Annotated in this window: 50 protein-coding genes, 1 tRNA gene and 1 other RNA gene (1 of these 52 cut by a window edge); 14 read left to right on the forward strand and 38 right to left on the reverse strand. The window is 63.6% G+C overall.

What is annotated here, in order from left to right; all coding sequences use genetic code 11:
- The 6 genes from ACSS7Z_RS11100 to ACSS7Z_RS11125 all read right to left on the reverse strand — a co-directional run.
- On the reverse strand, positions 1-1,354 hold the 5' portion of the coding sequence (locus tag ACSS7Z_RS11100; RefSeq protein WP_438254772.1) for a class I adenylate-forming enzyme family protein. 197 nt of this gene lie to the left of the window's left edge; 1,354 of the gene's 1,551 nt are visible here — the first part of the coding sequence; it begins with the start codon at positions 1,352-1,354; its stop codon lies off the left edge, out of view.
- A complete protein-coding gene (locus tag ACSS7Z_RS11105) occupies positions 1,354-2,406 on the reverse strand; it encodes a branched-chain amino acid ABC transporter permease (RefSeq protein WP_438254866.1) in 1,053 nt (350 codons plus the stop codon). The genes ACSS7Z_RS11100 and ACSS7Z_RS11105 overlap by 1 nt, the downstream gene beginning before the upstream one ends.
- An 89-nt stretch (positions 2,407-2,495) precedes the next feature.
- Positions 2,496-3,371, reverse strand: a complete 876-nt coding sequence (locus ACSS7Z_RS11110) for a branched-chain amino acid ABC transporter permease (protein WP_438254773.1) — start codon at positions 3,369-3,371, stop codon at positions 2,496-2,498.
- Complete coding sequence (locus ACSS7Z_RS11115; RefSeq protein ID WP_438254774.1) at positions 3,368-4,078, reverse strand: ABC transporter ATP-binding protein; 711 nt, start codon at positions 4,076-4,078, stop codon at positions 3,368-3,370. Before ACSS7Z_RS11115 ends, ACSS7Z_RS11110 begins: the two co-directional genes overlap by 4 nt.
- Positions 4,075-4,866, reverse strand: a complete 792-nt coding sequence (locus tag ACSS7Z_RS11120; RefSeq protein ID WP_438254775.1) for an ABC transporter ATP-binding protein — start codon at positions 4,864-4,866, stop codon at positions 4,075-4,077. The genes ACSS7Z_RS11115 and ACSS7Z_RS11120 overlap by 4 nt, the downstream gene beginning before the upstream one ends.
- A 19-nt stretch (positions 4,867-4,885) precedes the next feature.
- Positions 4,886-6,088: a substrate-binding domain-containing protein gene (locus ACSS7Z_RS11125; RefSeq protein WP_438254777.1), complete on the reverse strand. Its 1,203-nt coding sequence runs from the start codon at positions 6,086-6,088 to the stop codon at positions 4,886-4,888.
- A gap of 130 nt (positions 6,089-6,218) precedes the next feature.
- Between ACSS7Z_RS11125 and ACSS7Z_RS11130 the strand changes: the two genes are divergently transcribed.
- Positions 6,219-6,707 carry a YbaK/EbsC family protein gene (locus ACSS7Z_RS11130; protein ID WP_438254778.1) on the forward strand — a complete coding sequence of 163 codons (489 nt, stop codon included), beginning with the start codon at positions 6,219-6,221 and terminating at the stop codon, positions 6,705-6,707.
- Between the two features lie 48 nt (positions 6,708-6,755).
- On the opposite strand, the gene ACSS7Z_RS11135 is transcribed toward ACSS7Z_RS11130, so the two are convergent.
- Positions 6,756-6,827, reverse strand: a tRNA-Lys gene (locus ACSS7Z_RS11135).
- A 104-nt stretch (positions 6,828-6,931) separates the two neighbouring features.
- Here ACSS7Z_RS11135 and ACSS7Z_RS11140 point away from each other — a divergent pair.
- Together ACSS7Z_RS11140 and ACSS7Z_RS11145 are read left to right on the forward strand one after the other, a co-directional pair.
- The gene (locus ACSS7Z_RS11140; RefSeq protein WP_438254780.1) at positions 6,932-7,741 is read left to right on the forward strand and encodes an inositol monophosphatase family protein; all 810 of its coding nucleotides are present in this window, start codon (positions 6,932-6,934) and stop codon (positions 7,739-7,741) included.
- A gap of 13 nt (positions 7,742-7,754) precedes the next feature.
- Positions 7,755-8,339, forward strand: a complete 585-nt coding sequence (locus tag ACSS7Z_RS11145; protein WP_438254782.1) for a hypothetical protein — start codon at positions 7,755-7,757, stop codon at positions 8,337-8,339.
- A gap of 376 nt (positions 8,340-8,715) precedes the next feature.
- On the opposite strand, the gene ACSS7Z_RS11150 is transcribed toward ACSS7Z_RS11145, so the two are convergent.
- Together ACSS7Z_RS11150 and ssrA are read right to left on the reverse strand one after the other, a co-directional pair.
- Positions 8,716-8,916, reverse strand: coding sequence for a hypothetical protein (locus tag ACSS7Z_RS11150; protein ID WP_438254783.1), 201 nt, complete (start codon positions 8,914-8,916; stop codon positions 8,716-8,718).
- Positions 8,917-9,659: 743 nt separating this feature from the next.
- Positions 9,660-10,029, reverse strand: a transfer-messenger RNA (tmRNA) gene (gene ssrA / locus ACSS7Z_RS11155).
- Positions 10,030-10,155: 126 nt separating this feature from the next.
- Here ssrA and ACSS7Z_RS11160 point away from each other — a divergent pair.
- The gene (locus tag ACSS7Z_RS11160; protein WP_438254784.1) at positions 10,156-10,824 is read left to right on the forward strand and encodes an SIMPL domain-containing protein; all 669 of its coding nucleotides are present in this window, start codon (positions 10,156-10,158) and stop codon (positions 10,822-10,824) included.
- A 23-nt stretch (positions 10,825-10,847) separates the two neighbouring features.
- Here ACSS7Z_RS11160 and hflX read toward each other — a convergent pair whose 3' ends face one another.
- Positions 10,848-12,353: a GTPase HflX gene (gene hflX / locus ACSS7Z_RS11165; RefSeq protein WP_438254785.1), complete on the reverse strand. Its 1,506-nt coding sequence runs from the start codon at positions 12,351-12,353 to the stop codon at positions 10,848-10,850.
- 59 nt (positions 12,354-12,412) lie between these two features.
- Between hflX and ACSS7Z_RS11170 the strand changes: the two genes are divergently transcribed.
- Entirely contained in the window at positions 12,413-13,054 is a 642-nt protein-coding gene (locus ACSS7Z_RS11170) for a class I SAM-dependent methyltransferase (protein ID WP_438254786.1), read from the forward strand.
- Between the two features lie 22 nt (positions 13,055-13,076).
- Here the strand turns inward: ACSS7Z_RS11170 and dapF are convergent, their stop codons facing one another.
- Together dapF and ACSS7Z_RS11180 are read right to left on the reverse strand one after the other, a co-directional pair.
- The gene (gene dapF / locus ACSS7Z_RS11175) at positions 13,077-13,949 is read right to left on the reverse strand and encodes a diaminopimelate epimerase (RefSeq protein ID WP_438254787.1); all 873 of its coding nucleotides are present in this window, start codon (positions 13,947-13,949) and stop codon (positions 13,077-13,079) included.
- A gap of 9 nt (positions 13,950-13,958) precedes the next feature.
- Positions 13,959-14,639 carry an ArsR/SmtB family transcription factor gene (locus tag ACSS7Z_RS11180; protein ID WP_438254789.1) on the reverse strand — a complete coding sequence of 227 codons (681 nt, stop codon included), beginning with the start codon at positions 14,637-14,639 and terminating at the stop codon, positions 13,959-13,961.
- 63 nt (positions 14,640-14,702) lie between these two features.
- On the opposite strand from ACSS7Z_RS11180, the gene ACSS7Z_RS11185 reads away from it, so the two are divergent.
- From ACSS7Z_RS11185 to ACSS7Z_RS11195, 3 genes are all read left to right on the forward strand, one after another.
- Complete coding sequence (locus ACSS7Z_RS11185; RefSeq protein WP_438254790.1) at positions 14,703-15,161, forward strand: OsmC family protein; 459 nt, start codon at positions 14,703-14,705, stop codon at positions 15,159-15,161.
- Positions 15,158-15,562 carry a hypothetical protein gene (locus ACSS7Z_RS11190; RefSeq protein ID WP_438254792.1) on the forward strand — a complete coding sequence of 135 codons (405 nt, stop codon included), beginning with the start codon at positions 15,158-15,160 and terminating at the stop codon, positions 15,560-15,562. The genes ACSS7Z_RS11185 and ACSS7Z_RS11190 overlap by 4 nt, the downstream gene beginning before the upstream one ends.
- A gap of 82 nt (positions 15,563-15,644) precedes the next feature.
- Positions 15,645-15,875 (forward strand): PLDc N-terminal domain-containing protein, encoded by a 231-nt coding sequence (locus ACSS7Z_RS11195; RefSeq protein WP_438254794.1) that lies wholly within the window; start codon positions 15,645-15,647, stop codon positions 15,873-15,875.
- Here ACSS7Z_RS11195 and ACSS7Z_RS11200 read toward each other — a convergent pair.
- The 12 genes from ACSS7Z_RS11200 to dapA form a co-directional block, all read right to left on the reverse strand.
- The gene (locus ACSS7Z_RS11200) at positions 15,839-16,381 is read right to left on the reverse strand and encodes a dihydrofolate reductase family protein (RefSeq protein ID WP_438254795.1); all 543 of its coding nucleotides are present in this window, start codon (positions 16,379-16,381) and stop codon (positions 15,839-15,841) included. The genes ACSS7Z_RS11195 and ACSS7Z_RS11200 overlap by 37 nt on opposite strands.
- Before the next feature lie 32 nt (positions 16,382-16,413).
- Positions 16,414-17,322: a tRNA (adenosine(37)-N6)-dimethylallyltransferase MiaA gene (gene miaA, locus ACSS7Z_RS11205; protein WP_438254797.1), complete on the reverse strand. Its 909-nt coding sequence runs from the start codon at positions 17,320-17,322 to the stop codon at positions 16,414-16,416.
- Positions 17,315-18,865, reverse strand: a complete 1,551-nt coding sequence (gene miaB, locus ACSS7Z_RS11210) for a tRNA (N6-isopentenyl adenosine(37)-C2)-methylthiotransferase MiaB (RefSeq protein WP_438254798.1) — start codon at positions 18,863-18,865, stop codon at positions 17,315-17,317. The genes miaA and miaB overlap by 8 nt, the downstream gene beginning before the upstream one ends.
- 55 nt (positions 18,866-18,920) lie before the next feature.
- Positions 18,921-19,601, reverse strand: coding sequence for a regulatory protein RecX (locus tag ACSS7Z_RS11215; protein ID WP_438254800.1), 681 nt, complete (start codon positions 19,599-19,601; stop codon positions 18,921-18,923).
- 2 nt (positions 19,602-19,603) lie between these two features.
- The gene (recA, locus tag ACSS7Z_RS11220; RefSeq protein ID WP_438254802.1) at positions 19,604-20,659 is read right to left on the reverse strand and encodes a recombinase RecA; all 1,056 of its coding nucleotides are present in this window, start codon (positions 20,657-20,659) and stop codon (positions 19,604-19,606) included.
- Between the two features lie 252 nt (positions 20,660-20,911).
- Entirely contained in the window at positions 20,912-21,136 is a 225-nt protein-coding gene (locus ACSS7Z_RS11225) for a DUF3046 domain-containing protein (protein ID WP_438254803.1), read from the reverse strand.
- Positions 21,137-21,145: 9 nt separating this feature from the next.
- A complete protein-coding gene (locus ACSS7Z_RS11230) occupies positions 21,146-21,454 on the reverse strand; it encodes a helix-turn-helix domain-containing protein (RefSeq protein WP_438254804.1) in 309 nt (102 codons plus the stop codon).
- A gap of 156 nt (positions 21,455-21,610) precedes the next feature.
- On the reverse strand, positions 21,611-22,093 hold the full coding sequence (locus ACSS7Z_RS11235) for a CinA family protein (RefSeq protein ID WP_438254806.1): 483 nt from the start codon (positions 22,091-22,093) through the stop codon (positions 21,611-21,613).
- Complete coding sequence (gene pgsA / locus ACSS7Z_RS11240) at positions 22,090-22,668, reverse strand: CDP-diacylglycerol--glycerol-3-phosphate 3-phosphatidyltransferase (RefSeq protein ID WP_438254807.1); 579 nt, start codon at positions 22,666-22,668, stop codon at positions 22,090-22,092. The genes ACSS7Z_RS11235 and pgsA overlap by 4 nt, the downstream gene beginning before the upstream one ends.
- Entirely contained in the window at positions 22,668-25,397 is a 2,730-nt protein-coding gene (locus tag ACSS7Z_RS11245; protein ID WP_438254809.1) for a DNA translocase FtsK, read from the reverse strand. The genes pgsA and ACSS7Z_RS11245 overlap by 1 nt, the downstream gene beginning before the upstream one ends.
- A gap of 63 nt (positions 25,398-25,460) precedes the next feature.
- Complete coding sequence (locus tag ACSS7Z_RS11250; protein WP_438254810.1) at positions 25,461-27,137, reverse strand: ribonuclease J; 1,677 nt, start codon at positions 27,135-27,137, stop codon at positions 25,461-25,463.
- Positions 27,138-27,205: 68 nt separating this feature from the next.
- Positions 27,206-28,183 (reverse strand): 4-hydroxy-tetrahydrodipicolinate synthase, encoded by a 978-nt coding sequence (gene dapA / locus ACSS7Z_RS11255; protein ID WP_438254811.1) that lies wholly within the window; start codon positions 28,181-28,183, stop codon positions 27,206-27,208.
- A gap of 66 nt (positions 28,184-28,249) precedes the next feature.
- Between dapA and ACSS7Z_RS11260 the strand changes: the two genes are divergently transcribed.
- Complete coding sequence (locus ACSS7Z_RS11260; protein WP_438254812.1) at positions 28,250-28,783, forward strand: NUDIX domain-containing protein; 534 nt, start codon at positions 28,250-28,252, stop codon at positions 28,781-28,783.
- 30 nt (positions 28,784-28,813) lie between these two features.
- Here the strand turns inward: ACSS7Z_RS11260 and ACSS7Z_RS11265 are convergent, their stop codons facing one another.
- Genes ACSS7Z_RS11265 through ACSS7Z_RS11275 form a run of 3 tightly spaced genes read right to left on the reverse strand, consistent with a single transcriptional unit; the run spans position 28,814 to position 30,857 of the window.
- Positions 28,814-29,575 (reverse strand): SDR family NAD(P)-dependent oxidoreductase, encoded by a 762-nt coding sequence (locus ACSS7Z_RS11265; protein WP_438254813.1) that lies wholly within the window; start codon positions 29,573-29,575, stop codon positions 28,814-28,816.
- The gene (locus ACSS7Z_RS11270) at positions 29,575-30,051 is read right to left on the reverse strand and encodes a dihydrofolate reductase (RefSeq protein ID WP_438254815.1); all 477 of its coding nucleotides are present in this window, start codon (positions 30,049-30,051) and stop codon (positions 29,575-29,577) included. The genes ACSS7Z_RS11265 and ACSS7Z_RS11270 overlap by 1 nt, the downstream gene beginning before the upstream one ends.
- Positions 30,048-30,857: a thymidylate synthase gene (locus ACSS7Z_RS11275; RefSeq protein WP_438254817.1), complete on the reverse strand. Its 810-nt coding sequence runs from the start codon at positions 30,855-30,857 to the stop codon at positions 30,048-30,050. Before ACSS7Z_RS11275 ends, ACSS7Z_RS11270 begins: the two co-directional genes overlap by 4 nt.
- A gap of 97 nt (positions 30,858-30,954) precedes the next feature.
- Between ACSS7Z_RS11275 and ACSS7Z_RS11280 the strand changes: the two genes are divergently transcribed.
- Positions 30,955-31,380 carry an OsmC family peroxiredoxin gene (locus tag ACSS7Z_RS11280; RefSeq protein ID WP_438254818.1) on the forward strand — a complete coding sequence of 142 codons (426 nt, stop codon included), beginning with the start codon at positions 30,955-30,957 and terminating at the stop codon, positions 31,378-31,380.
- 21 nt (positions 31,381-31,401) lie between these two features.
- On the opposite strand, the gene ACSS7Z_RS11285 is transcribed toward ACSS7Z_RS11280, so the two are convergent.
- From ACSS7Z_RS11285 to ACSS7Z_RS11310, 6 genes are all read right to left on the reverse strand, one after another.
- Positions 31,402-31,842, reverse strand: a complete 441-nt coding sequence (locus ACSS7Z_RS11285; RefSeq protein ID WP_438254820.1) for a hypothetical protein — start codon at positions 31,840-31,842, stop codon at positions 31,402-31,404.
- Positions 31,842-32,588, reverse strand: coding sequence for a 4-hydroxy-tetrahydrodipicolinate reductase (gene dapB, locus ACSS7Z_RS11290; protein ID WP_438254822.1), 747 nt, complete (start codon positions 32,586-32,588; stop codon positions 31,842-31,844). Before dapB ends, ACSS7Z_RS11285 begins: the two co-directional genes overlap by 1 nt.
- Before the next feature lie 37 nt (positions 32,589-32,625).
- Complete coding sequence (locus ACSS7Z_RS11295; protein WP_438254824.1) at positions 32,626-33,228, reverse strand: histidine phosphatase family protein; 603 nt, start codon at positions 33,226-33,228, stop codon at positions 32,626-32,628.
- Between the two features lie 80 nt (positions 33,229-33,308).
- A complete protein-coding gene (locus ACSS7Z_RS11300; protein ID WP_438254826.1) occupies positions 33,309-34,337 on the reverse strand; it encodes an aldo/keto reductase in 1,029 nt (342 codons plus the stop codon).
- Between the two features lie 213 nt (positions 34,338-34,550).
- Complete coding sequence (locus tag ACSS7Z_RS11305; RefSeq protein WP_438254827.1) at positions 34,551-36,827, reverse strand: polyribonucleotide nucleotidyltransferase; 2,277 nt, start codon at positions 36,825-36,827, stop codon at positions 34,551-34,553.
- Positions 36,828-36,951: 124 nt separating this feature from the next.
- Positions 36,952-38,871, reverse strand: a complete 1,920-nt coding sequence (locus tag ACSS7Z_RS11310) for a GDSL-type esterase/lipase family protein (protein ID WP_438254828.1) — start codon at positions 38,869-38,871, stop codon at positions 36,952-36,954.
- Between the two features lie 222 nt (positions 38,872-39,093).
- On the opposite strand from ACSS7Z_RS11310, the gene ACSS7Z_RS11315 reads away from it, so the two are divergent.
- Positions 39,094-39,273 (forward strand): DUF5302 domain-containing protein, encoded by a 180-nt coding sequence (locus ACSS7Z_RS11315; protein ID WP_438254830.1) that lies wholly within the window; start codon positions 39,094-39,096, stop codon positions 39,271-39,273.
- Between the two features lie 86 nt (positions 39,274-39,359).
- Here ACSS7Z_RS11315 and ACSS7Z_RS11320 read toward each other — a convergent pair whose 3' ends face one another.
- Together ACSS7Z_RS11320 and ACSS7Z_RS11325 are read right to left on the reverse strand one after the other, a co-directional pair.
- Positions 39,360-40,004, reverse strand: a complete 645-nt coding sequence (locus tag ACSS7Z_RS11320; RefSeq protein ID WP_438254831.1) for an FMN reductase — start codon at positions 40,002-40,004, stop codon at positions 39,360-39,362.
- Between the two features lie 2 nt (positions 40,005-40,006).
- Positions 40,007-41,206: an LLM class flavin-dependent oxidoreductase gene (locus ACSS7Z_RS11325; RefSeq protein WP_438254867.1), complete on the reverse strand. Its 1,200-nt coding sequence runs from the start codon at positions 41,204-41,206 to the stop codon at positions 40,007-40,009.
- A gap of 141 nt (positions 41,207-41,347) precedes the next feature.
- On the opposite strand from ACSS7Z_RS11325, the gene ACSS7Z_RS11330 reads away from it, so the two are divergent.
- Entirely contained in the window at positions 41,348-42,484 is a 1,137-nt protein-coding gene (locus tag ACSS7Z_RS11330) for an acyltransferase family protein (RefSeq protein WP_438254832.1), read from the forward strand.
- A gap of 21 nt (positions 42,485-42,505) precedes the next feature.
- Here the strand turns inward: ACSS7Z_RS11330 and ACSS7Z_RS11335 are convergent, their stop codons facing one another.
- Positions 42,506-42,949 carry a hypothetical protein gene (locus ACSS7Z_RS11335; protein ID WP_438254833.1) on the reverse strand — a complete coding sequence of 148 codons (444 nt, stop codon included), beginning with the start codon at positions 42,947-42,949 and terminating at the stop codon, positions 42,506-42,508.
- 74 nt (positions 42,950-43,023) lie between these two features.
- Here ACSS7Z_RS11335 and ACSS7Z_RS11340 point away from each other — a divergent pair, with 74 nt between their 5' ends.
- Positions 43,024-44,034, forward strand: a complete 1,011-nt coding sequence (locus tag ACSS7Z_RS11340) for an isopenicillin N synthase family dioxygenase (RefSeq protein ID WP_438254834.1) — start codon at positions 43,024-43,026, stop codon at positions 44,032-44,034.
- Here the strand turns inward: ACSS7Z_RS11340 and ACSS7Z_RS11345 are convergent.
- Both ACSS7Z_RS11345 and ACSS7Z_RS11350 read right to left on the reverse strand, forming a co-directional pair.
- A complete protein-coding gene (locus ACSS7Z_RS11345; protein ID WP_438254835.1) occupies positions 44,022-44,336 on the reverse strand; it encodes a transcriptional regulator in 315 nt (104 codons plus the stop codon). The two genes, ACSS7Z_RS11340 and ACSS7Z_RS11345, sit on opposite strands and share 13 nt — an antisense overlap.
- Complete coding sequence (locus ACSS7Z_RS11350; protein ID WP_438254836.1) at positions 44,329-45,204, reverse strand: hypothetical protein; 876 nt, start codon at positions 45,202-45,204, stop codon at positions 44,329-44,331. The genes ACSS7Z_RS11345 and ACSS7Z_RS11350 overlap by 8 nt, the downstream gene beginning before the upstream one ends.
- 105 nt (positions 45,205-45,309) lie before the next feature.
- On the opposite strand from ACSS7Z_RS11350, the gene ACSS7Z_RS11355 reads away from it, so the two are divergent.
- A complete protein-coding gene (locus ACSS7Z_RS11355) occupies positions 45,310-45,840 on the forward strand; it encodes a DUF488 domain-containing protein (RefSeq protein WP_438254838.1) in 531 nt (176 codons plus the stop codon).
- The last annotated feature ends 167 nt before the right edge of the window (positions 45,841-46,007 follow it).

A 46,007-nucleotide genomic window follows, 5' to 3' on the forward strand; every position in this document is an offset into this window, starting at 1 on the left:
CGACGAAAGCGAAGCCGCGCTCTCCCCACACAGCATCCGGCACACCGACGACGGCCACAGCGCTCACCTGCGGATGCTGGCCGAGCGCCCGCTCGACCTCAGCAGGTGACACGTTCTCGCCGCCCGAAACGTAGATGTCCTTGAGGCGGTCGACAATGCGATAGTTGCCGGAGCCATCTCGGTGCGCAAGATCTCCCGTGCGCAGCCACTCGCCGATGCGAGCTCTGGCCGTCGCAGCCTCATCGTCGAGGTAACCGGCGAATGTGCTGGGTCCGCGCACCCACAGCTCCCCCGTCGCCTCACCCTCGAGCATGAGAGAGGTCTCAACATCCGCCAAACAGACATCGACGAACGGATAGGGACGTCCGACAGTGCCGGAATGCGCGGTGAGTTGATCAGCCGGCAGCGCGAGCACATTGGGTCCGGCCTCGGTCAATCCGTAGCCCTGGGTGAGAAACACATCACGCGCCGCCCATGTCTCAGCGATCTCAACAGGCATCGTGGCTCCGCCGACGAGCACATCACGAAGCGATGAAAGGTCGGTCGTCGGCCACTCGGCAGACTCCTGAAGCAGACGGTACTGAGTGGGCACACCCATCATCGTGGTGACCTTGCGCTCCCCGATGAGCTGCAGGATTCGTCCCGGCTGGAACGACCGCTCCAGAACGACGGTCGCGCCCGACCACCATGCCAGCAGCGGTTGCACATTCCAGGCGGCGACGTGGTGCTGAGGCAACATCGACAGCACGACGTCATCGGCGCGCATCGGCATCGAATGAGCCAGCGCCATATTCGTCCAGAAGCAGTTCGCGTGGGTGAGTACGACTCCCTTCGGAGCAGCTTCACTTCCCGAGGTGTAGATCACCAGCAACGGGTCATCGTCGCGCACCTCACGAGAGGTCACCACCGTGCGAGATCGCGGTGCGTGAACTTCGACCCCGGTGACGCCGAGGAACACGTAGGGCGGTGTGTCCGCACTGTCCAGCATCCGCAGCGCCGCTCCGGCGAGGGCGACGTACTCGTCCTCGACGAGCACGAGTGCCGGGTCGCTGCGACGAATCAGATCGGCCAACTCTGTCGGAGTCAGTCGCCAGGACAGCGGCATGAAGATGATCCCGAGGAAAGCACAGGCGAAGAACGCCACCACGTGATCGGCTGAGCTTCCTGACACTGTGGCGATGCGCTGGCCCGGCCCGTACCCGGCATCCCGCAGCCGCGCGGCAAGCTGATCTGCTCTGCTGAGCAGCGTCTGATAATCCACTGCGACGCCGCGATCATCGATCGCGATCTTCTTCGGATCTGAGCCGGCGCGATCCCGGAGCCATCGCCCCAGGGTGTGGGGTTCATCCATCATCACCGGGCACCAACTTCGGCATCGGCATTCTCACTGTCTTCGAGTGCGCCCAGCGAACCGGCTGCCGCCGCAGGGCTGCCCCGGCGTCGGCGCCGCCATCCGTCGACGGTTCCAGCGATTCCACCGGGCAGGAACATGACGACCAGGATGAACAGCACGCCGAGCAGGAACAGCGGCTCGGACAGCGGGATGCGCAGAAAGTCCGGCAGCGCTTGGATGCCTTCTGCGCGGGCGAGGACGGTGAGTCGCTGGTCGAGGATCGTGTAGAGCACGCCCCCTACGATCGCACCCCATCGGAATCCCACTCCGCCCAACACGACCATCACCAGCACCGTGATGGTCAGATCGGCTCCGACAGCGCTGGGCTGTGTGCCGGACTGCAGCAGCAGATAGGCGACGCCAGCAAGGCTCGCGCACAGCGCTGCGATCACGAAGACCACGAGCTTGGCGCGCGCTGGACGCAGCCCCAGCACCTGCACGCGCAGTTCGTTCTCACGGGCTGCGGCGGCCAGGTGCCCGAGGCGGGACGTGTCGACCCACAGGACGACCAGGTACACCACGACGACCACGATCAGGGCGAGCCAGTAGAGGTTGCGGGTGTTGATCACGCCCACGAGCCAGTCCGGAACCGGGTCTGTGTTGAGGCCGAGGCCTTCTTCGCCGCCCGTGATCGACTGGTTACGGCGCACGAGCACGGAGCCGGCCTGGGCGAATGCCAGGGTGACCATCGCGAACGGGATGCCGTTGACACGCATGGCAACCGCTCCGGTGACCAGTGCGATGACCATGCCGCCGACGAGCGCGACGAACACCCCCTGCCACAGCGGTAGTTCGAACGAGCGCAGGACGATCCCCAACCCGTATGCGCCAGCGCCGAAATACAGGGCATGACCGAAGGAGAGCATGCCGGCGCTGCCGAGCAGCAGGTTGTACGACAGCGCGAGGGCAGCGAACACCATGCACAGCGAGAGCAGGGCGAGCGAGCCTGGTGTGTAGGTCGGCCCGGGAAGGATGCCCGGCAGCGAAAGGTTGAGCAGCGGCAGGATCGCCATCACGACGACGAGCACAACCCCGATGATCAGGGGCACGAAGCGCTTGAGCGCCGCGTTCTGCGAGCCTGTTGAAGCGTTAGGACGGGACATTATGCTTTCCTTCCCATCAGTCCTGCCGGTCGGACGAGAAGCACGACCGCCAACAGGATCACGACGATGAAGTCGCCGGTGCCGCCCAGATAGGTGTTGGCGACCTGCTGGAGGACCGCGACAAGAACCGAGGCCACGGCAGCTCCGGTGAGGGATCCGAGACCGCCCACCACCGTGACGATGAATGCGAAGATCAGCAGGGTCGTGCCCAGGTGCGCAGACACGTAGGTCAACGCGTGCATAGCGAGCACACCGCCGATTCCGGCCGCAGCCCCTCCGATTGCGAATACGAGGGTGAAGGATCGGCGGACGTCGATGCCGAGAGCGGTGACCATCGAGCGGTTCTCCACACCGGCACGGATGATCATTCCGTAGCGCGTCTTCTTCAAAAACAGCACGAGACCAGCCAGCACGAGGCCGGCTGCAAGGATCAGCACCCAGTATTTATTCGGGATGCTCGCACCGAGCACATCGGTGGTCTGGCCGAGCCACGACGGTCCCGCCACGGTGATCGCATCCGTTCCCCAGATGCCCTCGAACAGCGCGATCGCGGCGAAGGAGAGGCCCACGGTGACGAGGACCTGTTCGATATGCCGCTCGTAGAGCGGTCGGATCAGCACGAGTTCGGTCAGCGTCGCAAAGACGGCGCCGACCAGCGCGCCCACCAGGATCGAGACGAGGAAACCGAGCCATGTCGTGGCGCCGATGGCCTGGGCGACGGCCCAGCCGACGAAAGCGCTGAGTGTGAGAAAGGCGCCATGGGCGAAGTTCAGCACGTGCATGAGTCCGTAGATGAGGCTCAGGCCACTGGCGACCAGGAAGTAGAGGGCGCCGAGGCCGACGCCGATGACGAGGGTGAGGATGAGCGCGCTCATGCGTGGGCCTCCGCACTGACGCCCAGCAGACGCCGGGTAAGTGCGGCGTCGTCGAGGATCGCGTTCGCGGGGCCGGTGTGGACGACCCGCCCGCCGGCGATCACGACGGCGCCCGCGGCCAGCTGGCGCACGACCTCAAGATTCTGCTCGACGAGCAGAATCGGCACGGTCTTGGCTGCTTCGGCCAAGGCCTCGGCCACCTCGTGCACGATTTTGGGGGCGAGACCCTTGGTGGGCTCATCAACCAGGATGATGCGATTGTCGTTGAGCAGCGCTCGCGCAACGGAGACCATCTGCTGCTGCCCGCCGGAGAGCGTGCCGGCGCGCTGGTCACGGCGCTGGACCAGGTCGGGGAACAGACTGGCGATGAAATCATGACGCGGCTCGCGCTGGCGTTCGGCGAGTGCGAGGTTCTCTGCGACGGTGAGCCCGGCGAAGACCTCACGGTCTTCGGGAACGTAGCCGACCCCGCGTTGCACGATCTTGTGCGTGGGAAGATTATCGATCCGCTCGCCCTCGAGCAGCACCTCACCTCGACGGGTGATGAGTCCGAGGATGCCGCGCAACGTCGACGTCTTACCGACACCATTTCGCCCCAGCACAGCGGTGATACCAGTGGCTGGGACGTCGAACGAGATGTCCTCGATGACCTGTTGGCCGGCGATCGATGCGCGAAGTGATCGCACCTGAAGGATCGGGTCGGTCATGCTGTCGTCCCCGTTCCGAGATACGCGCTCTGCACGGTGGGGTTCTCCATGATCTTCTGGGGTGTGTCAAGGGCGATGATCGTGCCGAAGTACATGACGGCGACCAGATCCACCAGCCCCATGAGCACATCGATGTGGTGTTCGACCATCAGCACGGTGCATCCGCTTTCGCGTTGCATTGCCCGGATGTTTTCTACGAGCCCCGCGACGTCGCCAGAAGCGACACCTGCCATCGGCTCATCGAGCAGTACGAGACGGGAGTCGGTGGCCAGTAGCGAGGCGATCTCCAGCTTGCGCTTGTCCCCGTGGCTGATGTCACCGGCCAGGGTATCCAGTCGGTGGCCGAGTCCGACCTGCTCGAGGACGGCGATGGCGTGAGCGGTGGCTGAGTCATCACGCCGCGGGAACTTCAGCAGGGAGTAGCTTCCGCCCTGCGCCGATTGAGCGGCGATGCGGACGTTCTCGAGGATCGAGAGTTTCGGAAACAGACTGGAGGTCTGAAAGGTGCGCCCCAGCCCCGCCCGTGCGCGTTTCGGCACGGATAGGGCAGCGATATCTTCACCGTCGAGGAGAATTCGGCCCGCTGTGGGCTTGATTACTCCTGATATCGCGTTGAACAGCGTGGTTTTGCCGGCGCCGTTCGGACCGATCACGCCGACGAGGGCGCCCGGTGCGATATCGAGATCGACGTCTTTGAGGATCGTCGCTCCGCCGATCTGAAGGCCGAGCCCTTCGACGCGCAGGGCGGCGCCGGTTGTTTTCTTCACAGGCAGGACTGGGGTGCTCATCGGTTGCTTCGCCTTCCGCTTAGGGTGCGACGTCAGCAGGCGCGGCCGTGTCGACGAGTTCTGCGACGAATCCGTCACCGTCGACGATCAGCTTGGCCTGGTACATCTCCTGCAGCAGCGCGTGGTCGTCTGCACGCACGGTGGTCGTGCCCTTCGGCCCCTCGAATTCGAAGCCTTCGAGAGCTGCGATCATGGCATCGACGTCACCGGCTCCCTCTTTCACAGCCTGCACGAGCATGATCGCCGCGTTGAAGCCGTCGGGGCTGAACAGGTCGACCGTTCCGCCCGCCGACTCGATCGCTTCGATCATCGCGGTGTTGACCTCGTTGTCCGGTCCGCCCGGGAAGTAGTGGTTCAGGAAGTTGATCTGCTCGGATGCTTCGCCGTAGGCGCCGAAGGTCGCGGCGTCGCCGAGCCCGGTGACAACGGGGACGGTCTCTAGAACGCCCTGCTGGCTCATCGCTTGCCACATGGCGCCGGAGGTGGCACCGGCCCAGGCGACGAACACAAGGTCCGGCTCAGCGCCGAGCACCTGCTGCGCGAACGGGGTGAACTCGGTAACGTCTTCTGCCACGAGCACCGGGGTGACTGTCGCACCCTGGGCGCCGAGGATCGCCTCGACGGCGGCGACGTTGCCCTGTCCGAAGGCATTGTTCTGCGCGAATACGGCGATGGACTTGCCGTTGATGTCGTCGAGGAATGTACCGGCAGTTGCGACGTCCTGGGCGGATTGACGTCCGGAGCGGAACGTGTACTCATTCACCCCGGTGATAGCGTCCGCGGCGGCGGGCCCGGAAATGAACAGCACCTTGTTCTGCGCGGCCTGTTCTGCCATGGCCAGAGCGACGCCCGAGGAGGCGCTGCCGAGGAGGATGTTCACGCCCTCGCCGATGAGCTGCTTGGCGGCGGTGACCGCCGTGTCGGGGTCACCGGCGTCGTCTCGGTACTCGATCGTGATCTTGGTTCCGTCGATCTCGCCGGTACCGTCCGTGGCGTAGTCAAGACCGGCCTTGAACGCGTCGAGGTACTGCTTGCCGTACCCGGCCAGTGGCCCGGTCTCGCTCGTGATGACGCCGGCAGTGAGCTCTGCGACGGAGCCACCGTCGTCGCCGCCCGCGTCGGCTCCGCCGGAGCCAGCACCTGCCTGCGGCGCGCATGCCGACAGAACGAGGGCGGCCGCGGCCACCACAGAGCCCAGGAGTAACTTCTTTGAAACTCGCATGTGAATGCCTCTCACCGTTGGAAGGAATTGCTGCTTAACCTGAAAGCTGATTCAGGTTTCTTGAACTGTAATTTGTGCGACCGCTTTCGTCAAGCGCGACCCACGCGGTGCCCTTCGCTACGGTGGAGCGATGAGCGCATCGTTGAACCTCCCGGAACGCAGCAAGATCGTCAAGCAGCACCTCGATTCTGCCGGTGTCACCACCGAGATCCGAGTGTTGCCGGATTCAGCGCGCACCGCCGCAGAAGCCGCCGCTGCGATCGGCTGCGAGATTGCCGCGATCGCCAACAGTCTGGTTTTCCTCGCGGACGGCGCGCCCGTGCTCGTGATGACCAGCGGTGGTCACCGCGCCGATTTCACCGTGCTCGCCGAGAACATCGGGGTCGCCAGCATCACGATGGCGCCGGCATCCGTTGTTCGTGAAGCGACCGGGCAGGCGATCGGCGGAGTCGCACCCGTCGGGCATCCCGCGCCCGTTCGCACCTTCGTCGATGAGGCGCTTGAGTCCTACCCCGAAATCTGGGCCGCTGCAGGTCACCCGCACACCGTGATGCCGTTGACATTCGCTCAGCTGTGCGCTGTCACTGGCGGTACCGTGATTGCTGTCGCACGGGGATAGAAAGCGAAAAAGCCTCGAAGACTGGCGAGAGTCTTCGAGGCTAATCCGTGCACCCCCCCGGGCTCGAACCGGGAACCCATTGATTAAGAGTCAATTGCTCTGCCATTGAGCTAGAGGTGCGTGGCTGGGGATTTCCCCGGCCGAGGAATAACATTACCAGCGATCCTGACGCATGCGAAATCGAGCCGGAATCGGCGTGGCGCGACGCCCAGTATCCTGAGATGGTGACCGATTCCCCCGCCTCGAACGCGTTGACCCGAGACCTCGAACTTGCGCTCAAACTCGCGGATGCTGCCGACCTGCAGTCGCTGCCGCGCTTTGATGCCGCAGACCTGAAGATCTCGACGAAAGATGATCGTTCACACGTCACCGACGCGGATCTGGCGACCGAGCGGGCCATCCGTGCCCTGCTTGCTTCTGAACGCCCAGAGGACGGCATCTTCGGCGAGGAGTACGGTGCGGTGGGAAGCACCCACCGGCAATGGATCATCGATCCGATCGACGGCACCGCGAACTTCATGCGTGGCGTTCCTCTGTGGGGCACCATGATCGCTCTGGCCATCGATGGTGTGCCGCAGGTCGGGGTTGTCAGCATGCCGGCGCTGGGCCGCCGCTGGTGGGCCTCAACGGGCGCCGGTGCTTGGACCGCGACGGATGCTGAGCCTCGTCGCCTGGAGACCTCGACGGTGTCCGCGATCGATGATGCAGCGGTGAGCTTTCAGAGCATCACTCAGTGGACCGACGCCGGGCACCAGAGCGCGCTGCTGCGCGTCGCCGATCGAGTCTGGCGGGATCGCGCCTACGGTGATGTGTACGCTTACATGCTGCTGGCAGAGGGTCGGCTCGAGATGGTGGCCGAGTTCGACGTCAAGGAATATGACATCGCAGCGGCTGTCCCTATCGTCCGTGAGGCCGGAGGCGCGTTCACGTCCTTCGACGGCGTCGACACCATCTCCGATCGTTCTTCCCTGGCTACCAACGGCATCCTTCACGAGGCGTTCCTCGAGTTGACGCATCCACCGACCACCACTTGACCTGAAGGCTGAGATGATCCCCCGCATCCCGCTTGCTGCCGCAGCAGTCGCTATCACCCTGCTGCTGGCCGCGTGCTCCCCCGCTGCCGAACCGCCCACGGAGCCGGAGACTGAACCGTCCTCATCCAGTCCGGCTGCCGCGGTGCCCGCTGACGCACCCTCAGCACAGCCCGCTCCAACGGCGACCGTCGAACCCAATGAGACGCTCGCTGAGCCCACCTGCGAGACGATCATCTCCGAGAGCACCGTGGCCGCGTTCGGTGAACATGGCTGGACGTACGAAGCCGATGGCTTCCGACTCGGAGCCGATCTGGTCGACAACGGCATCCAGTGCGTCTGGGGCGACTACACCGTAGCCTCCGATCACGTCCAGATCTTCGGATGGGCACCGCTGGATACCGAAGCATCCATTGCCGCCCAGGAGAAGCTGATCGGCGAAGGCTGGCTGCGGGCCGACAGCGAGGGCCGCAACCTCATCACGGAACAGCATGCGTTCTCCCCGGATGAAGAGGGTTTCGGAATGACCTACGAATTCGGTGACGGCTGGGTCATTGTCGCCGACACCAAGCAGGGACTGCTCCTGCTCGACTGGCAGTAGGTCCCGGCAATCCGACGCGAAAGGCCGCTCCTCAACGAATACTGAGGAGCGGCCTTTTCGCAGTGACAGCGGCGATTCCGCCGAAGACGTACGCACCACTCCTTACGCAGCTCGGCGCACCACGTGTTGTCACTTATCGACGACACAGCGACACCGCATACCCGCGGCTCGACCCACCAACCGTCCCCGCCTTGCGGACTTTTGTCCGAGAGCATGGGGACAAATGATATTTCCTACACGGCCCCGATGATGCTGTCGTGATGCGCGACGTTCCGGGCGGTTGGGCGTGTCCAGAGTGTGGGCATGTGCAGTAGGCGCAGGGCGTGGAGATGCCGCCCGAGTTCAATGGCCCGATCATCCGAGGGTGGTGAGGTTGTCAGCGCGATTCCTGTCGGCGTGCTTTGATCTCCCTGCCGAGCTGGATGCCGCCAGCGACGACGATCAGAAGCCCGACAACGATCGTTGCGATACGGACCCAGACATCAGCGTCAGGGAAGAACAGGACCGTTGAGGCGAAGAGGAACGTCGCCGCGACGAAATACCAGACGGCGACCTGGGGCGCGTTGCGTGAACTCATGACGTGACTGGACCTTCCGTGAGGGACAGGATCATTCGATGCTACGCACGGTCATTGATGGCGCACATCCCCCACAAGACGGATATTTGCCAGCCATGCACTGCGGATGAGCCCGTGATGAACGATGCTGGGGCGATGGCAGCGATCATCCCGTTCCCATGATGGAGATGCGCCTGCGGCCTCCTGGCCGTCAGACGCTGACCTAGAGAAGCACTACGACGACGCGCACCCGGTACACGAAGGCCAGAGACATCCCGAGCGCATGACCTTCACGCGGGGGAGGCGCGAATACGTCGGGCGCTGATCTGTCTGGGCCTCCGTGCCCGGCGGAGTGACGCACCCTCCGGCTGCCTTCTCCTGACCCGCTAACCCCAGCGGGTCTAGCTCAACTCCCCACCGCTGAACTACATCCGAGAGTATGCACAATCGCTGGATAAATCCTGATCATTAGCAAGCGATTATCCGTGAGTACGCGCACGGGCACGACGAAAGCCCCCACCGACCCGAAGGCTAGGTGGGGGTCTTTCCGTAGTTCGGAGGGAGATCTAAGCAGGCGTCAACTCGCGGTGGGTTGAGACCGCGTTCCGCGCGTTTGCGCGCTGCTGTTACTTCCGGACTCTACGTCCAAAAGGATGTCGACCTGCCGATCATTCTCGGAACCGAAAAGCATCGCAGACACAGATGAACCCCCGCGTTCCCTTACTAGAGTAAGGAAGGCGGGGGTTCATTTTGTGACAGCGGCACGGTGGAGCTGGGGGGAATCGAACCCCCGTCCAACGCTGAGAGCTCACGGCTTCTCCGGGCGCAGTCTGTAGAGACGTTCTGCTCGGCTCCGACCTTTGTCACAGACACCTAAGTCGACGAGCCCAGCCTGGGAAGAGTCCCACGTGACGTCCAGACGCCATCACGCAGCAAGATTCCTAAATGACGCCAGGGTCCGTATCGGAATCACATACGGTCTGACGGACTATCGGGCTCGCTTATGCAGCGAGGGCGAAGTCGTTGCGCTTTGTTTCGGCAACTATAGTTTTGCAGGGAGCGTTCACGAGATAACCCTGCATCCTCGGCCCGCTTCACGTGGGTCCACAAGCACTGTCGAAACCGATCAGCCCCGTGGGTCCTTCTTGCGAAGGGACCGCTGTCACTCTGTGGATTTATCACCTCGAGCACCGAAGCACCCGAGCATCACAGACTACAACGTATCCGGAGCGCACGCTATTCCTGCCGTAGAGTCGGCACATGACTGCTGTGATCATTACCGTCCGAGGCGAGAATGAGACGCGAGTTGCTCCCGAACGGGCGCGCATCCGGGTCTCTGTCCATCATGAGGGCCCCGACCGCGCTACGGTCGTCGACAAGGCCCTGAGCCTCGCGGAGCCGGTCCGCTCAAGCATCAGCGAACGTGCGGATTCCGGCGTCGTGGCAGAGTGGTCCAGCAAGCGGCTGGCAGTACGCGCAGATCGCCCGTGGAACAACGAAGGCAAACAGCTCGCTCTGGTGTACCACGCCACCGTCGACTTCACGGCGACCTTCGTGGAAGCATCCGAACTCTCCATCTGGGTGTCAGAGATCTCATCGTGGGAGAGCGTCGACGTCGGCAACGTCGACTGGCACCTCACCCCAGAAACGCGCGCCCGCATCGAACGCGAGGTGGCAGCAACGGCCGTCAGCGTCGCGGTCTCGCGCGCCCAGGCGTACGCCGGCGCGCTGAATCTGAGCACAGTCGTGCCCCTCGAGATCGCCGACGTCGGACTCATCTCGCGGGATCAGTCGCCAGCCGCCCCGCAGATGCTCCGGGCCCGCGGCGCGGCATTCTCCGTAATGCAAGAATCCTCACCGGTGATGGCGTACGAACCCGACGACATCGTGATCGAAGCCACCGTGGAGGGCCGTTTCAGCGCGAGCTGAGCGGCATCCAGGTACTCACCTACTCAGCGGGTGAAGGGCGCCAGTTCTGCCGCCAGTCGCTCTGACACATGCGCGTGGATGCTGGTGCCGCTCTCGCCGTGCTCCGAAGAGAGCAGGATGCCGGTCTCGTGAACGGCCGCCACGAGATCACCGCGGTCGTAGGGCACCAGAGCGTGCACTTCCACAGCCGGCTTCGGCAATGCCTCTTCGATCGCAGCCCGCAGCGCTTCCAGCCCCTCACCGGAGCGTGATGACACGAAGTGCGCCTTCGGCTCAAGTCCCTGGAGCACGAGACGCTCATCGTCAGTGACCAGATCGGCCTTGTTGAAGACGACCAGCTCAGGAATGTCTCGAGCTCCGACATCGCCCATCACGTCGCGCACCGTCTTCAGCTGAGAGGCAGGGTCCGGATGCGCGGCATCGACGACGTGCAGAACGAGGTCAGCGCCCGCGACCTCTTCGAGCGTCGAGCGGAACGCCTCGACCAGCTGGTGCGGCAAATTCCGCACGAAGCCGACCGTGTCGGTGAACGTGTAGACACGACCGTCGGATGTCTCCGAGCGACGCACCGTGGCATCCAACGTCGCGAACAGCGCATTCTCGACCAGCACGCCGGCGCTCGTCAGCGCGTTGAGCAGACTCGACTTACCGGCGTTGGTGTACCCCGCGATGGCCACCGAAGGAATCGTGTTGCGCTTGCGCTCAGCACGTTTGGCGTCACGCGCCGGCGCGAAATCACGGATCTGCCGACGCAGAATCGCCATGCGGGTGCGGATGCGACGCCGATCGAGCTCGATCTTCGTCTCACCGGGACCACGCGATCCCATGCCCGCTCCCCCGGCGCCGACCTGGCCACCGGCCTGCCGACTCATGGAATCGCCCCAGCCGCGCAGCCGCGGCAGCAGGTACTCGAGCTGCGCGAGTTCGACCTGAGCCTTGCCCTCGCGGCTCTGGGCGTGCTGGCTGAAGATGTCGAGGATCACCGTGGTGCGATCGATCACCTTCACCTTGACGACGTCTTCGAGTGCGCGCCGCTGGCTGGGCGCCAGCTCGCTGTCGGCGATGACGGTGTCAGCACCGGTGGCTGCGACGAGATCCTTGAGCTCCAGTGCCTTCCCGCGTCCGAGGTACGTGGCCGGGTCGGGCTGCGGACGCCGTTGCAGGACGCCGTCCAGAACGACAGCACCGGCTGTTTCGGCAAGGGCTGCGAGTTCGCGAAGCGAGTTCTCCGCATCGGTCTGCGCGCCCTGCGGGTATACACCGACCAGGACGACGTTCTCCAGCCGCAACTGGCGGTACTCGACCTCGGTGACGTCATCGAGTTCGGTCGAGAGGCCGCCGACTCGTCTGAGAGCGTTCCTGTCCGCGAGATCCCATTGATCTCCGTCGCGGTTCGCGTGCGTCGCGGTGGCGTCGCTCTGGAGCGCTTCGGCTGCACCGAACACTCGCGCCTGCGTGCGCGTCTCTGCGCTCGCAAGTACCCGGTTCACGGTGTCGTCGTTGTGACTTTCGTCTTTGGCTTTCGTCATCCTCTGCCTTCTGTGTGCCGCGCCTTAACCTTAACCCGGCTCTCCGGTACGCTCGCTCTATGGGGTCCGATCACTACTTCACTGCGGCCCCGGCAAGTGCGGAAAACCTGCGTACCATCCCGGTGACGCTCGCAGGCCGTGAACTCGAGATGACCACCGCTGGTGGCGTCTTCAGTCCTGACCGCTTGGATGCCGGTACCGCAGTTCTATTCAGCAATATGCCACCGCTACCGCCGAGTGGTCACTTCCTCGACCTCGGAAGCGGTTGGGGGCCGATCACTATCACCATGGCATTAGCCTCTCCGCATGCGACAGTTTGGGCAGTCGACGTGAATGAGCGTGCGCTCGATCTCGTCCGACGCAATGCCGATGCTCTCGGCCTCACCAATGTCAACGCTGTGCTTCCCGACGATGTTCCCGATGACATCGCTTTTCGCACCATCCGGTCGAATCCGCCGATACGCGTCGGGAAGAATGTGCTCCACGACATGCTGGAACGCTGGATCCCGCGTCTCGATGAATCAAGCGATGCGTGGCTGGTGGTGCAGCGCAACCTCGGCGCAGATTCCCTCCAACGCTGGCTCGGCGCGACATTCACCCCGGGGTACAGCGTGTTCCGGACGGCAACAGGCAAGGGCTATCGCATCCTGAAGATCCGCAAGCACGGAACCCCACCGACGGAGCCGATCTCCCTGGTCTGAGTGAGACTCTGGCATTCGAACATCAGACGAGGTCGATCGTGCCGGTGTAGACCAACTGTGCAGGTCCGGAAAGAGCAACGTGCTCGCCGTCCTCAGCCGGGAACATCCGTACCCCGAGGGCGCCGCCGGGCGTCTCGACGCGCCAGTTATCCGGTGCACGGTCGCCCGCCCAATAACGCACAGCAAGCGCGGTGGCCGCTACCCCGGTGCCGCAGCTGAGGGTCTCCCCCACGCCGCGTTCGAACACGCGCATCTTCACGTGCCCGACACCGTCGCGCACGAGCGGCTCTCCCGGGACGACGAACTCCACATTCGCGCCAGCCGAAAGCTGGGGCTCGAGCTCCGGATTGTATTCGAGTTCGAGTCCGGTCAGTTCCTCGTCGGATGCCAGCGCGACAACGACGTGCGGGTTGCCCAGGTCAATGCCTAGTCCTGGGCGTGCGACGTCGAGGCCTCGAGCCTTGGCGAGAGGATCGTCTCCGGACAGACGCCAGCGCCCGAGATCCACCTGATAGCCGGTGCCGCTGCTGGTCACATCGCGCACTCCGGCGCGCGTGCCGATCGGCAGTGTTGATCCGGGTTCGATTGTCGCGAGTCCGGCGCGAACCAGATAGTGCGCGAAGACACGGATGCCGTTGCCGCACATCTCAGCGATCGACCCATCGGCGTTGCGATAGTCCATGAACCATTCGGCTGCGGGCTCCTCTGCAAGCGAGGCCCGGCCTTCCGGGAGAACGGCGGAGCGCACAACCCGCAGCACGCCGTCTGCGCCGATACCGAAGTTGCGGTCGCAGAGTGCGGCCACCTGCTCGGCGGTGAGCTCTAGCTCGCCATCCGGATCGGCGATGATGATGAAGTCATTGCCGGTGCCATGTCCCTTGGTGAATGCGACCATGGGAACAGTCTAAAGAGGATCGGACACCCGCCAGATCTCTTTCAGTGCCAGGTGGCCGGCACGTGTGATGTCCACTCCGCGACCTACCGGCCGTCGAACCACCCATGCGCGTTCGATGAATGCTTGCGCGATTGCAGATCCCAATGATCCTGCGAGGTGGGGTCTGCGCTCGGTCCAGTCCGGACAACCGCGGGTCAGGCGTCGGCGCGCCTGGGAGAGTTCGTTCACCTCAATGCCCTGTGCGCGTAGATGCGCGGCGCCTCGCTCCGTGACATCGACCAGATCCGTGGCGAGCCACCCGTTTTCGACCAGGCTGTCGGCCAGTGCGATTCCCAGTCTGCCTGCCAGATGGTCGTAGCAGAGCCGCGCATGAGCAAGGTCTCGCGCTCCGGCCGCCTGTCGATACGTGATCTCCGGTGCTGGCGGACACAGATGTCCCAGGCGTTCCAGCGCACTCGCTACGTCGGCGTCCGTGATGGCATAGAAGCGCTGACGCCCACGCGGTCTGCACACGATGAGGCCGGCGTCGAGCAGCGCCGAAAGATGCTCGCTCGCTGTCGACGCGCTGACGCCTGCAGCAGCGGACAGTTCCCCGGCAGGACGGGCCGAACCATCCATCAGCATGTTGAGGAAGGCGGAGCGGGTCGGTGCTGACAGCGCACGCCCGATCACGGAGAGATCACGCGACATGGCGCCATCGTACGCGAGCACACTTCGGTACATCCCGAAACGTCCCCGCAGTATCGTGCCAGCATGACACTCCACACATACGACACCGCTCTCCGCTGGCACGGCTCGACTGCCGATGGTTATCGCGGGTACTCCCGTGGTCACACGGCAACAGTGGCTCCGACTGACGCGGTACTGGCCCTGTCCGCAGACCCCGCTTTCCGCGGCGATGCGACCCTACTCAATCCGGAACAGCTTCTTGTCACAGCCACGAGCTCTTGTCAGCTTCTGTCCTTTCTCGCGGTAGCGGCGATGCGCGGGATCCATGTCCACGACTACACGGACACGGCTCGGGGGTTCATGGATGACCGAGTATCCCCCGCTGCGATCTCGCGCATCGTGCTGCAACCGGTGATCACCGTCCTCCGGGGCACCGACAGCGCAGACGTTCTCGACGCAGTCAACGCCGCTCATGCAGGCTGCTACATCGCGAACTCTCTCCGATCCAGCGTGGAGCTCCGGCCGACGGTGGTCGTAGCGTGAGCGTCGTGCTGCGGGACATCGGCCTGTTGCTGCGCACGGGGCCGGGCTCTCTTGCGGAGTTCGGCGAGGTCCTCGGAGCCGCACGTGTCAGCCTCGAAGGCGGGGGCGTGTTTACGTATCAGGATGCATCGATCGCGCACTTCCTCGTGGATGATGCCGACGCCGCAGTCGAAGCTTTGAATGCCCACGGAATCGGCCCCGTCATCATCAGCGACGTCGTCATGCTGAGACTCGATCAGGGGAAAGCAGGTCAGCTCGGCGCCTTCACTCGCATCCTCGCCGATGCGGGCATCGAGATTCTCGTGCAGTACAGCGATCACGACCACCGACTGGTCCTGGTCGTACCGCCCGATCAGCACCTGCGCGCCACGCAGATTGCTTCTGCTTGGGACGTCCGCTGACTGCCGCAGAACTCTACAGCGAATACTGCCCCGCTCTGGCGTGCGAAGCGGCTGAGGTCGAGGATGGAGTCAGGAGGATGACATGGGACGCAAGAAGAAAGACATCAGCCAGGTGAGCCCGGCGGGAAAAGCGGCGCTCGGAGTGCTCGGAATCGTGCAGGTCGCCTTCGCTGCACTGGCATTCTGGGATCTGGCACATCGGACGGACAGGCAGCTACGGGGCGCAAAGCCCGCCTGGATCCCCGTCATTCTGGTGAACTGGATCGGTCCCGCCGTCTACTTCGTATTCGGTATCAGACGCGATACCCGGTAACGTCCGCAAAGGAAATCACGGTTACGGGCGACGTCTAAAAGCTCGAGATCGAGCGCGCGTGGGAACAGCGGGGCCCCTGCTCCGAGGGTAACCGGTGCGAACTGCACCCAGACCTCATCGAGCAGACCGGCGTCGGCGAACTGGCCTGCCAGGTCACCGCCACCGATGATCCAGAGATCCTGCTCTCCTGCAGCTACTGTCATTGCTGCGTGGACCTCGGCGATGGGCGCCTGAGTGAGTGTCACTTCCGCGCCATCCGGCACGGGAAGATCGCGATGTGTGAACACCCAGGCGGGCTGGGTGTAACCCCATTGGCCCTGCTCATGCTCCAGCACCCACTCGTAGGTGGAAGCTCCCATCGCCAGCGCGCCGATCGTCTTCTCGAACTGCTGATAGGCCATCGCGCCGTCTGGATCGACATCCTGCTTCAGGAGCCAATCGAGTGAGTGATCTGTCGTCGCGATGAAGCCGTCGAGGCTGGACGCGGTGAAATAGTGAGTCGCCATACAAGGACGTTCGCATCCACCACCGACATCAGTCAGATCACGTCCGCTGGATCCGTTCCAGGGCTAACCCATTCCAGGTCCGGATAGCGTTTGAACCACGAAACCTGACGGCGTGCGTAGCGTCGCGTCAGCGCTTGAGTCTCGGCGATCGCGTCTGCCTCTGACTTCTCCCCTGCCAGCTGCGCGAGCGCCTGGGCGTAACCGATGGCTCGTGGGGCGGTCGTACCGCGTTCCAGGCCTGCTTCGCGAAGCAGAGCGACCTCGCCAAGAATCCCCTGCTGCCACATCCGTTCCACGCGGCGGTCGAGGCGCTCGACGAGCTCCGGACGATCGACGTGCAGGCCAACGATTCGGGTGTCCGGGTGCCACAGCCGTGGCTCTTCCGGCAGAGCCGCACCGTGTGTCTGGGCGCCCTGTTCAATAACTTCCAAGGCACGTATCACGCGGCGGCTGTTCTTCGAGTCGATGCGCGCTGCCGTCGCGGCATCGGCCTGTTGCAGCCGGGCGAAGAGCGCGGGAGCTCCATGCTCCTCCAGTTCGAGTGCGAGTCGCTCACGTACGGCAGGATCGCGCGGTGGGAAATGGAAATCGAAAATGACGCTCGATACATACAGTCCGGAACCGCCGACCAGAATCGCGTCCCCACCACGTGCATGGATGTCGGCGATCGCGGCCCGTGCCAGCGGCTGATACCAGGCGACCGCGGCCTCCTCATCCACCTCGCGAACATCGAACATGTGGTGCGGAATGCCCCGACGTTCAGCGAGCGGAAGTTTTGCTGTGCCGATATCCATGCCCCGGTACAGCTGCATCGCATCGGCGTTAACGATCTCTGCGGAGTTCCCCCGCGCTCGCAAAGCCTCGGCAAGATTCAGCGCGAGGTCACTCTTACCGGTGCCTGTCGCTCCGACGATCGCCCAGACGCGAGGAGTGTCAGACACCGACGCGCAGCGTGGGAAGGCCGAGCGAAACCGCTCGCGGAGCACTAGATTCGCCGGCCGCGGCGGGCACGCCACAGGACTCGGCCTGCGAACGATCCCAGGCGTCACCGCCGCGCGTGCGACGAACCCGCAGCGGAGCACCGGCCGGGTCGTCCGCAAGCAGGTGGAATGGTGCGCCGTGCGTGATCTTCACCGTCACCACATCACCGGGACGCGGCAGCTCCGATCCCTCGGTGACTTCGAAGTGCACGAGACGGCCGTCTTCAGCGCGCCCCGTCAGCCGGTGTGTCGCGGCATCCTTTTTACCCTCGCCAACTGAGACGAGAACGTTGACCTCGCGACCGACCTGCGCCTGATTCTCTTCGAGCGAGATCCGCTCCTGCAACGCGAGCAGACGGTTGTAGCGCTCCTGCACAACAGCCTTCGGAACCTGATCTTCCATCGTCGCCGCTGGCGTTCCCTCGCGGATCGAGTATTGGAAGGTAAAGGCGCTCGCGAAGCGGGCCTGCTCGACCACGCGCATCGTGTCTTCAAAGTCTTCTTCGGTCTCGCCAGGGAATCCCACGATGATGTCAGTGGTGATCGCGGCGTACGGAATGCGCTCGCGCACCTTGTCGAGAATGCCGAGGAACTTCGAACTGCGGTATGAGCGACGCATCGCCTTCAGAACGCGATCGCTGCCAGACTGCAGCGGCATGTGCAGCTGCGGCATGACGTTCGACGTCTCAGCCATCGCGTCGATGACGTCGTCGGTGAACGCAGCCGGGTGCGGACTCGTGAAGCGGATGCGCTCGAGCCCCTCGATCTGACCTGCTGCGCGCAGCAGTTTGCTGAACGCCTGGCGGTCACCGAACTCCACACCGTAGGAGTTCACGTTCTGGCCGAGCAGCGTGACCTCGATTGCGCCGTCTTCGACGAGCAAGCGGATCTCGTTCAGGATGTCACCGGGGCGACGGTCCTTTTCTTTGCCCCGCAGACTCGGGACGATGCAGAACGTGCACGTGTTGTTGCAGCCAACGGAGATCGACACCCATCCACTGTGCGCAGAGTCGCGCTTGGTGGGCAGCGTGGAGGGGAATACCTCGAGCGATTCCAGGATCTCCAGCTCAGCATCACCGTTGTGACGAGCACGTTCCAACAGACCGGGCAGCGAACCCATGTTGTGTGTGCCGAAGACGACATCAACCCAGGGGGCCTTATCGAGTACTGCTTCTTTGTCCATCTGGGCAAGACAGCCACCCACGGCGATCTGCATGCCCTCTTTGCGCCGCTTCACCGAGGCGAGGTGGCCGAGGGTTCCGTAGAGCTTGCCTGCGGCGTTATCGCGGACAGCACAGGTATTGATGATGACGACATCGGCTTCAGCGCCGCTGTCTGCTCGGAGGTATCCGGCGCTTTCCAGCGAGCCGGACAGGCGCTCGGAATCGTGCACATTCATCTGGCACCCGAACGTGCGCACTTCGTAGGTTCGCTGTTGTCCGTCTGCGTCGACGGCCGCCGACGAGGCCGTGATGATCGTCGGTTCACTGCGCGGAGTAATCATGGTGCAACCATTCTACGAGCGGAAACCGGGACTCTCTCCGAAGCCGGGAAGATCGTCACTCCGAATCGACGAAACGCACCCCGCTGGGCCGCGTGCCCAGGGACGCTTCGGTCAGCGCCGTCCGCGCAGCCGTCATGGCGACAGAGCCGCCGTACCCCCGGCGTGCCAGCTGCCCGACAAGCCGGCGCAATGCTGTCTCGAAGTCCAACCGTGACAGCGAGCGCGCCTTCGTTCGCGCGAACTCCAGCGCGCGTTCGGCATCATCGTCGGGAAGCTCGCCCAGGGCAGCGTCGATGACATCACGACGGAGGCCGCGCTGTGCGAGCGAACGGGACAGCGCGATGCGCCCCTGGCCCTTGCGTTCGATGCCAGAGGTCACCAGTTGCTCGGCAAGGGCCGCATCGTCCAGGTAGCCGCGTCGACAGAAGTCATCGATCACATCATCGATCTGCGCAGAATTCAGTTCGTTACCGCGAAGTATCTGGCGTGCCTCGGAGAGGGAGAGAGAACGCGCACGCAGCTTGCGCACGAGTGCCTCTTCGGCAGTGCTCCGAGCTTCGTCGTGCTCGCGGTCGTCGCGGTCGTCGTTCTTGTCGCGCTCGTCGTCAATGTGTGTTTCGCTACCGCCTTCAGCGTGAGCTCTCCGCACAGGCAAGCTCGACGCCGGAACAAGCTTCCCGCCGAACAGCGGGATCACGGGGGCGAGGTCTGACTCGCCCCCGTTTCCGTCAGCCATGATCAGGCCGGACGACGCTGTGCGAGTTCATCAGCAGTCGCAGGCGCCTCTTCTGCCTTCGCGCCACCGATGCCGAGCTTCTGCTTGATCTTCGTCTCGATCTCCAGAGCGATGTCAGCGTTCTTGATCAGGAAGTTACGGGCGTTCTCCTTGCCCTGTCCCAGCTGATCGCCCTCGTAGGTGTACCAGGAGCCCGACTTCTTCACGAGAGCGTGCTCAACACCGAAGTCGATGAGACTTCCCTCACGGGAGATTCCCGTGCCGTACAGGATGTCGAATTCTGCCTGCTTGAAGGGCGGAGCCATCTTGTTCTTCACGACCTTGACCCGCGTGCGGTTACCCACAGCCTCGGTGCCGTCCTTCATCGTCTCGATGCGACGAATGTCGAGTCGCACCGAAGCGTAGAACTTCAGCGCCTTGCCACCGGCCGTGGTCTCCGGCGAACCAAAGAAGACACCGATCTTCTCGCGCAACTGGTTGATGAAGATCATCGTGGTGTTCGTCTGGCTCAGACCACCCGTGAGCTTGCGTAGTGCCTGCGACATGAGCCGTGCCTGCAGGCCCACGTGAGAATCACCCATCTCGCCCTCGATCTCAGCACGCGGCACAAGAGCAGCCACCGAGTCGATGACGATGAGGTCGATGGCGCCAGAGCGCACGAGCATGTCAGCGATCTCGAGAGCCTGCTCACCGGTGTCTGGCTGCGAGACGAGAAGAGCATCGATGTCAACACCGAGCTTCTTCGCGTACTCCGGGTCAAGTGCGTGCTCAGCGTCGATGAAAGCGGCGATGCCGCCGCCACGCTGCGCGTTCGCGATAGCGTGCAGCGTCAACGTTGTCTTACCCGACGACTCAGGGCCGTAGATCTCTACGATGCGGCCACGCGGGAGACCACCGACGCCAAGAGCGACGTCGAGGGCGATGGAGCCTGTCGGAATGACGGCAACCGGCGCGCGCTCGTCGCTACCCAGTCGCATGACCGAGCCTTTTCCGAACTGCCGGTCGATCTGGGCGAGAGCTGAATCCAGGGACTTCTCGCGGTCTGCGGATGATGCCATCATGTGCTCCTATTTGTTCGCGTGGTGCCGCCTGTAGGCTGTCGCGGCCACCCCGACTGGGGCGAACTCTCCGACAAGGCGTATGGTTTTTCGGCCTGTCTTCACCGTAGAAGGGGGCTCAGACATTGCGTCGGAAATCCCAGGAACGGTGGAAAACGTCGCCTCGAAACCATGTGTGCAGAACACTACGCGCACTTCGAACAGATATTCGACGACACGCCGAATCTGTGTCGACTTGTATCGGACGTCGACTCAGCTCTTTCGCGGCTCCATCCGGCCAGCACCGTAACGACGGTTCGCCGGAACATCGGTCGCATCGCAGAGTGCGAGCCAGATGTCACGTGGTGCCACACCAGCATCCAGCGCTTCCGATGCAGTGCGGTTGCCGATCGCGTCCAAGACGAGGTCCGTCGTCAGATTCGAAGCCCTCGCACCGAACTCAATTTGGACAGCTCGAAGAAACTCACTACGTCGCATCGACGGCGATCAGTGCAGCGAGAGCTCGGGCTCGATCGATGCGACCAGGTCGTCCGGAACAACATCAGGGAACACCTGGATGCCTTCAAGAACAGAGATGCGGTCGCCGACCTCGCGCATGATCATCGAGATAGGGACGTCGAGTGCCTCAGCAACCGAAGCGAGAATCTCGCTGGAGGCTTCCTTCTGCCCTCGCTCAACCTCGCTGAGATATCCGAGCGCAACGGAAGCCTTGCTCGCAACCTGCCGGAGCGTACGCCCCTTCTGCAGGCGGAAGTCCCTCAGCACATCGCCGATTTCCTGTCGTACAAGAATCATCGGAACCTCCCCTCCATTTCCTTGCCCGGAGCCACTTGCGAATGGATCGCCAGTCTAACCCGATGCGTTAGGAAAAACGCTACCCTTTCACGCTGTGCTTTGCTTGTGAGCACGCCTGTCATTGACACATTGATAATAACCGGCATCGAGGCAGGACTATTCCCGCAGCCGTTCCCGTACGGCCTGAATCGCCGCTTCCACGCTCTGAGCGCGAATCGCTGCTCGGTCTCCGGGGAATCGAAAGGCAAAGGAGCTGACGCGACCGCCAACGGCCACTCCGATATGCACGGTGCCCACAGGTTGGCCATCGGGCGAATCGGGCCCGGCGATCCCGGTCGTCGACACACCGACATCCGCCGGTCGTCCGTCAACTTGGACGGCTCCACAGACCCCCAGCGCCATCTGCTCCGCGACGGTCGAATGCACGGGTCCGTGTTCCTTCAACAGCTCCGCGTCCACGTTGAGCAGCGATGCCTTCACCGGGGTCGCATAAGCGACCACCGCGCCCAGCAACGTGGCAGATGCTCCAGGAACCGAAACGAGGTCGGCTGTGAGCGCCCCGCCCGTCAAAGATTCGGCTACCCCGAGCGTCCAGCCTCGCTCGGTCAGTGCGCCGATCAGCTCGGAAGCGGCACTCACTGCTGGCTCGCCCGAGCTCCGCGCACCTGTGAGAGTACGTAGTCGATTCCGCTGACCACCGTCAGCACCAGCGTCGCGTACATCAGCACAACACCGATGACGCTCCACCAGTCCATGCCGATCAGTTGATGAAGCGGCAGCAGGCACCAGCTCAACGCCACGCCCTGAACCGCCGTCTTGAGCTTTCCCATCCATGCGGCTGCCACAATGTGACTGCGCGCAACCACGAACCGGTGGAGCGTCACACCCCATTCACGGATGAGGATGATGATGACCACCCACCACGGCCATTCGCCGAGAATCGCCAGACCGACGAAACCAGCTCCGGTCAGCAGCTTGTCCGCGATCGGATCCCAGAGCTTTCCGAAGTCGCTGACGATGTCATATTTGCGCGCCAGATAGCCATCGACCCAGTCCGTGGATATCGCGACGACGAACAGGACGCCAGCTACCCAGCGGAGCGTGAGGTCATCAGAGCCGAACGGTCCACCGATCAGCAGCACCACGAAAAAGACGACGGCGAGCGGGATACGGGCGATCGTGATCGCGTTCGGCAGCTGCCGCGGAATGGCCATCAGTCGCGTCCCGTCAGTCCCCAGGCGTCTTCGTCGCCCCCATCTTCGTCAACGACCGGCAAGCCCTCGAACTGCGCTTCGATGGGATCGAACCCGGGCGCCGCAGCGGGCGGGTTCGCGGGGTGAGCCACGGGCGCGGGCTGAGCTGCCGGCGCAGCAGCAACCGGCACATCATCACCACGCAACTTGGCCATAACGGCCGGCAGCTGCTCAGGTGTGACCAGGACATCGCGCGCTTTCGATCCCTCGGACGGGCCGACGATCTCGCGTGACTCCAGCAGGTCCATCAGACGACCGGCCTTCGCGAAGCCGACGCGGAGCTTGCGTTGCAGCATCGACGTCGAACCGAACTGCGATGACACGATCAACTCAGCTGCGGCCAGCAGCACCTCGAGGTCGTCTCCAATGTCCTCGTCGACTTCCTTCTTCTTCTTCGGCTCGAGAGCCTCCTGCACATCAACCCGGTACTCGGGTCGGGCCTGAGCGGTCACATGTTTGACGACCGCATCGATCTCGCTCTCTTCGACCCATGCACCTTGAAGGCGGAACGGCTTGGAAGAGCCCATCGGCGAGAAGAGCGCATCACCCTGGCCGATGAGCTTGTCTGCACCTGGAGAATCCAGAATCACTCGGCTGTCCGTGACGCTCGTCACGGCGAAAGCGAGACGCGAAGGGACGTTGGCCTTGATCAGACCGGTGACGACATCGACAGACGGACGCTGTGTTGCCAGAACCAAGTGAATTCCTGAGGCTCGCGCCAGCTGAGTGATGCGGACGATCGAGTCCTCGACATCCCGCGGAGCGACCATCATAAGGTCGGCGAGCTCGTCGACGACGACCAGAAGATACGGATAGGGCTTGAGCACCCGCTCGCTGCCGACGGGGAGTTCGACCTCGCCTGCGCGCACGGCCTTGTTGAAGTCGTCGATGTGGCGGAAGCCGAACGATGCGAGATCGTCGTAGCGCATGTCCATCTCTTTCACGACCCACTGCAGCGCTTCGGCCGCCTTCTTCGGGTTCGTGATGATGGGCGTGATGAGGTGCGGAACGCCCGCATAGCTGGTGAGTTCCACGCGCTTCGGGTCGATCAGCACCATGCGCACGTCTGTCGGACGCGCACGCATGAGCAAGCTCGTGATCATCGAGTTCACGAAGCTGGACTTACCAGAACCGGTCGAACCGGCAACCAGAAGGTGCGGCATCTTCGCGAGGTTCGCCACGACGATCTTGCCGCCGACATCCTTGCCAACGCCGATAGTCATCGGGTGCGTGCTGCTGGTGGCCACCGGTGAACGCAGAACATCCCCGAGCGCGACCATCTCCTTGTCGACGTTAGGAATCTCGATGCCGATCGCGCTCTTACCCGGAATCGGCGAGAGGATGCGCACATCATTCGAAGCAACCGCGTAGGCGAAGTTGTTGCTCAGCTGCGTGATCTTCTCAACCTTGACGCCGTGACCGACCTCGATCTCATACTGCGTCACCGTCGGCCCACGCGAGAAGCCGGTGACCTTCGCATCCACCTTGAACTGCGTAAGCACGCTGGTGAGCTGTTCAATCACGCGGTCTGTCGCGTCCGAGCGCATGATCGGAGCCGGACCTTCGCCGAGCACCCCCTGCGACGGCAGCACATAGGGAGCACTGGGCGCGTGCAGCCCGCGTTCGCCGGGGCCGTCCGTGCCGAATCCGGAGAGTCCGGGGAGTTCGGGCTGCTCACCGGTGTCACCGTAGTCGTCGAGGAGTGCTGTGCTGCTTTTACCTGCCAGACCGGCTGTCACGCTCTCGACATCCGTGAGGACCTCGGTTGCGGCATCCGCGGGATCAGCGAGGATGACGGCCTGATCGTAGGCGGTGTTATCCACCGGCGGGGTGTCACTCTGCGGCAGCAGTTCAGTGAGATCCTGTGACCCGATGCCCTCGTCGGGATCCTCTTCGCGGCCGGTCTTGTTACGCCGCCACCAGGGCAGCGAATCGTCAGATTCGGCGTCGTCGGATCCATCGGCCTCGGACGCTGCCGGTTTCTGTGCGTTCGGGTCTGGGCGCTCAGCGCCGAACATCCACGCGTAGAGATCGCCCAGGCGCGTGCCGATGCGGTTCGGCGGAGTCTTCGTGATGATGAGGATGCTGAGCGCTGCCAGAACCGAAAGCACGATGTAGGCGACGATGTCGGTCAGGTACGACAGCGGCTCCCCCAGCATCCATCCGAACAGGCCACCGGCCGCGCTGAGCGCTGGCATGCCGTCCTGGGGTTCAGGCTTGCCGCCCGCGACATGACAGATTCCAGCGATCGAGATCACGAAAAGACCGAAGCCGATCCCGATGCGGCCGTTGTCGTGCACCGAGGAGGGGTGCCGGAACAGCCAGCCGGCCAGAATCAGCAGCAGCACCGGCAGCAAGAATGCCGTACGCCCGATCAGCAGGCCCACGGAGTACGCGCTGATGTTCTGCGCGATCTCGTTGCCGATAAAGAACCACTCGTTGACCGCGCCAAGGCAGGCGAGCAGCACCAGCAGCAGCGGGAACCCGTCCCGACGCTGATCCTTATCCAGTGACTCCGGGCCGAACGCGCGGAAGAGGCCGCCGACGCCATGAGCGAGCCCGACCCAAGCGCGTACCGCTAGTGCCGGCTTCTCAACCTCGTCGACGTACTTCTTGGGTGCGGCCGCGGCCTTGGCGCGCGCCGGAGGCTTCTCGGACGCGCGCGAGGTCTTCGTGGTACTCCTGGCCATACCGAAAGACTACGTTCCGCTGCCGGAATGCCGCGTAATGACGCGGCATGCCGGCAGAATCGGCTAGGCCGCGATGACGAGGGGAACGATCATCGGACGGCGGCGCAGCTTCTGGTTCACCCAGCGTCCGATCGTGCGGCGAACAACCTGGGAGAGCGCGTGTGTGTCACGCACGCCGTTACCCGAGGCCTCCTTCAGCGCCGCCACGATCTTCGGAACGACATCATCGAAGACGGTGTCGTCCTCGGCGATACCGCGAGCATGGATCTCCGGCCCCGAGACGATGTTTCCGGTGGCAGCATCCACAACGATGATGATCGAGACGAACCCTTCCTCACCGAGAATCCGCCGGTCCTTGAGATCGGCATCCGTGATCGCTCCCACGGTCGAGCCATCAACGTAGACGAAGCCGATGTCGAGCTGACCGGCGACGTGCGCCTCGCCGTCCTTGAGGTCGATGATCGTGCCGTTGGAGGCAATGATCGTGTTCTCCTCCGGGACGCCGGTCTCCTGGGCGAGCTTGGCGTTCGCGATCAGGTGACGGTATTCGCCGTGCACGGGCAGCACGTTCTTAGGCTTGAGGATGTTGTAGCAGTAGATCAGCTCCCCCGCCGCGGCGTGACCTGACACATGCACCCGGGCGTTCGCCTTGTGCACGACGTTGGCGCCGAGCTTCGTGAGCCCATCGATGACACGGTAAACGGCGTTCTCATTACCGGGGATCAGGCTGGACGCCAGGATGACGGTGTCGCCCTCGCCGACCTCGATCGCGTGCTCACGGTTGGCCATGCGGCTGAGCACAGCCATCGGCTCACCCTGGGAACCGGTCGACATGTAGACGATCTTCTCGTCTGGCAGATCTCGCGCCTTCTTGTAATCGATGAGCACGTTATCGGGGACCTTGAGGTATCCGAGGTCAGCGGCGATGGTCATGTTGCGCACCATGCTCCGCCCCAGCAGTGCAACCCGACGCCCGTTCGCGTGGGCGGCGTCCAGCACCTGCTGAACACGATGCACGTGGCTGGAGAAACTCGCCACGATCACCCGGCGCGGTGCCTTGGCGATCACCTGGTCAAGGACCGGGCCGATGGACTTCTCGGTCGGTGTGAAACCGGGCACGTCAGCGTTCGTGGAATCGACCAGGAACAGATCGACGCCCTCTTCGCCCAAGCGCGAGAACGCACGCAGGTCGGTGATGCGGCCATCCAGCGGCAGCTGGTCCATCTTGAAGTCGCCGGTGGCCAGCACCATTCCCGCTGGTGTGCGGATGGCGACGGCAAGGGCGTCCGGAATCGAGTGGTTAACCGCGATGAACTCCAGGTCGAACGGCCCAACCTTCTCGTGCTGCTCTTCCTTCACCGTGAGGGTGAACGCCTTGATCCGATGCTCCTTGAGCTTGGCTTCAATCAGCGCGAGTGTCAGACCTGAGCCGATCAGCGGAATGTCGTTCTTCAGACGCAGCAGATACGGAACGGCACCGATGTGGTCTTCGTGCCCGTGAGTGAGGACGATGCCGACGATGTCGTCGAGGCGGTCTTTGATCGGCTCGAAGTCCGGCAGGATCAGGTCGACGCCGGGCTGGTGCTCCTCAGGGAAGAGCACACCGCAGTCCACGATGAGGATCTTGCCGTCGTACTCGAAGGTCGTCATGTTGCGACCGATCTCGCCCAAGCCACCCAGCGGGATGACGCGGAGGGCCCCCTCGGCGAGCGGTTCGGGAGCGGCGATGGGATTGGACATTGATGTCTCCTCAGTCGGACACTCGTCGTGCCCGGTCGTTCTTATGGGCGCGCGACGCGCCCGTCGTCTCAGCGCGTCGTACCGTGCACCTTCGGCAGGGCACCACCGGCGGCCGCATTGCGGTCGGGGCGGAAGTTCGAGAAATCTGCACCAGCGATATCGGTGACGACAGACAACTCGTCTTCGATGAGCGCGGCCTCCCACTCCTCCGGACCGACCAGCGGAAGTCGTACCCGAGGGCTGGAGATACGGCCGAGGCCGTGCAGGATGTATTTCGCCGAGACCGTACCGGGAACATGTGTCATCGTGGCCCGAACGAGCGGCTCGAGGCGCTTGTGCTCTGCCGTGGCGGCAGCAAGGTCGCCGCGGTTCACAGCATCCACGATCGTGCGGTACGGTGCAGCGGTGATATTCGCGGTGACGCCGATGAGTCCGGTTGCGCCGATGGCGAGATGCGGCAGTGCATTCGCATCGTCACCGGAGAAGTACATCAGATCAGTCTGATTCAGCACGCGGCTGACCTCGCTGAAGTCGCCCTTGGCGTCCTTCACGGCAAGAATATTCGGGTGCTTGGCCAGACGCAGAATCGTCTCGTACTTGATCGGCACACCCGTGCGACCCGGGATGTCGTACAGGATCACCGGCAGGTCGGTGGAGTCTGCCACCAGACGGAAATGCGTCAGGATTCCTGCCTGGGTCGGCTTGTTGTAGTACGGCGTGACAATCATGATGCCGTCAGCGCCGGCTTTCTCACTGGCCTTGTAGAGCTCGATCGCGTGCGCTGTCTCGTTGGAGCCACCGCCGGTGATGATCTTCGCGCGGCCCGAGGAGACGGACTTGCCGACTTCGACGAGCTTGAGCTTCTCGGGGTCGGTAAGCGTAGAGGTCTCGCCAGTCGTCCCGGTCACAACGATGCCGTCCGCACCAGCGGTGATGACGTCATCCATGTGCTTTTCGACGGCGGGCCAATCGACTTCACCGTCGGCCGTCATCGGAGTGACGAGCGCGACGAGAACCTGTCCGAAAGGGTTACCCGAGTGCGTCATGGTCCCAGCGTATCGGTGTTGAGTCGCTCGCCGCGACGCGGATGAAGCCGCTACTAGAGTCGACGCATGACCTGGCGCACCAACGACTCGCGGATCGTTTACGAGAATCCATGGATCTCAGTGCGTGAGGATGCTGTCACCGGCCCCGCCGGCGACGGGATCTACGGCGTGGTCTCGGTACGTCACCCCGCCGTTTTCATCGTTGCCGTTGACGACGAGATGCGCGTGTGCCTGGTGACACTCGAGCGGTACACGACCGGACGATCGATCGAAGTTCCCGCCGGCGGCAGCGATGGAGAGGAGCCCCTGCTGGCCGCGCAACGCGAACTGCTCGAAGAAACCGGAATGCGCGCCGCTACGTGGACGCAGGTCGGGCTGATGAACGCCCTGAACGGCGTAACCATCGCGCCTGAGTACGTGTTTCTCGCTGAGGAGCTCACCGCAGCCGCCGGATCTGCTCAGGCGGAAGAGGGCATCGTCGAGGTCTCTTGGATCCCGTTCGACGAGGTGCTGCGCATGGTCGCTGACGGACGCATCACCGATGGAGAAACGGTCGGCGCACTCGCGTACGCGGGCATTCATCTCGGCCGCTTCCGCTGAGCTGCATCCTCAGCGAAGCGCGTAAGGCGATCACATGCGCCCGCGTCGTCCGGCCTTAGATAGCAGAGCGGAGGGGACGATCCGCGTCGCCGCGACGATCAGTTTGTAGCGCCAGGACGGTACCGACAGCGACTTGCCACGCGCAGCGTCGCGAAGTCCCTCGCGAACGACGGTGCGGGCATCCAGCCACATCCACGCGGCGATCCCCTCCTCACCGGGAGGCAGGCCCATCCGCTCGTGAAAATTCGTGTGCGTGAAGCCGGGGCACAACGCCGTGACGGTGACGCCATCTCGGGCGTATTCGGAGTTCGCCCATTCGCTGAAGCCGACCAGCCACCTCTTGCAGGCGGCGTACGTCGATCGCGGGATGAATGCGGCGACCGATGCAACGTTGATGATCCGGCCACCACGTCCACGCATCGCACCGAGCGCTGCGTGCATCAGCCGCAGCGGCGCTTCGACATGGATTCGAAGATGCCGCACTTCATCGGCTACGTCGTTGTCCGCAAATTTCAGTGGGAGCCCGAACCCCGCGTTGTTGATCAGCAGATCGATCGGATGCTCCGGGTCAACGAGGCGCTTCACCACACGTTCCACCCCGGTCTCATCCACCACGTCGGCGACGAGCACCTCGACAGCGACACCATAGGTCTGGCGCAGTTCGACCGCCAGTTGCTCCAGAGCATCATCCGAGCGCGCCACGAGCACGAGATCAGCTCGGCGCTGAGCGAGTTGTCGAGCGAATTCAGCGCCGAGGCCAGCGCTGGCACCCGTGATGAGGGCGATCGGCATCAGCGCTCATATCCGAGAAAGCGGAAGCGGATTCCGGCGCGAGAGGTCTGCCACTCCCCCTCGTCCACGAGCCGCCAGCCGTCCTTCGACGGCGCATAAGCATCACCGGCCACCTTCAGATCCAGCTCGGTGACCTCCAGCCGATCGGCGTGCCCGATCACCTGAGCGAAGATCTCCGCTCCACCGATGATCCAGACCTTGTCCAGCCCGCGCACGGCTGCGCTCAAGTCTGGAGCACGGCGTGCACCTTCGGCTGTCCAGTCCTGCTGGCGGGTGATGACAATGTTGTCGCGTTGCGGCAGGGGGCGGAACCGCTCCGGAAGCGAATCCCAGGTCTTGCGCCCCATCACCACGGGTGCGGACAGCGTGATTTCCTTGAAGTGCGCGAGATCCTCTGGCACATGCCACGGCATGCCGCCTTCGGCGCCGATGACACCACCGGCCGCCTCAGCCCAGATCAGGCCGACCCAGGTCATACCGCTACTGCCGCACGGATCGGCGGGTGGTGCTGGTAGCCCTCGACGACGAAATCGGAGAAGTCGTAGTCCAAAATCGACTCCGGCTTTCGCGCGAACGTCAGCGTCGGGTAGTCGTAGGCGTCGCGGGAGAGCTGCTCGCGCACCTGCTCGCGGTGATTGTCGTAGATGTGACAGTCGCCACCGGTCCACACGAAGTCGCCGGGTTCGAGCCCCACTTGCTGGGCGACCATCAACGTCAGCAGCGCGTAGCTGGCGATGTTGAACGGCACGCCGAGGAACATGTCGGCGCTGCGCTGATAGAGCTGGCACGACAGCTTGCCGTCGGCGACGTAGAACTGGAACAGGGCGTGGCAGGGCGCGAGCGCCATGTCTGGGATATCGGCCGGGTTCCATGCCGAAACGATCAGGCGTCGCGAATCCGGAGTCGCCCGAATCTGGTCGATCACCTGCGAGAGCTGATCGATGTGCTCGCCGTCGGGCGTCGGCCAGGAGCGCCACTGGACGCCGTAGACCGGGCCGAGGTCACCGTCTGCATCGGCCCATTCGTCCCAGATGCTGACGCCATGCTCCTGTAGCCAGGTGACATTCGAATCCCCGCGCAGGAACCACAGCAGCTCATAGGCGATCGATTTGAAATGCACCCGCTTGGTGGTGATCAGCGGGAAGCCCTTAGCCAGATCAAAACGGATCTGGCGTCCGAACACGCTGGTGGTGCCGGTTCCGGTGCGGTCATCCTTGTGAGTGCCGTGCTCAAGTACGTCACGGAGCAGATCTTCATACGGCGTCGGGACAGCTGCGCTCATGTCTGTCAGGATACCCGGTACGTGATGGAGCTGTTCCCCGGAGTGTGGTTCGTCGATAGGCTGACCGAACACCCGGTCCCGACTTCTGGAGGAAATTATGCCTATCACCAGCGAAGCAACGACGATCTGGAACGGTTCTCTTGCCGAGGGCTCCGGCACTGTCCAGTTCTCCTCGTCGAATATCGGCACCTTCCCGATCAACTGGAAGGCCCGCAGCGAAGGCTCCGACAGTACGACGACTCCCGAAGAGCTCATCGCAGCTGCGCACGCATCCTGCTTCAGCATGGCGCTCTCGCACGCGCTGAGCGAGAACGGCACGCCGCCGGAGAACGTGAACACGAGCGCGTCGGTGACCTTCAAGCCCGGCGTCGGTATCAGCGGCAGCCACCTCAACGTCAACGCAACCGTTCCCGGACTCACCCAGGAGCAGTTCCAGGAGATCGCCGAAGGCGCGAAAACCGGATGCCCGGTGTCTCAGGCGCTGGCCGGCATCGAGATCACGCTCGAGGCAACACTCGCCTGAGTATCCACTCCGAGCGGAGGGCTAAGCCTTCCGCTTGGAGACCTGGATGGCGTGGCGAATACTCGCACGCGCGTCTTTACGCCGCCCTGCGGCATCCTGCACCACGCCCAGTCGATACCGTGCACGCCATTCGTCCGGAGCAGCATCCGCCTCCGCGATATAGCGCCGGATCATTGGTTCGGCATCGGCCTTGGCGATACGGCCACTGGGCGTCAGGTCGGTCTCCGCTACCGGCATCCCGCCCTCGCCGTCGAGTTTCGTGCCGAGTTTTTCAGCCTGAACGCCGAACTGGATCTCTCGCACCAGCGCCCAGATCCCGATCATCGGCAGCACCAGCAGCGCGATGCCCATCGCGATGCCGACGGGTTGACCACTCGTGATGAAGAGGATGGCCTTCTGTCCCATCAGCACGAAGTACAGGATCAGGGCGGCGCCGATCAGCGCGACACCGATGCGCGTCATCACGAGCGGGCTCGGATTCCGATGTCAATCATGTTCTCCAAACCGATCACGACACCGCGCGCCTCAGCAGCGAACGGCACAGCCAGACGGATGCCCGGGGCGTAGGCCTCGGCGGGTTCCACCGTGTCGTGAGTGATGGTCAGCGTCTCTCCCGGTCCGGACAGAATCGCATCCTGACGGGCGATCACCCCGGCGCGGCGGAGCGAATGCACGGGAACGCCGGCGACCTGCTGGCCACGAGCGCGCTGGTCGGCGTGGGGCGCGTTGACGGGGCCGACCTCGGATCGCGCGGCGGCAATGAGCTCAGCGGTTCGCACCGCGGTGCCGCTGGGCGAGTCGATCTTCGTATCGCGATGCGCCTCGACGATCTCCGCGGAGGAGAAGAACGGTGCCGCTGCGGCGGCGAGGGCCGAGCCGAGTACGGAGCCGAGTGAGAAGTTCGGAATGAACACCGCACCCGTTCCTGCGGATTGCACCAGCGGACGAACCAGCGCGATTCGATCCGCTGACCAACCAGATGTCGCGACGAGAACATTGATCCCGTACTCGACTGCTGCACGGACGACTTCGATGCTCACCTGAGGGGTGGATGCGTCGACGACAAGATCAGCATCGCTGAGCTCCGAGAGATCACTCGAAGAGGACAGCACGCGCGTCACTTCGAATCCCGGAAGATCATCAATCACGCTTTTGATTATCGTTCCGAGCTTGCCGGTACCGCCGACGAGAGCCACCTGCTTGGTCATGTACCCAGTCTATTTGGCTCCGCTGCCCCTGACGTGTTCACGCCGGCATCGGGTCGGGCAGCCCGGTCCACAACTCGACCGGCAGGTGGCTGAGCTCATTATGGTTGACGAGCGACCAGGGCCGGCCCTGCTTCTGCGCAATCACGGTCAACCCGCAGTGAGCCTGGTTCAACGTCATCCATCGCCACTCCGGTGCACCGAGAACTTCGCGTACGAACCAGGCGATGACGAAGTTGTGCGTGATCAGGACTTCGTGAACATCGCCCTGTTTGCGCACGAGGAATTCGCTGACCGCGTCGGCCATCTGAGCGCCTCCCGCCTCGATCTCAGCTTCTGTGATCGAGCCGAAGAAGGGTTCATAAGCGGATGGCGTCTCGTCTGACATCCCCGTGGGAACGCAGTCGAAGAGCAATGCCGATGGCTCAGGTGTCACTGCGGGAAGCCGCTCGGCGATCGCTCGGGCAGTTTCGGTCGCTCGGAGCAGTGGCGAATGCCATACCCGGTTCAGCGGAAGACCGGACAGCCTGTCGGCGATCAATTCCGCCTGTCGCCGCCCCCGAGGAGAAAGGGGGCCGTCGTCGACGCCGTGCTCAGCGTCTTGATGTTCGCCATGTCTGACCAGATAGATGTAATGCGTCACAACCCACTCGCTTCGTTACCCACTGTCACAGGGGGCGCGTCCAGCCTACCCGTCCGGAAACGTCTCGGGGCGCGCTGTGCTCAATTACCGGCGCGGGTGAGTTCTGCGATCTGCGTGCGGGTCAACGAGATGCCCGCTCCCTGCATCAGCTCTTCGACGTGTTGCATCGCGAAGGTATTGACGATGGGCGCGGCGATCGTACGCTGCGCGAGCAGCCAGGCGATCGAGACGGCGGCAACCGGTGCCTGAAGATCTGTTGCGATCTGGTCCAGCGCGCGCAGGATCCGGATGCCGCGGCGATTCAACCGCTCGCGCAACTGTTCACCGCGAACGCCCTGAGAAATCAGCGCCTTGCTGCGGTGGCGGCCCGACAGGAATCCGTGCTCCAGCGCGTGCGATGGCGTGACTGCCAAGTTCTGCGCCCCGGCCACGAGGCGCAGATCGCCCTCGAATGCATCGCGGCGAATCAGGTTGTACGGCTCATCAAGGACCTCGATACGGGGATACCCGGCCGACGCGAGAATTCGCGCTTCTACGAGCCGTTCCGGTGCGAACCGGAATGCGCCGAGGACGTTGATCTTCCCTGCGCCACGCAACCACTCCGCGGTCGCGAGGGTGTCCTCGAGGTTCGTGCTCTGATCAAGTGTGGCATCCAGGTAGAGGATGTCGATGCGCTCGACCCCGAGACGAGTGAGAGAGCCTTCGACGGCGCGCACGAGGTTGGTCGCCCCGAGCCCGGGGTTGTCAGCATGAGAGCCGACGCGAACGCCCAGCACGACGTCACGCAGTTGTCTGCGCGAGCGCAGCCACTGCCCGATGATGTGCTCGCTTCGGCCGCCGGAGAACCCGTCGGCGGTGTGCACGGCATTGCCACCAAACTCCACGTAGCGATCGAGGATCGCATGGCTGGTCTCGAGGTCGACATTCCAGCCGAACTCCGCCGCGCCCAGGATCAGCGGAAAGACTTCGATCCCGGTGTCACCGATCGGAACACGCAGCGTCTCACCGATGCCGGGGCCGACGACGGGAATCGGAGCGGAAGGATGCTCGTACGACATGCTGGACGCGCTCGTCTGGTGCGCAGTGTCCCCTGTTCCGAACAACCGCATCCTTCAACCACCTCCGCACGCGTGATCTCTGTCGTTACTTGCTTGACATGCGGCACCCCCCGGTGCGTACTTCGAGGGTAAGCGCAAATGCCTCCCTCACCTGCCATTACAGGCAGGCGGAAGCCAAGTTTTCACAACGTTCTGATAACGACGGGCACGAGAAAGGCCCGGATTCGACTCACATGGAGCAGAATCCGGGCCGAATCTCAGACTTTACGCCTCAGCGGACTCCGCATCGGGCGCAGCATCGGCGGCGGGAGCGTCGTCGAGGACGGGCTCCAGCGACAGCTTGCCGCGGTCATCGATCTTCGTGATCTTGACGAGGATCTTCTGGCCTACGTTGAGCACGTCATCAACGTTCTCAACACGCTTGCCACCGGCGAGCTTGCGCACTTCGGTGACATGCAGCAGACCATCCTTGCCGGGCAGCAACGAGATGAAGGCACCGAACGAGGCGATCTTCACAACAGTTCCGAGGAACTGCTCGCCGACCTCGGGGTTGGTCGGGTTCGCGATCGCGTTGACCTGAGCGCGCGCGGCCTCAGCCGAGGGTCCGTCAACAGCACCGATGTAAACGGTGCCGTCTTCCTCGATGGAGATCTGAGCGCCAGTCTCGTCCTGGATCGCGTTGATCGTCTTGCCCTTCGGGCCGATCAGCTCACCGATCTTGTCAGCGGGGATCTGAACGCTGATGACGCGAGGCGCGGTCGGCGCCATCTCGTCAGGCGTGTCGATCGCAGCATTCAAGACGCCGAGAATCGTCAGACGTGCGTCACGGGCCTGCGTCAGCGCGCCGGTGAGAACATCCGACGGGAGGCCGTCAAGCTTCGTGTCGAGCTGGATAGCAGTGATGAACTCGCTGGTGCCTGCGACCTTGAAGTCCATGTCGCCGAGCGCGTCTTCTGCACCGAGGATGTCGGTCAGGGCCGCGTAGCGCGTCTGGCCGTCGACCTCATCGGAGACGAGGCCCATGGCGATGCCGGCGACGGCTGCGCGCAGCGGCACACCCGCGTTCAGCAGCGACAGAGTCGAAGCGCAAACCGATCCCATCGACGTCGAGCCGTTGGAGCTGAGAGCCTCAGACACCTGACGGATCGCGTACGGGAACTCCTCGCGGCTGGGCAGCACCGGCATGAGCGCACGCTCGGCCAGGAAGCCGTGCCCGATCTCACGACGCTTCGGCGAACCGACACGACCGGTCTCACCGGTCGAGTAGGGCGGGAAGTTGTAGTGGTGCATGTAGCGCTTGGAAGTGGTCGGAGACAGCGAGTCGATCTGCTGCTCCATCTTGAGCATGTTCAGCGTGGTGACACCCATGATCTGGGTCTCGCCGCGCTGGAAGATCGCGGAGCCGTGCACGCGCGGGATGACCTGCACCTCAGCGTCCAGCGGACGGATGTCAGCAAGGCCACGACCATCCATACGGACACCCTCGGTGAGGACGCGGTCGCGAACGATCTTCTTGGTCAGCGACTTGTATGCACCGGAGACCTCACCGGCTGCAGACGCAGGAAGGGTTCCTGCTTCAACAGCAGCAGCAACCTCGGCCTTGACGCGATCCTTGACCTCGTCATCGGCGGTCTGGCGCTCGATCTTGTCGGCGATCTGGTAGACCTTCTCGAGGTCAGCTGTCGCAGATGCGGAGATGAAGTCGTAGGTGCCCTGCTCATACGCCGGGAAGACCGGGTAGACGCCCGGAGCCTTCGAGGAGTGCGAAGCCATCTCGGCCTGCGCCTCGACAAGCTGCTTGAGGAAAGGCTTTGCGGCCTCGAGCCCTGCGGCGACGACCTCTTCGTTCGGCTTTACGGCGCCGCCCTTGATGAGGTTCCAGCTGTTTTCGGTTGCCTCAGCCTCGACCATCATGATCGCGACGTCTTCGGAGCCATCAGACTTCTTGACGACACGACCGGCGACCATCAGGTCGAACACGGCCTCAGCGACCTGAGCCTCGTTCGGGAACGCGACCCACTGGTCGGCGTGCTCGCCCTGGCCCGGGATGAGCGCGAGACGCACACCGGCGATGGGACCCGAGAACGGCAGACCCGAGATCTGGGTCGACGCGGATGCCGCGTTGATCGCGAGAGCGTCGTAGTACTCGCCCGGCGCAATCGAAAGCACGGTGATGACGACCTGGACCTCGTTGCGCAGACCATCGACGAACGACGGACGCAGCGGACGGTCGATCAGTCGGCAGACCAGGATCGCCTCAGTCGAGGGGCGACCCTCACGACGGAAGAACGAGCCGGGAATCTTGCCAGCTGCGTAGGAACGCTCTTCGACGTCCACGGTCAGCGGGAAGAAGTCAAAGCCTTCGCGCGGGTGCTTTCCAGCGCTGGTCGCCGAGAGAATCATGGTCTCTTCGTCGAGGTAAGCCGCAACCGAACCCTGCGCCTGCTGAGCAAGACGACCAGTTTCGAAGCGGATGGTGCGGGTGCCGAAGCGACCGTTGTCAAGAACGGCCTCGGCGGCAGTGATTTCAGGACCTTCCAAGAGGTCTCTCCTTCTTTGTTTAAACTCGTCCATCCGTGTGACGGCCGAGGATATGCGTAAGCGTGCGTGAAAACGCACGCGAACTGCGCACAGCAGTCCACCTTTACTCTATCAGCGCACCCGCTCAGCGTAGTGCGACGCCGCGCATGCTCGACGAGCGGCCGATGTAGACGTAGTCGTCGTGCTTGGCGGCTCGCCCGTCGCCGGCGGCACGGCCACGCAAGCGCCGCCAGGCCCACGGCAGCGCGTACCTGCGCCACCACGCGGCGCGAGAGACAGGGCGGCCAGCGTCATGCAGTGCCTCATCCAGCGCACCGAGAGTCTCGGCGTGCGGCACTCCGAGCATCTCACCCGCGCAGTAGGCGAGGTAGCGGTGGCCGCGACTGCTCAGATGTACCAGATCCTCACCCCAGTTCGGTTGCGAAGCCAGCACGGGGTGCAGATCAGTATCCAGCAGAATCGCGCCGGTGCGCTCGGCGATGCCGACGAGCCTGTTGGAGAAATCGGCGAAGCGTGCCACGAGCAGCCGCGCCGCTGCTCGCCCCGGGAGGAACGGCGTGACCAGAATGACGTCGGCGTCATCGGCACGCAGTGTCCGCACCGCAGTCTCCACCTGCGCTGCGAGTGCAGCTACATCGACGCGCGCCCTCACCAGGTCGTTGGCCCCGACCAGGATGGAGACCAGGTCCGGACGGAGTTGTCTGGCTCTGGCCAGTTGCGGTCCGCTCACGTCGCGCACCCGGCGCGAACGTACGGCCAGGTTCGCATAGTGGAGTCCGCCGGGCGCCGCCAGCAGCAGTGCGAGCCGGTCGGCCCACCCGCGCAGTGTGCCGTCTGGCGCGGGGTCGCACAGTCCTTCAGTCAGCGAATCGCCCAATGCGACGTAGCGTCGCCAGTGGCCTCCGGCGACGGGCTGCGGCGTTTCCGGGCGTCGCAACCGCGGCGCCCGGAGCATCCGATCCGCCGAATTCAGCTCTTGTGCCTCCGCGAAATGTGTCAGCAGGCGGTCGCACACTGCCTCCCAACTGCGGTGCTCCACAGCCGCACGCCCGGCAGCCCCGAAAGCACGGCGCTTACGCCGATCTCCCACCAGATCTACCACCCGCATGCGCAGGTCCTGCAGGTCGCCTGGCCGGTACAACCAGCCGTCGATCCCCATCCGGACGAGATCCACTGGCCCGCCGCGCCCCGTCGCGACCACAGGGACCCCGCTGGCGTGCGCCTCTTGCAGTGTCTGGCCGAAGGTCTCGCTCTCGCCGGGGTGCACGAAGATATCGAATGATGCCATCTCCTGCGCGAGCGCGTCTCCGGTGAGATGTCCGAGGAACGCTGCACCGGGCATCAGCGACTCGAGTCGCTGCCGGGCCGGGCCCTCACCGACGATCACGAGACGCACCCCGTCCAGCTGCGCGAGCACACGCAGATCCTCCACCTGCTTCTCTGCCGCAAGCCGCCCGACGTAGCCCACGACGACCTCTCCCCCGTCGCCGCGTTCGACGCGCCGCGAGGGATGGAAGCGTTCAGCATCCACACCACGCCCCCAGTGTCGGATGCGGTCGATCCCGAGTGCAGCGAGCTGCTGTTCAGCGCCCGCTGATGGGGCAAGGGTGAGGGTGGCCCTGCGATGCAGACGGACGAGGTGGTTCTTGGCGAACTCAGTCGTTGCTGCCATTCCATAGCGGGTGGTGTACGCGGCGACGTCGGTCTGATAGGCGGCTACCGAGGCGACACCGCTGCGGGATGCGGCCAGCGCGCCGCGCCACCCGAGTGCGAATGGTGAGGCCAGGTGCACGACGTCCGGACGGAATCGGTTCAGTGACGAAGCGATGCGCTGGGCGCCGACTGTTCCCACGCGGACGTCGCGGTAGCCGGGCAGCGCGACGCTGGTCACCGGCTCAATCACAGCACCGTGCAACTGCTGGGGGATGCCCGCGGCATCCGGAGCGATCACATGGGCGACATGCCCTCTGCGTTCGAGGTGGCGCAGGATCTGCAGCACAGACCCTGTCACACCGTTCATGTGCGGCAGGAATGATTCGGTCACAATCGCGACTCTCACGATGTCAGGATGCCGTGCACGGATACCGGGATTGCGCCGGAACCGGCCCAGGCATCGAGTGTTCACTCTGTGCACGGTCTTTCTTCACCCGCTGTCTCCGATTCGGTTTCCGTTCGATCCCGGCGGTCGCGGTTCACGTGTGTTTTCGGGCACACGCGCAGAAAGGAGTTCTTTCCTGCTGGGGCACCGTCGGAGTAGGCTGACCTCATGAGCACCGAAGAAGGCGCAGCCTCCTCGTCTGAGGACATGAAGCGCAAGTTCAAGGAAGCGCTCGAGAAGAAGAACGCACATCACCGCAATGGTGAGTCGCATCTGGATGGCGAATCCGCCGTCCACGCGGCAAACGCCCCGCAGACGCGGCGCGAGTTCCGACGCAAGAGCGGTTGACCGTCAGAGGGCCACCCCGATCGGGGTGGCCCTCTTCATCTTTTATTTGTTCGAGGTCCGCCCCTCGGCTTTGCGTGCGCGCGGTATCACTCCCCCGCGAGTCCACCGAGCAGGTGGCCGAACGAACGTCCTTCCCCGAGGTAGTTCGCCGGGTCGAACGGATCTGTGGAGTGCGCAGCGTCCTTACGAGCAATGGCTTCGGCGAGCTCTTTCGCGCCCTTGGCCACGCGCTTGGCCAGCGGCGCCACCTCGTCTCCGGCACCGCCCCAGTCGCTGGATGCCGCGAACACGCCCGTCGACACGGCCTCCGCGTGCAAGTAGGCGAACAACGGACGAATCGCGTAGTCGATCGCCAGCGAATGCCGTGCGGTTCCTGCGTTCGCACCGATCAGCACCGGCTTGTCGGTGAGCGCATCCGGGTCCAGAACATCGATGAACGACTTGAACAGACCGCTGTAGCTCGTCGAGAAGATGGGCGTGACGGCGATCAGGGCATCCGCTGAATACACGGTGTTGATGGCTGATTCCAGCGCCGGCGGCGCGAAACCCGTGAGCATGTTGTTCGTGATGTCGTGCGCGTGGTCGCGAAGCTCGATCACGTCAACGGTGGCCTGCACATCCAATTCGGCGAGGTGCCGCACCGTTTCTGCCGCGAGCCGATCGGCCAGCATTCGGGTGGATGACGGATTCGAGAGGCCCGCCGAGATGACGGCGATACGACGAGTACTCATGCTCACGCTTCCTTCCTGCCGATGCCGAATGCGGCGCCTGCCGGCGCCGGTGTGTCCTGATACGGGGAGCCTGCTGTCAGATTGTCGCCGCGGTTCACACCTGGACGCGCCTCGCGGGTGGGTCCGTCCCCGTACACGGCGCGAACACGTGCGGCATGGGTGGGCGCATCCGGAACTTCTCCCGGACGGTTCTTCGCCAGCTCACGGCGCAGCACCGGCACGACCTCGCCACCGAGGATGTCGAGCTGTTCGAGGACGATCTTCAACGGCAGCCCGGCATGGTCCATCAGGAAGAGCTGACGCTGATAGTCGCCGTAGAAGTCGCGCATCCCGGCATACCGGTCGATGACCTGCTGCGGCGAACCGACCGTCAACGGCGTCATCTCGGTGAAGTCCTCCATACTCGGACCGTGACCGTAGACCGGTGCGTTGTCGAAGTACGGGCGGAACTCGTTCACGGCATCCTGCGACTTCGCGCGCATGAACGCTTGGCCGCCCAGGCCGACGATCGCCTGCTCCGGTGTGCCGTGTCCGTAGTGGGCGTAGCGCTGGCGGTACAGCTCAATCAGACGCTGGTAGTGCTCCTTGGGCCAGAAGATGTTGTTCGCGAAAAAGCCGTCGCCATAGTAGGCGGCCTGCTCCGCGATCTCTGGGGTGCGGATCGATCCGTGCCACACGAAGGGTGCGACGCCGTCGAGGGGGCGCGGCGTGGAGGTGAAGCCCTGCAGCGGCGTGCGGAACTTGCCTTCCCAATCGACGACGTCCTCATGCCAGAGCTTGTGAAGCAGAGCGTAGTTCTCGATCGCGAGCGGCAGGCCCTGGCGGATATCCTTGCCGAACCACGGGTAGACGGGCCCGGTGTTACCGCGGCCAAGCATGATGTCGGTGCGTCCGTCGGAGATGTGCTGAAGCATCGCGAAGTCTTCGGCGATCTTCACCGGGTCGTTCGTGGTGATCAACGTCGTCGAGGTCGACAGGATCAGACGCTCGGTCTGCGCGGCGATCGCGGCGAGCGTGGTCGAAGGAGAGGACGACCAGAAGGGCGGGTTGTGGTGCTCGCCGACAGCGAAGACGTCCAGCCCCACTTCTTCGGCGTGCTTCGCGATAGTGATCGCGTCTTTGATCTTCTGGCCTTCGCTCGGAGTCTCCCCGGTGACGGGGTTCTGTGTGACATCGCTGACCGTGAAGAGGCCGAACTGCATGCCCGAGTTGTCGGTGGACTCGCTCATCTTTTGCTCCGTAGTTCGTGGGGTGGATGCTGTAGCAACCCGTATCCATTCAGTTGAATATATATGAGTAAACGTCCTCCGGGCAACTTTATTCCCGACCGGTAGCCTCTTTGGATGAGCAGTACCGCGCACACGCCCACCGGTCCGGAAACTGGGTCAACCGGTCGACCCCGCAGGCGCGTGCCGTTCTGGGACAACGCCCGCTACGCGTGCATCGTCCTGGTCGTGCTCGGGCACGCAATCCAGCGCCTCACCTATGACTCCGACATCGCCATGGCGCTGTACCTGTCGTTCTACGCCTTTCACATGCCCGCATTTGCGATCATCGCCGGCTACTTCTCGAAATCCGCCCCACCCACCAGAAAGCAGATGGCGCGGGTGATCACTGACATCCTGTTGCCCTATGTGATCTTCGAACTGCTGTGGACACTGACCAAATGGCTGGTGGAGGGAGAGGCGACTGCGAACCTCACCCAACCATCCTGGACTCTGTGGTTCCTGCTGGCACTCGGCATCTTCCGACTCGTCCTGCCCTACCTGGCTCTGCTGCGCTGGCCACTGACCTGGAGTCTGCTGATCTCGCTCGGCGCCGGATACCTGCCCAATGTCGACAGCACTTTCTCACTGTCGCGCACCCTCGGATTTCTGCCGTTCTTCGTGCTCGGCTGGTGGCTGCGTGAACACGACATCGTCGACCGACTGCGCTTGATCGACTTCCGCCCCTGGTGGTTGCGAGTGCTCGCGCTGCTCATCTTCGCCGTGGACGCCTTCGTCGCCTGGAACTGGGTGGAAGTCTGGTCGAGCATCGACCTTGACCGATGGTTCTTCTACGTTGATTCCTACGCCGAACTGGGCGCGCACGCCTGGTGGTCCGGGGCGATTCGACTGGCGCTGATCCTGATCGGGCTACTGCTCACCGCGGCGTTCTTCGTGCTGATCCCGCGTCGCGCCACCTGGTGGACGCAGTTCGGGCAGTACACGATGTACGTGTACCTGCTGCACTCATTCGTGCTCTACCCGTTCCGCGAGTCCGGCATCCTGCGTGATGCCGAGCCGACCTGGATCTGGTTGCCGATGGTGATCGTGCTCTCTGTCGGAATCGCACTTGTTCTGGCAACGAAGCCGGTGCGCCAGCTGTTCCGGCCGCTGATCGAACCGCGTGCGCGTTGGCTCTTCTCCGATCAGCGACTCGGCAGTGACACCTCGCGCCGCGAGGATCCCACCGGCTCTCGCCGCCCGCGCGAGGATTGACAGGCGCGCGGCGCGGTCGATTCAGGCGATCTTGATACGACGTGTACCGAGCACGAGGTACCAGACAAGCACCGCGAGCAGCAGCAGTTCGGCCGCTATGTAGATGTAGTGCAGCACGGATTCTCCCGGGTCGCCGCCAGCGATGATGATGTCGCTACGCGCGGCCAGCGCGGGACGAATCGCGAAGGACTCGACAGCCATGATCACCCACATTGCCCCGACCAGTATCCAGCCGCCGCGGGTCTCGCGCGGCCGGGCTTGAGAGATCAGAGTCAGCACGATGAGGATGATCCACCCGGCGATCGACAGCGAGATGAACACGAGTCGGCCGATACCGAGGCCCAGTGGCGTCGTGATGCCCGGGGCCAAGAACTTCAGCGGAGTCTCCATGAAGCTCAGTCCGACGATCAGTCCGATCCAGACGGCGGGCAACAGCAGACGGAGCGAAATCCACAGACGAGGCATGACCTAAATGTTACCGGCGGTAATGCTGGGCAATATTCATCGCGGACGGAGCGATCGGCGTTTAGCCTCAGGCCATGGCTGATCTGAATCTTCCCGTCCTCGACCTCTCCCAGCTCGACAACGGTATCGAGGCCGCGGCGCGCTTCCGAGATGACCTGCGCGCGGCCACCCACGACGTGGGCTTCTTCTACCTCACCGGCACGGGTGTGACTGCGGATCTGTCCCGCCGATTGCACCGGGCAGCCCTGGACTTCTTCGCTCTGCCTGAGGAGGAGAAGCTGTCGATCGAGAACATCAAGAGCCCACACTTCCGTGGCTACACGCGCGTGGGCGGGGAACGGACGCAAGGGAAAGTCGACTGGCGAGAGCAGATCGATATCGGCCCCGAGCGTGAGACGGTCACCGACGGCCCGGCGTTCAACCGCCTACTCGGACCGAATCTCTGGCCGGCAGCGCAGCCGGAGCTGCGCGAGGTCGTGACCGAATGGCACGCGCAGCTGTCGGGCGTTGCCCGCAAACTGCTTCGGGCCTGGGCTCTTGCTCTCGGCGCCGACGAGTCGTACTTCGAGTCGAACTTCGGCGACCCGTCAACACTCATCAAGATCGTGCGCTATCCCGGAACCAATGAGCCCGCGCCCCAGCAGGGCGTGGGAGCACACAAGGATTCCGGCGTACTGACGCTGCTGTGGGTCGAGCCGGGCGTGGGCGGTCTGCAGGTCGAGCGCGACGGCAAATGGGTCGATGCTCCACCGGTCGACGGGGCTTTCGTGGTGAACATCGGCGAGTTGCTCGAGTACGCCACCGGCGGTTATCTGAAGGCCACCAATCACCGGGTGATCTCACCGAAAGCTCCGAATGAGCGCATCTCGGTGCCGTTCTTCTTCAATCCAGCATTGGATGCCCGTCTCCCACTGATCGACTTGCCTGCCGAGCTCGCGGCTGAAGCTCGCGGAGTCACGGCAGATCCGACGAACCCGATCCACAGTCTCTACGGCGAGAACGCGTTGAAGTCACGTCTGCGCGCGCACCCGGACGTCGCTGCCATCCACCATCCGGATCTGGTGGGGGCATCTCAGCTGCGGTGACCTGCGAACTCGACGATCTCCTGCAGCGCCTGCAGGTGCGCGGCGAAGGCACGCTCACCCTTCATCGTCGAACGCACCCAGGTGCGAGGACGGCTCCCGACGTCACCTCGTCGCGTCGCGACATAGCCAGCGATGTGCAGATGCGAGATCGACTTACTCAACGCCGAGTCACCCACTTGGAGGATCTCGGCGATTGTGCCGAAGTCGAGCTCATTCCCATCGATCAGCGCAGCCATAAGCGAGAAGCGGATCGGGCTGGCGAAGTTGTCATCCAACCGAAGGCGCGGATGCTTCTCAGCCATCACGGCCGTCCATGAAGGCGCTGGCCACGAAGACCAGCAAAATTGCCACAGCGGCGAGCGGCGCGAATGTGCTCGCGGACACTGCAAGGCCGAGCAGCTGCACGCTGATTGTCGCGGTGACCGCAACCCCGCCGAGGATGAACGCCAGCCACTGCGGCCAGGCCCACACTGCTCCCAGGACCGGCAGCCGTTCGCTGATGCGCCCAGCAACCCACCACGCGAGGTAGGCGAACATCAGCACCGGAGCGAGAGTCAATATCAGCAGCTCGCTTCCAACCCCCAGTACCCAGATGCTCCCAGCCATGATCACGCCGATGGTGACAGTCGCCCACCGCTCCGGCGTGGTCAGGTGTCTGTGCGGCGGTTGCTCGCCGACGGGACGGAAAGCGCGAATATCGCGTACGGCAGGCACACCGACGACCGCAAGCGCGATGAGGCCGGGCAGGAAATAGATCACCAGCGGTATCTCACCGCCAACGAGCGCCGCCACGAGCCTGCCGAGCAGGAAAATGATCAGCAGCGCACCGATCCCGATGCCCGCCGCCCATGTGCGCGCCCGTGAGCGGTTAATGCCGCCGAGCTCTTCACGTCGCTCGTTGCCTAGCTGAGTCCAGAGCAAGAAAAGTGCGAGCACGATGAGGAACGCCGAGTTCGCCGAAGTCATCCCGATGGCAAACCCTGCGATCGTCACATAAACGGATATGGTGATCGCCTCTGCGAGGGCAAGCCACGCAGCCCCGCGACGATCGACATGCTCCTCTCGCCGAGATTGCACGGCGCTGAGCTCATCCAAATATGCCTGCGCGATATCCGCCGTGGGCGGTGCCAGCGGGTCATGCCCGTCCACCGGTCGCTGTTCCATCGTCACCCTCACCAGGCTTTCCACCTGGAAAGCTCGTGGTACTTTCCTACGGGAAACCATGCGCCAAGTCAATGCCGCGCACGACGCGCGTCTGCGCCGTAGCCTGACACCATGCCATTGCCGTTCTTCACCGTCGGACACTCCAACCGCTCGATCGAGGAGTTCATCGAGGTGTTGCAGTCGGCTGAGATCGGTCTGGTCATCGATGTGCGACGTCTTCCTGGCTCGAGGCGCAATCCTCAGTTCGACGAGGACTCGTTGCGGGAATCGCTGGGCGCCGCCAGCATCCGCTTCGAGCGCATCGCGGAACTCGGCGGCCGTCGCCCGGCTTCGAAGAACGTACCGTTCGAGGTTAATGCTTTCTGGCAGAACCGCAGCTTCCACAACTATGCCGACTACGCGCTCTCGGATGAGTTTCAGACCGGATTCGTGCAGTTACTCGAACGCGGATGCGAACATCGCACGACAGTGATGTGCTCCGAGGCGGTGTGGTGGCGCTGTCACCGTCGGATCATCGCGGACCACCTGATCGCCCACGACAAGCAGGTGTTTCATCTGATGAACCAGGGCCAGCAGCACCCGACTGAGCTCACCACGGGCGCAGTCCTCAGCGAGACCACCGTCACCTACCCGGCCACCTGAGTTCGAGAAACGCATTTCTGCATGAGAAACGTTGTGGGAACCCAAGTTTCATGTGTGATGTCTCAGGTCTTCGGTGACGGTTCTTGTCTCAGAACATTGGTGACGGTTTCTGTCTCAGGAGATGGGTAACGGTTCATGAAGCCGCGGGGTTTGCCGTTGCCGACGTA

Source organism: Microbacterium wangyouchuni (genome assembly GCF_051546305.1).
In the GTDB taxonomy this organism is placed as follows: domain Bacteria; phylum Actinomycetota; class Actinomycetes; order Actinomycetales; family Microbacteriaceae; genus Microbacterium.

Excerpts from the sequence above, each read along its gene's own strand:
- ACSS7Z_RS11105 (WP_438254866.1), bottom strand. The coding sequence starts at position 2,406 with ATGGCGATCCTGCCGCTGCTCAACCTTTCGCTGCCGGGCATCCTTCCC.
- ACSS7Z_RS11110 (WP_438254773.1), bottom strand. The coding sequence starts at position 3,371 with ATGAGCGCGCTCATCCTCACCCTCGTCATCGGCGTCGGCCTCGGCGCC.
- ACSS7Z_RS11115 (WP_438254774.1), bottom strand. The coding sequence starts at position 4,078 with ATGACCGACCCGATCCTTCAGGTGCGATCACTTCGCGCATCGATCGCC.
- ACSS7Z_RS11120 (WP_438254775.1), bottom strand. The coding sequence starts at position 4,866 with ATGAGCACCCCAGTCCTGCCTGTGAAGAAAACAACCGGCGCCGCCCTG.
- ACSS7Z_RS11125 (WP_438254777.1), bottom strand. The coding sequence starts at position 6,088 with ATGCGAGTTTCAAAGAAGTTACTCCTGGGCTCTGTGGTGGCCGCGGCC.
- ACSS7Z_RS11130 (WP_438254778.1), top strand. The coding sequence starts at position 6,219 with ATGAGCGCATCGTTGAACCTCCCGGAACGCAGCAAGATCGTCAAGCAG.
- ACSS7Z_RS11145 (WP_438254782.1), top strand. The coding sequence starts at position 7,755 with ATGATCCCCCGCATCCCGCTTGCTGCCGCAGCAGTCGCTATCACCCTG.
- ACSS7Z_RS11150 (WP_438254783.1), bottom strand. The coding sequence starts at position 8,916 with ATGAGTTCACGCAACGCGCCCCAGGTCGCCGTCTGGTATTTCGTCGCG.
- ACSS7Z_RS11160 (WP_438254784.1), top strand. The coding sequence starts at position 10,156 with ATGACTGCTGTGATCATTACCGTCCGAGGCGAGAATGAGACGCGAGTT.
- hflX (WP_438254785.1), bottom strand. The coding sequence starts at position 12,353 with ATGACGAAAGCCAAAGACGAAAGTCACAACGACGACACCGTGAACCGG.
- ACSS7Z_RS11170 (WP_438254786.1), top strand. The coding sequence starts at position 12,413 with ATGGGGTCCGATCACTACTTCACTGCGGCCCCGGCAAGTGCGGAAAAC.
- dapF (WP_438254787.1), bottom strand. The coding sequence starts at position 13,949 with ATGGTCGCATTCACCAAGGGACATGGCACCGGCAATGACTTCATCATC.
- ACSS7Z_RS11180 (WP_438254789.1), bottom strand. The coding sequence starts at position 14,639 with ATGTCGCGTGATCTCTCCGTGATCGGGCGTGCGCTGTCAGCACCGACC.
- ACSS7Z_RS11185 (WP_438254790.1), top strand. The coding sequence starts at position 14,703 with ATGACACTCCACACATACGACACCGCTCTCCGCTGGCACGGCTCGACT.
- ACSS7Z_RS11195 (WP_438254794.1), top strand. The coding sequence starts at position 15,645 with ATGGGACGCAAGAAGAAAGACATCAGCCAGGTGAGCCCGGCGGGAAAA.
- ACSS7Z_RS11200 (WP_438254795.1), bottom strand. The coding sequence starts at position 16,381 with ATGGCGACTCACTATTTCACCGCGTCCAGCCTCGACGGCTTCATCGCG.
- miaB (WP_438254798.1), bottom strand. The coding sequence starts at position 18,865 with ATGATTACTCCGCGCAGTGAACCGACGATCATCACGGCCTCGTCGGCG.
- ACSS7Z_RS11215 (WP_438254800.1), bottom strand. The coding sequence starts at position 19,601 with ATGGCTGACGGAAACGGGGGCGAGTCAGACCTCGCCCCCGTGATCCCG.
- recA (WP_438254802.1), bottom strand. The coding sequence starts at position 20,659 with ATGGCATCATCCGCAGACCGCGAGAAGTCCCTGGATTCAGCTCTCGCC.
- ACSS7Z_RS11225 (WP_438254803.1), bottom strand. The coding sequence starts at position 21,136 with ATGCGACGTAGTGAGTTTCTTCGAGCTGTCCAAATTGAGTTCGGTGCG.
- ACSS7Z_RS11230 (WP_438254804.1), bottom strand. The coding sequence starts at position 21,454 with ATGATTCTTGTACGACAGGAAATCGGCGATGTGCTGAGGGACTTCCGC.
- pgsA (WP_438254807.1), bottom strand. The coding sequence starts at position 22,668 with ATGGCCATTCCGCGGCAGCTGCCGAACGCGATCACGATCGCCCGTATC.
- ACSS7Z_RS11245 (WP_438254809.1), bottom strand. The coding sequence starts at position 25,397 with ATGGCCAGGAGTACCACGAAGACCTCGCGCGCGTCCGAGAAGCCTCCG.
- ACSS7Z_RS11250 (WP_438254810.1), bottom strand. The coding sequence starts at position 27,137 with ATGTCCAATCCCATCGCCGCTCCCGAACCGCTCGCCGAGGGGGCCCTC.
- dapA (WP_438254811.1), bottom strand. The coding sequence starts at position 28,183 with ATGACGCACTCGGGTAACCCTTTCGGACAGGTTCTCGTCGCGCTCGTC.
- ACSS7Z_RS11260 (WP_438254812.1), top strand. The coding sequence starts at position 28,250 with ATGACCTGGCGCACCAACGACTCGCGGATCGTTTACGAGAATCCATGG.
- ACSS7Z_RS11265 (WP_438254813.1), bottom strand. The coding sequence starts at position 29,575 with ATGCCGATCGCCCTCATCACGGGTGCCAGCGCTGGCCTCGGCGCTGAA.
- ACSS7Z_RS11270 (WP_438254815.1), bottom strand. The coding sequence starts at position 30,051 with ATGACCTGGGTCGGCCTGATCTGGGCTGAGGCGGCCGGTGGTGTCATC.
- ACSS7Z_RS11275 (WP_438254817.1), bottom strand. The coding sequence starts at position 30,857 with ATGAGCGCAGCTGTCCCGACGCCGTATGAAGATCTGCTCCGTGACGTA.
- ACSS7Z_RS11280 (WP_438254818.1), top strand. The coding sequence starts at position 30,955 with ATGCCTATCACCAGCGAAGCAACGACGATCTGGAACGGTTCTCTTGCC.
- ACSS7Z_RS11285 (WP_438254820.1), bottom strand. The coding sequence starts at position 31,842 with ATGACGCGCATCGGTGTCGCGCTGATCGGCGCCGCCCTGATCCTGTAC.
- dapB (WP_438254822.1), bottom strand. The coding sequence starts at position 32,588 with ATGACCAAGCAGGTGGCTCTCGTCGGCGGTACCGGCAAGCTCGGAACG.
- ACSS7Z_RS11300 (WP_438254826.1), bottom strand. The coding sequence starts at position 34,337 with ATGCGGTTGTTCGGAACAGGGGACACTGCGCACCAGACGAGCGCGTCC.
- ACSS7Z_RS11315 (WP_438254830.1), top strand. The coding sequence starts at position 39,094 with ATGAGCACCGAAGAAGGCGCAGCCTCCTCGTCTGAGGACATGAAGCGC.
- ACSS7Z_RS11320 (WP_438254831.1), bottom strand. The coding sequence starts at position 40,004 with ATGAGTACTCGTCGTATCGCCGTCATCTCGGCGGGCCTCTCGAATCCG.
- ACSS7Z_RS11325 (WP_438254867.1), bottom strand. The coding sequence starts at position 41,206 with ATGCAGTTCGGCCTCTTCACGGTCAGCGATGTCACACAGAACCCCGTC.
- ACSS7Z_RS11330 (WP_438254832.1), top strand. The coding sequence starts at position 41,348 with ATGAGCAGTACCGCGCACACGCCCACCGGTCCGGAAACTGGGTCAACC.
- ACSS7Z_RS11335 (WP_438254833.1), bottom strand. The coding sequence starts at position 42,949 with ATGCCTCGTCTGTGGATTTCGCTCCGTCTGCTGTTGCCCGCCGTCTGG.
- ACSS7Z_RS11340 (WP_438254834.1), top strand. The coding sequence starts at position 43,024 with ATGGCTGATCTGAATCTTCCCGTCCTCGACCTCTCCCAGCTCGACAAC.
- ACSS7Z_RS11345 (WP_438254835.1), bottom strand. The coding sequence starts at position 44,336 with ATGGCTGAGAAGCATCCGCGCCTTCGGTTGGATGACAACTTCGCCAGC.
- ACSS7Z_RS11355 (WP_438254838.1), top strand. The coding sequence starts at position 45,310 with ATGCCATTGCCGTTCTTCACCGTCGGACACTCCAACCGCTCGATCGAG.